This is a genomic window from Chitinophaga qingshengii, from assembly GCF_014529935.1.
Lineage (GTDB): Bacteria > Bacteroidota > Bacteroidia > Chitinophagales > Chitinophagaceae > Chitinophaga > Chitinophaga qingshengii.
Genome location: NZ_JACVFC010000004.1, coordinates 519045 through 576715, shown reverse-complemented (window position 1 = coordinate 576715; position 57671 = coordinate 519045). Strand labels below are relative to the sequence as shown.

Annotated in this window: 48 protein-coding genes and 2 tRNA genes (2 of these 50 cut by a window edge); 28 read left to right on the top strand and 22 right to left on the bottom strand. The window is 48.4% G+C overall.

The features are described from left to right. From ICL07_RS26775 to ICL07_RS26765, 3 genes are all read left to right on the top strand, one after another. Window positions 1-44 carry the final stretch of a sensor histidine kinase gene (locus ICL07_RS26775; protein WP_188091119.1) on the top strand. The gene continues 1054 nt to the left of window position 1, outside the view, so only the last 44 of its 1098 coding nucleotides appear in the window; its start codon lies beyond the left edge, outside the window; its stop codon occupies window positions 42-44. Next, window positions 28-447 (top strand): response regulator, encoded by a 420-nt coding sequence (locus ICL07_RS26770; protein ID WP_188091118.1) that lies wholly within the window; start codon window positions 28-30, stop codon window positions 445-447. The genes ICL07_RS26775 and ICL07_RS26770 overlap by 17 nt, the downstream gene beginning before the upstream one ends. A 63-nt stretch (window positions 448-510) precedes the next feature. Next, a tRNA-Ala gene (locus ICL07_RS26765) sits at window positions 511-583 on the top strand. Between the two features lie 68 nt (window positions 584-651). On the opposite strand, the gene ICL07_RS26760 is transcribed toward ICL07_RS26765, so the two are convergent. The 7 genes from ICL07_RS26760 to ICL07_RS26730 all read right to left on the bottom strand — a co-directional run bounded on the left by ICL07_RS26760 (window position 652) and on the right by ICL07_RS26730 (window position 11221). Further along, the gene (locus ICL07_RS26760; RefSeq protein WP_188091117.1) at window positions 652-2400 is read right to left on the bottom strand and encodes an ATP-binding response regulator; all 1749 of its coding nucleotides are present in this window, start codon (window positions 2398-2400) and stop codon (window positions 652-654) included. A gap of 194 nt (window positions 2401-2594) precedes the next feature. Then, a complete protein-coding gene (locus ICL07_RS26755) occupies window positions 2595-3722 on the bottom strand; it encodes a hypothetical protein (protein ID WP_188091116.1) in 1128 nt (375 codons plus the stop codon). Window positions 3723-3759: 37 nt separating this feature from the next. After that, window positions 3760-5346 carry a sensor histidine kinase gene (locus tag ICL07_RS26750; protein ID WP_188091115.1) on the bottom strand — a complete coding sequence of 529 codons (1587 nt, stop codon included), beginning with the start codon at window positions 5344-5346 and terminating at the stop codon, window positions 3760-3762. Between the two features lie 41 nt (window positions 5347-5387). Beyond that, on the bottom strand, window positions 5388-5975 hold the full coding sequence (locus tag ICL07_RS26745; protein WP_188091114.1) for a chemotaxis protein CheB: 588 nt from the start codon (window positions 5973-5975) through the stop codon (window positions 5388-5390). Window positions 5976-5994: 19 nt separating this feature from the next. Next, window positions 5995-6822, bottom strand: coding sequence for a CheR family methyltransferase (locus ICL07_RS26740; protein WP_343071125.1), 828 nt, complete (start codon window positions 6820-6822; stop codon window positions 5995-5997). 3 nt (window positions 6823-6825) lie between these two features. Beyond that, window positions 6826-7200 carry a response regulator gene (locus ICL07_RS26735; RefSeq protein WP_188091113.1) on the bottom strand — a complete coding sequence of 125 codons (375 nt, stop codon included), beginning with the start codon at window positions 7198-7200 and terminating at the stop codon, window positions 6826-6828. A 1-nt stretch (window position 7201) separates the two neighbouring features. Continuing rightward, entirely contained in the window at window positions 7202-11221 is a 4020-nt protein-coding gene (locus ICL07_RS26730; RefSeq protein ID WP_188091112.1) for a response regulator, read from the bottom strand. Between the two features lie 147 nt (window positions 11222-11368). On the opposite strand from ICL07_RS26730, the gene ICL07_RS26725 reads away from it, so the two are divergent. Further along, window positions 11369-11776 (top strand): response regulator, encoded by a 408-nt coding sequence (locus ICL07_RS26725; protein WP_188091111.1) that lies wholly within the window; start codon window positions 11369-11371, stop codon window positions 11774-11776. Window positions 11777-12043: 267 nt separating this feature from the next. After that, the gene (locus ICL07_RS26720) at window positions 12044-14338 is read left to right on the top strand and encodes a tol-pal system YbgF family protein (protein WP_188091110.1); all 2295 of its coding nucleotides are present in this window, start codon (window positions 12044-12046) and stop codon (window positions 14336-14338) included. 180 nt (window positions 14339-14518) lie between these two features. Here the strand turns inward: ICL07_RS26720 and ICL07_RS26715 are convergent, their stop codons facing one another. Next, on the bottom strand, window positions 14519-15742 hold the full coding sequence (locus tag ICL07_RS26715; RefSeq protein ID WP_188091109.1) for an ROK family protein: 1224 nt from the start codon (window positions 15740-15742) through the stop codon (window positions 14519-14521). A 200-nt stretch (window positions 15743-15942) separates the two neighbouring features. On the opposite strand from ICL07_RS26715, the gene ICL07_RS26710 reads away from it, so the two are divergent. From ICL07_RS26710 to ICL07_RS26665, 10 genes are all read left to right on the top strand, one after another. Continuing rightward, window positions 15943-17817, top strand: coding sequence for an FAD-dependent oxidoreductase (locus ICL07_RS26710; protein WP_188091108.1), 1875 nt, complete (start codon window positions 15943-15945; stop codon window positions 17815-17817). Beyond that, window positions 17814-18746 (top strand): DUF4434 domain-containing protein, encoded by a 933-nt coding sequence (locus tag ICL07_RS26705; RefSeq protein WP_188091107.1) that lies wholly within the window; start codon window positions 17814-17816, stop codon window positions 18744-18746. The genes ICL07_RS26710 and ICL07_RS26705 overlap by 4 nt, the downstream gene beginning before the upstream one ends. 3 nt (window positions 18747-18749) lie before the next feature. Then, complete coding sequence (locus tag ICL07_RS26700; RefSeq protein ID WP_188091106.1) at window positions 18750-19946, top strand: n-acyl-d-glucosamine 2-epimerase; 1197 nt, start codon at window positions 18750-18752, stop codon at window positions 19944-19946. Window positions 19947-19948: 2 nt separating this feature from the next. After that, window positions 19949-21193, top strand: coding sequence for a sugar MFS transporter (locus tag ICL07_RS26695; RefSeq protein WP_188091105.1), 1245 nt, complete (start codon window positions 19949-19951; stop codon window positions 21191-21193). Then, the gene (locus ICL07_RS26690; RefSeq protein WP_188091104.1) at window positions 21190-22086 is read left to right on the top strand and encodes a DUF1501 domain-containing protein; all 897 of its coding nucleotides are present in this window, start codon (window positions 21190-21192) and stop codon (window positions 22084-22086) included. Before ICL07_RS26695 ends, ICL07_RS26690 begins: the two co-directional genes overlap by 4 nt. A 170-nt stretch (window positions 22087-22256) precedes the next feature. Beyond that, window positions 22257-22338: transfer RNA gene (locus ICL07_RS26685), tRNA-Leu, on the top strand. Window positions 22339-22571: 233 nt separating this feature from the next. Next, complete coding sequence (gene tig / locus ICL07_RS26680; protein ID WP_188091103.1) at window positions 22572-23951, top strand: trigger factor; 1380 nt, start codon at window positions 22572-22574, stop codon at window positions 23949-23951. Then, window positions 23941-24645 carry an ATP-dependent Clp endopeptidase proteolytic subunit ClpP gene (clpP, locus tag ICL07_RS26675; RefSeq protein WP_078670190.1) on the top strand — a complete coding sequence of 235 codons (705 nt, stop codon included), beginning with the start codon at window positions 23941-23943 and terminating at the stop codon, window positions 24643-24645. The genes tig and clpP overlap by 11 nt, the downstream gene beginning before the upstream one ends. Window positions 24646-24903: 258 nt before the next feature. Further along, window positions 24904-26145, top strand: coding sequence for an ATP-dependent Clp protease ATP-binding subunit ClpX (gene clpX, locus ICL07_RS26670; RefSeq protein WP_188091102.1), 1242 nt, complete (start codon window positions 24904-24906; stop codon window positions 26143-26145). A gap of 57 nt (window positions 26146-26202) precedes the next feature. Then, entirely contained in the window at window positions 26203-26517 is a 315-nt protein-coding gene (locus ICL07_RS26665) for a YtxH domain-containing protein (protein ID WP_188091101.1), read from the top strand. 228 nt (window positions 26518-26745) lie between these two features. On the opposite strand, the gene ICL07_RS26660 is transcribed toward ICL07_RS26665, so the two are convergent. The 6 genes from ICL07_RS26660 to porX form a co-directional block, all read right to left on the bottom strand. After that, on the bottom strand, window positions 26746-27621 hold the full coding sequence (locus ICL07_RS26660; RefSeq protein ID WP_188091100.1) for a c-type cytochrome: 876 nt from the start codon (window positions 27619-27621) through the stop codon (window positions 26746-26748). A gap of 424 nt (window positions 27622-28045) precedes the next feature. Continuing rightward, window positions 28046-29185, bottom strand: coding sequence for an acyl-CoA dehydrogenase (locus tag ICL07_RS26655; RefSeq protein WP_188091099.1), 1140 nt, complete (start codon window positions 29183-29185; stop codon window positions 28046-28048). 11 nt (window positions 29186-29196) lie between these two features. Further along, window positions 29197-30144, bottom strand: a complete 948-nt coding sequence (locus ICL07_RS26650) for a ComEA family DNA-binding protein (protein WP_188091098.1) — start codon at window positions 30142-30144, stop codon at window positions 29197-29199. A 68-nt stretch (window positions 30145-30212) separates the two neighbouring features. Beyond that, entirely contained in the window at window positions 30213-30974 is a 762-nt protein-coding gene (locus tag ICL07_RS26645; protein ID WP_188091097.1) for an MBL fold metallo-hydrolase, read from the bottom strand. Between the two features lie 8 nt (window positions 30975-30982). Beyond that, window positions 30983-31303 carry a hypothetical protein gene (locus tag ICL07_RS26640; RefSeq protein WP_188091096.1) on the bottom strand — a complete coding sequence of 107 codons (321 nt, stop codon included), beginning with the start codon at window positions 31301-31303 and terminating at the stop codon, window positions 30983-30985. A gap of 21 nt (window positions 31304-31324) precedes the next feature. Further along, window positions 31325-32878: a T9SS response regulator signal transducer PorX gene (gene porX, locus ICL07_RS26635; RefSeq protein ID WP_188091095.1), complete on the bottom strand. Its 1554-nt coding sequence runs from the start codon at window positions 32876-32878 to the stop codon at window positions 31325-31327. Between the two features lie 340 nt (window positions 32879-33218). Here porX and ICL07_RS26630 point away from each other — a divergent pair, with 340 nt between their 5' ends. From ICL07_RS26630 to ICL07_RS26585, 10 genes are all read left to right on the top strand, one after another. Beyond that, window positions 33219-34445 carry an HD domain-containing protein gene (locus ICL07_RS26630; RefSeq protein WP_188091094.1) on the top strand — a complete coding sequence of 409 codons (1227 nt, stop codon included), beginning with the start codon at window positions 33219-33221 and terminating at the stop codon, window positions 34443-34445. Window positions 34446-34532: 87 nt separating this feature from the next. After that, window positions 34533-35582, top strand: coding sequence for a UDP-3-O-(3-hydroxymyristoyl)glucosamine N-acyltransferase (gene lpxD / locus ICL07_RS26625; protein WP_188091093.1), 1050 nt, complete (start codon window positions 34533-34535; stop codon window positions 35580-35582). Between the two features lie 36 nt (window positions 35583-35618). Then, window positions 35619-37037 (top strand): bifunctional UDP-3-O-[3-hydroxymyristoyl] N-acetylglucosamine deacetylase/3-hydroxyacyl-ACP dehydratase, encoded by a 1419-nt coding sequence (locus ICL07_RS26620; RefSeq protein ID WP_246485175.1) that lies wholly within the window; start codon window positions 35619-35621, stop codon window positions 37035-37037. Between the two features lie 4 nt (window positions 37038-37041). Further along, complete coding sequence (gene lpxA, locus ICL07_RS26615) at window positions 37042-37842, top strand: acyl-ACP--UDP-N-acetylglucosamine O-acyltransferase (RefSeq protein ID WP_188091092.1); 801 nt, start codon at window positions 37042-37044, stop codon at window positions 37840-37842. Further along, window positions 37826-38446: an ABC transporter ATP-binding protein gene (locus ICL07_RS26610; protein ID WP_188091091.1), complete on the top strand. Its 621-nt coding sequence runs from the start codon at window positions 37826-37828 to the stop codon at window positions 38444-38446. The genes lpxA and ICL07_RS26610 overlap by 17 nt, the downstream gene beginning before the upstream one ends. Window positions 38447-38502: 56 nt before the next feature. Beyond that, window positions 38503-39810, top strand: a complete 1308-nt coding sequence (locus tag ICL07_RS26605) for an MFS transporter (protein WP_188091090.1) — start codon at window positions 38503-38505, stop codon at window positions 39808-39810. Window positions 39811-39907: 97 nt separating this feature from the next. Further along, the gene (locus ICL07_RS26600; RefSeq protein WP_188091089.1) at window positions 39908-40747 is read left to right on the top strand and encodes an MBL fold metallo-hydrolase; all 840 of its coding nucleotides are present in this window, start codon (window positions 39908-39910) and stop codon (window positions 40745-40747) included. A gap of 56 nt (window positions 40748-40803) precedes the next feature. After that, a complete protein-coding gene (locus ICL07_RS26595; RefSeq protein WP_211092587.1) occupies window positions 40804-41184 on the top strand; it encodes a co-chaperone GroES in 381 nt (126 codons plus the stop codon). A gap of 200 nt (window positions 41185-41384) precedes the next feature. Continuing rightward, complete coding sequence (locus ICL07_RS26590) at window positions 41385-42935, top strand: helicase HerA-like domain-containing protein (RefSeq protein ID WP_188091088.1); 1551 nt, start codon at window positions 41385-41387, stop codon at window positions 42933-42935. A 97-nt stretch (window positions 42936-43032) separates the two neighbouring features. Next, window positions 43033-44079: a Gfo/Idh/MocA family oxidoreductase gene (locus ICL07_RS26585; RefSeq protein ID WP_188091087.1), complete on the top strand. Its 1047-nt coding sequence runs from the start codon at window positions 43033-43035 to the stop codon at window positions 44077-44079. A 124-nt stretch (window positions 44080-44203) separates the two neighbouring features. Here the strand turns inward: ICL07_RS26585 and ICL07_RS26580 are convergent, their stop codons facing one another. Together ICL07_RS26580 and ICL07_RS26575 are read right to left on the bottom strand one after the other, a co-directional pair. After that, complete coding sequence (locus tag ICL07_RS26580) at window positions 44204-46105, bottom strand: RecQ family ATP-dependent DNA helicase (protein WP_188091086.1); 1902 nt, start codon at window positions 46103-46105, stop codon at window positions 44204-44206. 35 nt (window positions 46106-46140) lie between these two features. Then, entirely contained in the window at window positions 46141-48249 is a 2109-nt protein-coding gene (locus ICL07_RS26575) for a heavy metal translocating P-type ATPase (protein ID WP_188091085.1), read from the bottom strand. A 132-nt stretch (window positions 48250-48381) separates the two neighbouring features. Between ICL07_RS26575 and tsaE the strand changes: the two genes are divergently transcribed. Continuing rightward, window positions 48382-48819: a tRNA (adenosine(37)-N6)-threonylcarbamoyltransferase complex ATPase subunit type 1 TsaE gene (gene tsaE, locus ICL07_RS26570; protein ID WP_188091084.1), complete on the top strand. Its 438-nt coding sequence runs from the start codon at window positions 48382-48384 to the stop codon at window positions 48817-48819. A 41-nt stretch (window positions 48820-48860) separates the two neighbouring features. Beyond that, window positions 48861-50078 (top strand): alanine dehydrogenase, encoded by a 1218-nt coding sequence (locus ICL07_RS26565; RefSeq protein ID WP_188091083.1) that lies wholly within the window; start codon window positions 48861-48863, stop codon window positions 50076-50078. 160 nt (window positions 50079-50238) lie between these two features. On the opposite strand, the gene ICL07_RS26560 is transcribed toward ICL07_RS26565, so the two are convergent. The 3 genes from ICL07_RS26560 to ICL07_RS26550 form a co-directional block, all read right to left on the bottom strand. Next, window positions 50239-51033: an undecaprenyl-diphosphate phosphatase gene (locus ICL07_RS26560; protein WP_188091082.1), complete on the bottom strand. Its 795-nt coding sequence runs from the start codon at window positions 51031-51033 to the stop codon at window positions 50239-50241. Window positions 51034-51110: 77 nt separating this feature from the next. Next, complete coding sequence (locus ICL07_RS26555) at window positions 51111-51392, bottom strand: DUF3098 domain-containing protein (protein ID WP_188091081.1); 282 nt, start codon at window positions 51390-51392, stop codon at window positions 51111-51113. A gap of 27 nt (window positions 51393-51419) precedes the next feature. Next, the gene (locus tag ICL07_RS26550) at window positions 51420-52292 is read right to left on the bottom strand and encodes a cell division protein FtsX (RefSeq protein ID WP_188091080.1); all 873 of its coding nucleotides are present in this window, start codon (window positions 52290-52292) and stop codon (window positions 51420-51422) included. 260 nt (window positions 52293-52552) lie between these two features. On the opposite strand from ICL07_RS26550, the gene leuS reads away from it, so the two are divergent. Beyond that, window positions 52553-55318 (top strand): leucine--tRNA ligase, encoded by a 2766-nt coding sequence (gene leuS, locus ICL07_RS26545; protein WP_188091079.1) that lies wholly within the window; start codon window positions 52553-52555, stop codon window positions 55316-55318. A 137-nt stretch (window positions 55319-55455) separates the two neighbouring features. On the opposite strand, the gene ICL07_RS26540 is transcribed toward leuS, so the two are convergent. The 3 genes in view from ICL07_RS26540 to ICL07_RS26530 are tightly spaced (at most 9 nt apart) and all read right to left on the bottom strand, a layout consistent with a single transcriptional unit that may run on beyond the window. Continuing rightward, window positions 55456-55722 carry a hypothetical protein gene (locus tag ICL07_RS26540; protein WP_188091078.1) on the bottom strand — a complete coding sequence of 89 codons (267 nt, stop codon included), beginning with the start codon at window positions 55720-55722 and terminating at the stop codon, window positions 55456-55458. A 9-nt stretch (window positions 55723-55731) separates the two neighbouring features. After that, entirely contained in the window at window positions 55732-57138 is a 1407-nt protein-coding gene (locus tag ICL07_RS26535) for a radical SAM protein (protein WP_188091077.1), read from the bottom strand. Beyond that, on the bottom strand, window positions 57131-57671 hold the 3' portion of the coding sequence (locus ICL07_RS26530; RefSeq protein ID WP_188091076.1) for a prolipoprotein diacylglyceryl transferase family protein. Its footprint extends 242 nt past the window's final position; 541 of the gene's 783 nt are visible here — the last part of the coding sequence; the start codon falls outside the window, past its right edge; it ends in the stop codon at window positions 57131-57133. The genes ICL07_RS26535 and ICL07_RS26530 overlap by 8 nt, the downstream gene beginning before the upstream one ends.

The window sequence follows — 57671 nt, the reverse complement described above, 5'->3', positions numbered from 1 at the left end:
AATTTGAAATTACCATCCCGAACAGAAATGAATTCGATACCTGACCTGCGCGTCATATTGATAGATGACAACGAGATTGATTTATTACTGCATGAGAAGTTGATTACGTTTCAACAGATCAGCAGAACGGTGATTTCATTCGTAAATGCCAACAAAGCACTGGAATTTCTCTCTTCGAATATTGCCCTGCCTAAAATTCCACCTACCATCATCCTGTTGGATATCCAGATGCCCGAAATGGATGGGTTTGAGTTTTTGCAGGCTTTTGATGCCTATCCACAGAAAATCAAGTCGCAGTGCCATATTGTGATGGTATCTTCCTCCCTGGATTACGGCGATATCACCCGTACCAATGCCAATCCGCTGGTGATCAAACTACTCCGCAAACCCTTACTGTTAAAGGAATTAAGGGAGACAGTAGCCGGAATCTTCAAAGATTTTTTATAAAAAGTTGGCGAATTCAGAAAATTATCTATTTTTGCATTCCCGAAAGGGGAAACACAAGCTCATGGGGGATTAGCTCATCTGGTAGAGCGCAAGCATGGCATGTTTGAGGTGAGCGGTTCGAGCCCGCTATCCTCCACCCAAAAAGAAAACCCGCACAATGTGCGGGTTTTCTTTTTTTCGGAAAATAATTTTCGATCCCTTTGATCATACATCAATTACTTGTGGGCAGGTGAGTTCAATCGCATTGAGAAATTCATGCTCTGTAAATGGCTTCAGCAAGACAGTAGCAATATCGAAGTCCTTTACACATGCCATTTCCGCCACCGCCTCATCTCCGGATATCACCACTATAGGGATAGCGCTATCTATAATTCTAATTTCATGGATCATTTCGTCCAGTGATATATCTGACAGGTGTGCATCTAAAAAAACGATGTCAGGCTGTTCACTTTTAATAATTCTCTGTGTTTCAACCACGTCATCCGCCAGCCACAAGGTGAACTCCCGCGTTCTCGCCCAGCTTCTGAAAGGAGCAGTACTCAAAAAATCATCTTCCACCACCAGTACTTTCAGGTCCTGCAGCTTATTTGTTTCAGACAAAACCAACTTTTCAGCGGCATGCTCCATTTTTTCTTCCACTAGCTCTGTTGGGATCTGATACAAAAAAACTGTAGTCCATTTTTTTGTTCCCTCCACTAACAATGTGCCTCTCAGCTGTTTTACAGCTCTAATCACTGTAGGAATACCAAATCCGTTCCCCCCTTTCACCGCCGTCAGATTCTCAGCAAATCCGTTCTCGATCCTCCTACGAACTTCATTGTTTAGCCCTACTCCGTCATTTGCTATCTGTAATGTTAAAACATGTGCGTCAGAAAGGCTCACTTCTACATGAACCTCCTTCCGACAGTACTTCAGACCATTGATTATACTATTAGAAAAAACTTTTGTCAATAGATATCTATTGGCCCTGATCATTTGAAAATCGGAAGGAGCTATCTTGTAAAACAATTTCTTTTTCATCCCTTCAGCAGCCAATAAGTACATTCGAAGAATATCCTCGGCCCAGTCTTTCCAGAAGAATGCTGTAGCATTATTTCCATAAATATCTGTCTTAGAAAGATCTTTACGTAAGATCACATCTACAATGTCACGGATAACATCTCCGCAAACCTTCATGCTGTATATTTCTCCCTTATCCACTGGCACACTGGAAGTAGCTCGTTTACCTATGCGGCTAAACTTTTCAGAAAAGCAAGTTACATTAGACAGGTAATTTCTTATTTCGTGTGCAGCAATCTTCGTATTCTGTACAATTTCAGCTGAGCGCTCTTTCAGGCTCTCGATCTGTTTCGCTTGTTGAACAGATTTTACTTCCGCAGCGGATAGCTCGTCTGTGATCTTCACATAAAAAGAAATCGTATAACCCACCAAAATGAAGACTGCACTTTGTATAACAATACGAGCCATCTCCACACCTTTTCCGGGGAAAGCGAGCACCTTTAAAAAGGGAAAAAGATAATTCATTTTCAATGTCAAAAGCACAAGCACAATTAAGCTTATCATAATAACGCGCTTACTTCTCTTTTGATAAATCAGAAAAGACATCAGAAAAAGATACACTGCGATAAACTCAACCGAGGCCAGTTCTCCCATAATTGCACCGAAATAAAACATACCACCACAATGAATAACCACTATGCAGACGGCCGCTGTAAAGTAATATCCTAATCTGTTTAAAACAGGAACGGATAACATTAGAGTTCCTTCTAATACAGGCGCATACAACATCTGGCTGATACCGGAAACATAATACAGGAATGGAGCTAGCATGAAAGCAAAAATAGCCGGAATAACAGCCATTTGGTTAACAACCAGAATGCTTCTTTTCAGTTTCGCATCCGTAGCTGCGGTTGTACCTATTGCAAAGATCGTGTTAACAATTGCGAGGCCCATGATAAAAGCAATTTAAGAAAATGGTTATTCAGGATTTCCAAACATGTTAGCAGATACCTTACTTACGTAAGAGACCACTGCCAGGGTTTTCATCTTTTAAATTTTTCCGGAAGGAATCCTAAATTAATTCTTTTCGCCCGGTCATGATATAAAGGCTAAAATAAACCCCGGTCACTGACCGGGGTTTTATTCAATTACTTATGTTGTAAATCTGCCCTGATGGCCTTGACCTCCGCCTTCAGTTCCTTATTTTCCTGATCCAGCCGGATCAGGTGCAGTGTTAGTTCTTCTACTTTCCGAAGGAGTTTACTGTTCATTTCTTCCAGGTCTATTCCTTTTTCCTTCACCGTTTCTGCCGAAGGCATGTCCGGCAAATGCTGGTGCTGCGCAATGTATGCAGCCACTTCCTGCAGGGTGGGTAAGTGATAATCTTTGGTGAATACGTAATCCGGCCAGCTTTGATGATTCTTTACAGTGATCCTTTCAGCAATCACGTTGCCTGCTACCGCCAACCGGTATCCTTTGGTATCCTGTACGCCTATACCCACATTACCGCCGTTAGGGTTAAGATAGAGAGTACCGTTTTCGGTGGACTCTGCAAGTGCCTGAATAAACCCGCTATTATCCTGTCCAATGGAAATACCCAGGCCACCTTTAAATTTGGGTGAAAAGCAGGCAATATGATGCCCACCAGTGAAAATATTCTGTTGGCTGGTAGGTACTGTAATAGCGAGACCACCAGTTTTTGCAGTATTGACAATGATGGCATTCTTATCCAATGGGTAAGAAAAAGGATGCAGGTCGGCATCTCCTACAACAACGCCACCCGGTGCGGATACAGGGTCATAATGCTCAAATGGGAGCACTTCTGTTACCTCATATGCCGTTACCAGTTTCAGCGTGGGTCCCTGTACCCAACCCGTGAAAGCAAATTCGCCAAGGGTAGAGCTATTGGTAATGGTTACAGCCAGATACTTTACACCGTTATGCCGTAGTGTTACCAGCGATGCGGGTTCGTTATAACTAACCACACTGCCTCTATCTGAATTATAAGCTGTTGCAGTATTTACTTCCACCGTCCATTTCCGGTTCCAGGCGCCTTCATGTCCACGAATCCCGGTGATTTTCCCCATTACAAAACCACCATGAATGATGGCATTGTCGTAAGAGGGGTGTAGTAATATATAGGCTGGCCCCTGGGCATCTCCTGTATTCCCGGGGATATCAATATTGGTCCAATAAGCCCTGGTGGGAGAAGGTGTCTGAGCATTAACAACGGCCGTAATAGCCGCTAACAGCAGTACGCATAGGAATTTTTTCATGAAGTATAGGTTTAAAACAAGAATAAAAAACGGGCTATCAAATCATATTAGGCATTTTCATTTGTTGCAATGGCAATACAAGAATAAAGGATGTCCCCTCTCCTTCTACGCTGGTAGCGGTAATAGTTCCCTGGTGTTTATCGATCACTTTTTTGGCGATGGCCAGCCCTATACCGGTGCCTTCGTAAAGATCTGCATTGTGCAAACGCTGAAAGATAGTGAATATCTTGGACAGGTACTTTTCATTGAACCCAATCCCATTATCGCGGATGACTATACGACAATAGTCGCCATTTGCCTGCGGCGGACTATCTGCGGTGTTACCCGCCACCATTTCGGCAGTGATGTGGATTTTAGGAGCCTTGTCCCGCTGAGAAAATTTAAGAGCATTGCTGATAATGTTCTGGAACACCTGACGGATTTGCCCCGGAACGGCTTCGATTTGTGGCAATTTCTCCACACACACCACAGCTTTCTTCTCGCTGATGGTCAGTTCCAGGTCGCTCACAATTTCCTGCACTACCACATTCAGATCGGTATTTTCGTATATGCTGGCAGCCGAAAGGCGGGAATAGTTCAATAAGTCGTTAATCAACTTCGCCATTCTTTCTGAAGACCCTACGATTCTTTCCATGTAGGACATGGCATTGGGGTCGGTTTTCAGGAACCGGTCCCGTACAATGGCGCCGAACAACTGTATTTTACGCAGCGGTTCTTTCAGGTCGTGGGATGCCACGGAGGCAAACTGTTGCAGGTCGTGGTTGCTGGCTTCCAGCGATTTGTTAATCTCCACCAGTTCTTCCGTTCGTTCACGGACTTTCTGTTCCAGTATTTCGTTGGCTTGTTTTTGATGGGCGATATCGGTAAAGGTACCGATCCATTTGCTGATACCGGCGCTTTCCCGCACGGGGATAAAACGTAGCAGGTGACAGCGGAAACTGTTGTCTGTTCTGTCTTTCAGGTATACTTCCTTTTCCAGCGGCAACCCAGCCTGAAGGGTATCATCCAGGCATTGACGCAGACTTTTGTCCATCGGTAATGTTTCGGGTAGCTGCTGCAGGCCGTTGGCGTATTTAAACCAGTTGCGGTTGGCGTATTCTATTTGGCCATCCGGAGTAACGGTGAAGGCTATCTGCGGCAGTACTTCCAGCATCGTATGCAGCTCATTCACTTTCTCGCTGAGAGCCGTCTGCGCCAGCTTACGGACTTCCACTTCTTCCTGGAGTGACTGATGCATCTGTTTCAATTCCTGTGACTGCTGATACAAACGGGAGAACGTTTTCACTTTCATCAGCAGCACATCAGGGTCTACCGGCTTGGTGAGATAATCGATACCACCGGAATCGTAGCCTTTTACGATAAAACGTTTCTCTTTGTTGACAGCTGACAGGAAGATGATAGGGATATCTTTTGCCTTGCTGTAGCCTGAAATGGCTTCAGCAACCTCAAACCCGTCCATACTGGGCATTTGCACGTCGAGGATAATGAGGGTGTAACTATGCCGCAGTATTTTTTTCAGCGCCTCCTCACCGGACAATGCCGTATCTACTTCAAACCGGTATAGTTCGAGTGTTCTCCGAATTGATAAAATATTCTCTGGCTTATCATCAACAATCAGAATCATACATGCAATATTACACTGGGATTTTTTTCAATAACCATACCTTAACCGGTTGTCACCCCGGCAAAATCATTTATAAAACGCGCCATGTCGGCCGCGGCCAGCACATGATCTACCGGCACTGCCGCTATCGCGTGCCGGGGCATAAAATCTACCACCGCAGTAAGCGGATCCTGCACCAGGGTTATACCGCCTGCTTCATGTACGTCCGCCAGTCCCTCCACACCGTCATCGTTGGCACCGGAAAGCAGGATAGCCATGGTTTTAGCGCCGAATACGCTGGCCGCGGAAGTAAATGTAACGTCTATACTGGGCCGGCTGAAATTCACTTTTTCGGAATAGTCGAGCGATAGTGTGTGATCTGTCTCTACCAACAAATGATAGTCAGGTGGTGCGAGGTAGATAGTGCCTGGCATCAACGCTTCTTTTTCTTCTGCTTCATGGACCGGCAACGTGGTTTTAATGCCCAGCAGCTCCGCCAATACGGAATCAGCACGGTTTTGCCGGTGTAGCACAATCACCACGGCTGCGTTTAGCCGGGGCGATAAGCCCGGCAATAGTGTCAGGATAGCCTGTAATCCGCCGGCAGAGCCACCTATCAGCACCACCCCCGAAGCGGTAGACATAGACATAAGGGTACAATTTTGTTGATTACAGATGATGTTTTCTCCATATTTTTTCCTTGTTATCCAACTGCCTGAACTGCCCCGACACACTGGTAAAGTTAAGGGATTCCTTACTCCCCAATGCCAGGAAGCCCAATGGTTCCAGGCTATCACAAAACAAGCGCAGCACTTTATCCTGTAATGTTTTATTAAAATAGATCAACACATTCCTGCAAATGATCAGCTGAAATTCATTGAACGAACCATCTGTCACCAGGTTGTGCGGCGAAAAGATAATTTTCTCTCCCAGATCCTGCCTGAATTTGGCGTATTCATAGTTAGCCGTATAGTAGGAAGAGAAATCGTGCAGGCCACCCGCTTCCATATAGTTGCGCGAATACTGCTGCATCTGCGATAACGGGAAAATACCGGTACGTCCCTTCTCGAGCACACTGGTATTGATATCTGTGGCATAAATCACGGACTTATGCAGCAGGTTGGCTTCCTTCAACAGGATGGCAAACGAATACACTTCCTCCCCGGTAGAACAGCCGGCATGCCATATCCTGATCAGCGGATAGGTGGCCAGCAACGGCAATACCTGCCGGCGCAGTGTAAGATAAAACTGCGGATCACGGAACATCTCCGTCACATTGACCGTAATTTCTTCTACAAAACGCAGGGCATAATCTGCATCGGAAATAATACGATAACGGAATTCGGCAAAACTCGGAAAACGGTCCACCTGGAAAAGGTGGTTCACCCGCCTGTTAATAGAGGCATGTGCGTATTCAGTAAAGTCATATCCATATCTTTCCAGCACATCATTGAGTAACATGCTTACCTCCTGCTCACTTATATGGTTCCTGTTCACTGTTTATGAAGATAAATATTGTTGTAGCTGCGACAACAACACATCTACATCAACTGGTTTTGAAATATAGTTGTCGGCGCCGGCTTCTATGCATTTCTCCCGGTCGCCAACCATCGCCTGGGCTGTAACAGCGATAACCGGCAGGTATTGCCGCCCTTCTTTCGCACGCAGCGCAGCGATGGTTTCATAACCATCCATGTCCGGCATCATGATATCCATCAATACCACCGCTACATCTTCTTCCCGCTCCAGCAGCGCCAGCCCTTCCGCCCCGGTAGCGGCGGAAACGCAGGGTATACCCCGGGAACGCAGTACCGCTTTGAGCGCAAAAATATTGCGGGCATCATCATCAATGATCAATACTTTTTTCTGTTCCATATTATTTCATGCCTTTATCGTATAACCATACCCGTAGTAATGAAATCAACTGGTCTACATCCACCGGTTTGGAGATATAATCAGAAGCGCCGGCTTTCAGGCATTTCTCCCGGTCGCCCATCATGGCTTTGGCTGTAACGGCAATCACCGGTAAATTGGCCAGGGAGGGTTGTTTCCGAATAGCCGCAATCGCATCGTAACCGTCCATTTCCGGCATCATCATATCCATCAGCACTATGTCCACCGGATGCTCGCTCAGCTGCTGCAGCGCCTCTTTCCCGTCCACGGCAGAAAGTACTTTCATCTGGTGCATCTCCAGCGCTTTGGTGAGGGAGAAGATATTGCGCACGTCGTCGTCGGCGACGAGAACGGTCTTGTCTTTGAGCACTTCGTTGAGTAAAGGCATTTTACCATTGCCTGTCTGACTGGTCACATTGTTTTCCGATACCAGGTGCAGGAACAACGATACTTCATCGAGCATACGCTGATAGGAATGCGCCGTTTTCACCACGATAGAATCTGCGTATTGCCGTATCCGTTGTTCTTCAGCGCGGGAAAGGCTTTTACCGGTGAATATGATGATAGGCAGATTTTCGAGTCCTTTTATCTCCTTCACCGTTTCCAGTGCTTCATAGGCCTGCTGATCCGGGATACCCATATCCAGTATGACACAATCCACATCTTTCTGTTGCAGCAGCTGTACGCCGTCGCTCACCGTACTGCTGATTTCTGAGCTCACCTGGTAGTTGCCCAGGAAGTAAGCCAGTGCTTTCGCATGTTTGGCGTTTTCTTCCAGTATCAGTACTTTTTTGGCAGAACGTTGCAGCACAAATTCCAGCTTTTCAAAAATCAGCTGCATACTTTCCACGGTGACCGGCTTGCTGACAAAGTCCACCGCACCTTTCATCAGGCTCTCCTTCTTCGCTTCCAGCGAGGATATGATATGCACCGGTATGGGCCGGGTAACCGGATCATTTTTCAGTTCTTCCATTACCTGCCAGCCATCTTTCACAGGTAGCTGGATGTCCAGCAGGATACCCATAGGCCGGTATTTGCGGGCCAGTTCCCCTGCCATGTCGCCCCGGACGGTTACGATGCCTTTATAACCACGCTGACGGGTAAACTCCAGCAGCGCTTTGGCGAAGTAGGTATCGTCTTCCACGATTAATACGATAGGGTCGCCGGGTTGTACCTGGTCGCGGTCATCGGGGATATCAGCCGGAATAAGCGGTGCGAGGTAAGAGATTTCTTTCACCGCCAGACCTTCATCAACAACTGTAGGCTCTTTCACTACTGCCGGTGCTGTAATCGGCGCCGGTGGTCCGGCTTTTCGTACAACCGGCACCGTTACTGCGAATTCGCTGCCGTCTTCTCCGTTACTATCCAGGGAGATATGTCCGCCCAGCAGTTTGGCCAGTTCGCGGCTGATGGAGAGCCCCAGCCCCGTACCGCCATATTTGCGGCGCGTAGAGCCGTCGGCCTGCTGGAATGCTTCAAAGATCACCTGTTGTTTTTCTGCCGGGATACCGATGCCGGTATCTTTCACCGCAAAACGAATGGTGCCTGGTGTTTCGCCTGCTTGTGCAGACAACGTAACGGAACCTTTAGCGGTAAATTTCAGCGCGTTGGACAACAGGTTTTTTAGTATCTGTTCCAGTCTCGCCTGATCTGTTTCTATGGCACCCGGCAAGTTGGGAGCGGTTACCAATTGCAGTGCCAGCCCCTTGTCGCGCGCAATCGGCTCAAACAGCGCCTGCATATTGGAGAAGATATTCCCGATATATACCTGGTTATATTCCAGTTCCATTTTACCGGATTCGATCTTGGACAGGTCCAATATCTCGTCAATCAGCGTCAGCAACCCTTTGCCGGAGGAGTTGATCACCTGGGCATATTCCACCTGGTCACCATTCAGGTTATGATCGTGGTTTTCAGACAACAACCGTGACAGCAGCAGGATAGAATTGAGTGGCGTACGCAGTTCATGCGACATATTGGCCAGGAACTCCGATTTGTATTTGGTGCTGAGCGCCAGTTCTTCCGCTTTTTTATGAATATCCAGGTTACGTTCCACAATGATCTGGTTCTTCTCTTCCAGCAGGCGGCTTCTCTCTTCCAGTTCAGCGTTGGATTGCATCAGCTCTTCCTGTTGTACTTTCAGCTCTTCTTCAGATACCTGTAGCTTTTGCGTTTGTGCTTCCAGTTCAGCGTTGAGACTTTCCAGTTCACTATGTTGTACCTGTAATTCCTCCGATTGGGATTGTGTTTCTTCCAGCAGTTCCTGCAGGCGTATTCTGCTGCGGGTACTTTGTATAGCCACGGCGATACTGTTAGCTGCTTTTTTCAGGTACTGAACAGCGCTGTCACTGAAAGGAAACAGGGAGCCTATTTCCACTACGCCTTCCGCCATACCGGCGTGTATCAATGGTATAATGACTACGTGGCCGGGTTGTGCAGAAGCGGCAGCACCGGCAATATGCAGGAAGTTATCGGGCGCCTCGCGGAGATGTATTAACTCACGTTGCTGCAAAGCCTGTCCTATCAATGTTTTCCCGGAGCTAATGACCGGCGGCGCCGGATATTGTTCTGACAGGGCATGACCGGCGGAGAAGTGCAGGTCGCCGTTCTGGCGGATGTACAGTACTCCCGTTTGGGCGCCGATATACTGTACCAGGTCTGACAGGGCGTCTTTCGTCAGCGAATGCATGTCCCTTTCTGCCAGTAAGGTTTCATTTATTTTATTGAGTCCTGTTTGCACCCATATTTCCGCTTCGTTATTTTTCCGGAAAGTTTTCAGATCCGCTGCCATCTGCACAATGGCGTTGCCCAGCGTATCCTCACTACTGCGGGGTTTTACGTCGATATTAAAATCGCCTCTTCCAATACTGTCAGCCGCCAACGCCAGATCCTGGCCCGACACATCGATCAGTGACAGCGATTTAGCCAGGCTGCCGATGGCATCTTTGGTGCGGATATCCGGCGCTTCACCCAACATCCCTTTGGATATTTTATCAGCCGCCAACCGTAGTATGTTCAGGCTTTCCGTAATAGTTTTGATGGTAAAGGAAACAAAAGCGACAACAGCGACGACAATGAGTACCAGCAAAACGAGGTAACGTGTTTTCAGGTCATTTTCTCTTTGGGAGATAATACGAGCCTCCCTGCTCACCTTATCTATAAGACTGCGCTGTAGCTGTTTCAGCTGATCCACCGCCATGCTGGAATTATCCCACCAGGAGTCGGCATTAAAGAGGGTATCTATTTTGCGGTTTTTGATGGTATTGCCGATGAAGTCATTCGTAATCACAAACTCGTTGCTTTTCTCCGCCTTCAGCAGTGCTTCACCGTTGGCCGGGGACGATTTATCCAGGAATTCGGACCGCAGCGAGGCGTACATATCGTTATTGTTTTCGATGCGGGAAAAATCATCCGGCCAGGCTTCTTTTTTCAGGATAAAATAATAGATATCCATGCGGATAAGTCCCTGGTAGGCAGCCATTTGTGCCAGCAGATATTGGGAATTAAGGTCCTGTTGCAGCGGCTTCAGCACATTGATATCCGGTGTGCTGGCGTGTGCCAGGTTATTGAGCCGGAAAATCAGGTTGGAGTAATAGTCCAGTACCTCACGTTGCGGCATATTTTTGTTATCGATCTCCTTTCTCTTTTTAGACAAGGTATTGAGCAGCGAGTATGTAAAAAAACGGCTGTCAGCCGCCAGTAATCTGGATTTCACAGCATCGATGGCCAGGTCTGTTTTAGCGCGCTGCATCAGGAGATCGTTCATGGAATAGTTACCCAATACGTAATTCACGCTGGAACGGCGTTCCATGTGAATTTCATCGGCCACTTTCATGATGGTAGTCGCTGTATTAACATCCTGTAGCAGGTTTTCGATACTGCGTATATCTTCACTTTGTTTGTTAAAGATCTGTATACCGAGATAAATAAGGCATATCAAGGGAACAATAGCAATCAGGAATAACTTCCTGGGCAGTGGCAGCTGCATAAAAAATTTCTTCATCCGCCTGAGCTCGTTTAGTTTTATCAGGAAAAAAATAGATACCGGGTAAATGGCTTCGCAAACCGTGTACCTAACCACCAATCATTGTAGGATAATGATATGAAAATAACAACAAAATCATAAATTTGTCTTTATTCTAATTCTCATATGGTAAGCTGTAAATATTCCTCTGTACTTTTAATTGATGATGATATAGATGACAGGATGATATTTGGCGATGTGCTGAAAGAATTGGTGCCGGATATTATTTACAACGAAGCTATTAACGGTGAAGACGCCCTTGCGCAACTGGAAAGCGGACTGGTACCTGATCTTATCTTCCTGGACCTCAACATGCCGAGGATAGACGGGAAGCAGTTTCTCGCTGAAATAAGGCAGATAGCACATCTGCGTCATATCCCTGTTATCATCTATACCACTTCTTCCCATGAATCGGATAAAAAAGAAACCCGTGCACTGGGAGCATCCTATTTTATCACCAAACCCAATAGCCTGCATGAACTGAATCAGTTGCTCAAAGGTATCCTGGAGCATACCATTCAATATTCCCTGTAGCTATACTGCATTAAAAAGGCCTTGCAAGGAATTGCATGGCCGTATATGATTATTGTTAAGATATTCGTTGAACGAAGAAAAGGATCATGAAAAGTTTCACCCCAAACATTCATCTATCACGCTTTTCCCGTGCAGACACTGTCATTTTACGGTATCCTTATCAATCCAATAAATATATATAAACGATTTTAATATTCAGAAATTATTTATGAAGCTGGACAACCTGCTTCAATATTAATAAATTGCACGTTCTAATCTAATGGTAATATGAATCTGGAAGAACTGGAAAGGCTATATCAGGAACAGGCATATACGGTTGCGGCGATTGAACTGGAAACATATCTGGAAGAGCATCCCACCGAAGCAGCAGCGTGGTATCTGATGGGTAAGTGCAGACTGGAAATAGCTAAGTCCGAGGAAGAAAGGGACGAAATGGTGACGGCATACGAAACCGCCTATGAGGCGTTCAGCAAAACACTGGAATATGATCCGCTACATATTCAGGCGAGGGTACATCGTGCCTATATGGGCGCCAATGTGCTCACCGATAAGTCAGCGGCCACCCTGGAGGACTGCCAGCTGATCCTCGATCAGGGCGATGAAGAGCTGATGACCAAAGCCCTGTTATACCGGTTCCAGGTATGGGTGCTGCTAAATGAAACAGAAAAAGCGCTCGCAGATATGCATCGTAATCTGGAGATTTACCAGTCACTTTACCATGATGATCTGCCACAGCTCAATGTAGCCAGGTTCCAGTGTTATACGCGCATCGGCGATGTGTATTACCACAACGATAACAAACCTACCGCACTGGACTATTACCGGCAGGCATTCCATTGCACGGTCTACAATAACCGGACACTTTCTACGCTGCATTTCGCCCTTGAAATGGCCGACTACGACTTCGCTGCGGAAATGCTGCATATCGCCAGCACCTCAGGCGAACAGGAAGAAGAAGACATGCTGAAAATCCTGTTGGAGGTGAAAGCCCTGCTGGACCAGGGTGTACGCCATCTGGCACTGGCAAGGGAATTCTGCTGGGGCACTATCGACTACTGGCACCAGTTTTACGGGGAAGATGAAGCAGAAGGTACGCTGGAACAGATTTCCACCGGCAAACGTTTCATTGCTCTGTATCCGGAAGAAAGTTACTTCTATCACTTTACCGGCACCGCCCTCTTTAACATCGGCAGTTTCAGTGAATCGTTGCCGTATTATGAGAAGGCGATGGCTATCCGTCCCTACCCATCTACCATTATCCGCTGGTACTATGCCCATTACAAAACACATGGGCAGTTCCCGGAGAGCTGGCCGAATATCGATTATCCCATTGCGTACGACTGGTACTCCGCAGGTGTGGTATGCAATGAGCTGATGCAGGACGAAGAAGATGCCGAGGTACGAGAATTTATGGGCGGCTTGAAGAAATACCTCTACCAGAAAGCCTATGCCCTGTATTATCCTTACTGGTACGAGAATACCGGCTCCTCCTACGCCGGTCATCCACACCATTTTGCAATGTGCTGCAACAACTACGGTATCACGCTGTTTGAACTGGGCGCTTATGAAGATGCCGTCCTCATTCACAGTGTGGGCTATAACATGTCCCCCTTCTGGGAACAGCTGGAATCCAGGGCAGATGCCTTTCACCAGCTGGGTAAATATGCAGAAGCCGTAGGCGACCGGCAAATGATCCTCAGTACCTTCCTTTCTTCGCTGCCGTTGGTATATTATGTATCCATCCACGAACGTATCATCGAAGATCTCACCGCACTGGAACGCTACGATGAAGCATTGGCACTTTACAATAAGATACTGTCAGAGTACGAGGAATGGATCTCTAACGATATGGAAGAACTGGAAGAAGAAGAACAGGAAATCATCATTTACAATATAGACCGGATCAAAACCGGCCGGGCTTTCATCAAGACCGGCAGCCAGGACGATCTGCACGAAAGAATACAGGCGCTCGAAAAACACCTGGAAGAAAAACCGGACGACAGCGACGCGTACTTCAACCTGATGTACCTGTATTATGACAACGCCCAATACGAACACTGTATCGGTGCTGTCAATAATCGTATATCCATTGGCGGTATTCCAAAACTGCCTTTGGTATCACAGATGAAGATCTACTATTTCAGGGGCAAAGCAGCCCTCAAACTGGGCCGGTACGAAGCCGCCATCCAGGATATGCTGCAAACGCTCGATATTATGTCCCGCGGCGATGAGTCAGATAACTCACCCAATAACCGCTGCGGTGTATATGCCTTCCTCGCAGAAGCGTATCTGGGGCTGCAGGATTATGACAATGCCCTGTCCTATGCCAATCAGTGTGTACAAACTTACAAAGACATGAACTGGAGCTGGGATGCCGAATCATCCGCCTTCTATTACTCCCTGGCACTGGCGCAGGAAGGAAAAGGCGATCTGGCGGCCTGCAAAAAAACCATTGACCGTATTTTGGAGAAGGATCCGGGGTTTCAGCCGGCATTGAATAAAAAGGCGGCGATGAAGAATAGCAGTGGGTTGTTTTCGTTTCTGAGGAAGAAAAAGGATTAATTCACGCAAAGGCGCAAAGCAGCAAAGAGCGCAAAGATGATATAAGTGAATATAAGAAAGCAAAGGAGCGAAGATCAATAGTTGATCTTCGCTCCTTTGCTTTCTTATTAATCTTAACAAAAAACCTTTGCGCTCTTTGCTGCTTTGCGCCTTTGCGTGAACTATGCAAGCTGGCGGGCACTAATTAATCAACACCTTATTCCTCACCAGCAAACAAGCGCCGATAATCCCGGACCGCTCACCCAGACTGGAAATACGCAGCTTGGTATCGTTGTTCACCAGGCTGAGGGAATATTTATTCACCGCGCTTTTAATCGGCAGCCGGATATAATCCTGTGTGGCGGCGAGGCTACCGCCCAGTATCACCAGTTCCGGGTTGAAGATATTAATCAGCAAAGCGATGCCGCGGCCCAGGTTCTCGCCTATTTTAGCAATCAGTTCTATGGCCAGTACGTCGTCGTGATTGGCGGCGTCGATGATATCTTCCAGTTGTATGTTGTCCGGAGCGCCGGGTCTGCGGCTCAACATGGAGGAAGAGCCTTCCCGTAGTTTTTCCTGGAACATACGCGTGAGTGCCCATCCGGAGGCTTCGGTTTCAAGACAACCTTTTTTTCCACAGTGACAGATAATTTCATTGTCAAATAGCGGAATATGCCCTACTTCCCCGCTGTAGCCGGATTTGCCGTAATACAACTGACCGTCGATGAGCACGCCCATACCGATGCCGTAGTCGAGGTTCAGGAAAAGTACGTTGCGTTCCCCATGCACGGCGTCGGAGCAAAATTCGCCGTAGGCCATGGCGCGGGAGTCGTTTTCCAGGAAAACGCGGATGCCTATTTTATTTTCGATGATTTTACTCAACGGTTCTTCATCGAAATAGAAAAAGCTGTAGCTATAGCCGGTGGCGTAGTTGATACGGCCGGAGAGGTTGATGCCAATGCCTAATATTTTTTCCCGGGGTACCGGCAATCCTTTGATGAAGTTGCTGATCAGCGTACAAAGATCCTCCAGGGAGGATTTGTTGTTGTCCAGTTTATAGGGAATATTTTCTTCCGTACAGATCAGGTTTTTCTGCAGATCGGAAAGTCCCAGGTTAAGATGATGCTGCTTTACATCCACCCCGATGAAAAATGCGGAATCCGGCACCAGTCCGTACAGATTGGGTTTGCGGCCACCGGTGGATTCTACTTTCCCATAATCTTTTACCAGTCCGTCCTGTATCAGATCGTTGAGCAGGGTGGTTACTTTCGGTGCGCTGAGGTTTAACTGCTTGCACATGTCGGCGATGGTGGCATTGCCGATATTGGCGAAGTAGGCCAGGGCGGCTTTCTTCAGGTTAATGTTCTTATAGGCTACCCCGGTAACATTTTCATTGTTCAATTCTTCGAAAAAGGTTTTAGCCATATATAGTTGTGCTTTTTACTTGAATGAGGGGCCAAGTTAATAACGTTATTCTTAATAATTATTAAAAGCGGGTTCAATCAAATCTATTATTTACGGAAATCTGTTATATTTCAAAAATTATTTTATTATTTAACAAGAATAAATAAAATTTATTAATTAGTATTAGCAGTTAGTAATTAAATTTTTTATTTTAGTTCTTTATGATTGCTATCAGACGATTTTTTATCAGCCAACTTCTTTGTCTCCTAACCTGGCAACTAAGCGCCCAGTCGCTGCAGACCGACCTGATCATCATCGGCGGCGGCGCCAGCGGCACCACGGCAGGCATACAAGCCGCCCGTATGGGCGCCCGGGTAACCATCCTGGAAGAAACCACCTGGTTAGGCGGCATGCTCACTTCAGCCGGCGTTTCGGCCATCGATGGGAACAACGCACTACCCTCCGGCCTGTGGGGCGAATTCCGGGAACAACTTATCCGGCATTATGGCAGCGCGCAAGCCCTCGCCACCGGCTGGGTCAGCAACACCCTCTTTGAACCGTCTGTGGGCAATAATATCCTGCAACAGCTGGTTAAAAATGAAAAACAGCTGCAGGTGCTGTTTAACACCACCTGGACCGGTATCAAAAAAATCAACGGCCGCTGGCAGGTTACCTTCCTGCGCAACAACCAGCCCGGTTCTATTGAAGCGCCGCTCGTTATCGACGCTACAGAACTGGGCGACGTAATGGCCGCCACTCACACCGGCTACCGCACCGGCATGGACAGCCGCCTGCAAACGGGCGAAGCAGTCGCCCCGCTGAAAGCCAATAACTACATCCAGGTGCTGACCTACGTAGCCACGCTGAAAGATTACGGCACCGGGGCCGACAAAACCATCCCCCGCCCTGCCGGCTACGACCCCACGCCTTTCCGCTGCTGCTGCGCCAACGACGATCCTTACGGCGGTGGTGGTGGAAAAATCAACTGTGACCATATGATGCAATACGGCAAACTGCCCAATCATAAGTACATGATCAACTGGCCCGGTTGCGGTAACGACTACCCGCTCAACGTTATCGAAATGAGCCGCGAAGCCCGCTCACAGGCCCTGCAAAAAGCTAAACTGCATACGCTCCGGTATCTCTATTACCTGCAAACGGAACTGGGCTACAAACACCTCGGCCTCGCCGATGATGAGTACCCCACCGCCGATAAACTGCCCATGATCCCCTACTACCGGGAAGCACGCCGTCTCAAAGGCATTGCCACACTGAGCTTCAACCATGTGGCTAAACCTTTCGACCAGCCGGAAGCCTACTATCGCACGGGTATCGCAGTGGGTGATTATCCTATTGACCATCACCAGGAAAAAGATCCTGCTGTACCGAAAATAGATTTCTCCAAAGCGAAAGTACCATCTTACAATATTCCGCTTGGCTCACTGATACCCGCTACTACAGATGGTTTGATCGTGGCAGAAAAAAGTATCAGCGTTACCAATATCGTCAACGGTGCTACCCGCCTACAGCCGGTGGTATTACAACTGGGACAGGCAGCCGGCGCACTGGCGGCCATCTCCCTGCAACAAAAAATACAACCCCGGCAGGTAGCAGTCCGGCAGGTACAACAAGCCTTGCTGGAAGCCGGCGTATACCTGATGCCCTACATCGATGTGCCCAAAGCGCATCCGCACTTTGCGGCAATTCAACGTATAGGCGCTACCGGTATCCTCCGGGGCGCTGGCGTACCATACACCTGGGCCAATCAAACCTGGTTTTATCCGCAACGGCCCATCAGTGAATATGAATTTACACAAGGACTGCTGAGTTACTACCCTGGGATTGCCAAACTCAATCCCACCGGGCAGGACCTCACACCGGCCTTCCTGGTAAAAGCATTGCAGGCAGCTGGCGCAACGGTCAATAACGAGCAGCTTACCACCGCCTGGAACCAGTTGCAGCTGGGCGCTTCACCGCACGACAACCAACCCCTCAACCGGGAAACGGCCGCTGTACTCACCGATCATTTCCTTCACCCGTTTGATATTCCCGTGTCCTTCACAGGCGCTATTCAACATAAAACCACCACACCATGAAAATAACAGGCACTTTCCTCGATGAAATCAGTCACGATATCCCGCACCAGAACTGGGGCCGGGCAGAATGGGACGCCGATTTCTCCCACATGAAAGCCGTAGGCATAGACACGGTATTCCTTATCCGCAGCGGTTTTCAACGCTGGCTCACCTACCCTTCCAAAGTAGTGATGCAGGAAGAAGGCGGCTACGAACCACCGGTAGACCTGGTAAAGATGTTCCTCGAACTGGCCGATAAACACCATATGAAGTTTTATTTCGGGCTCTATGACTCCGGTAAATACTGGTGGAAAGGGGACTTCCAGAAAGAGGTGGACATCAACCTGAAAGTAATTGATGAAGTGTGGAAAAATTATGGTCATCATAAATCTTTCCAGGGCTGGTACCTGACACAGGAAGTCAGTCGCCGTACCGGAAAAGTGATTGACCTGTACGCCAAACTGGGTAAACATTGCAAAGACATCTCCAACAATCTGCCTACCCTCATCTCTCCCTGGATAGATGGGAAAAAGGCTGTTATGGCCGCTTCCTCCACTATCACGAAGGAAGATGCCGTATCGCTGAAACAACATGAAAGCGAGTGGAGTGAAATCTTCGACGGCATCAAAGGCGTAGTAGATGCAGTAGCCTTCCAGGATGGTCATATCGAATTCCACGAACTGCCCGATTTCTTCGCCGTCAACAAAAGAATGGCCGACCGCTACGGTATCCAATGCTGGACCAATGCCGAATCCTTTGATCGTGACATGCCTATCAAATTCATGCCTATCAAATTTGAGAAACTGCGCATGAAGCTGGAAGCCGCCCGCAAAGCGGGTTACGACAAAGCCATCACTTTTGAATTTTCCCATTTTATGAGTCCCCAGTCAGCCTACCTGCAGGCCGGGCATCTCTATAACCGCTATAAAGAATACCTCAAAACCCTCTGATACATGAACAGAACAATGGAATATGCCGCGTTATACCGCAACAACCTCCTGAATGACGTCATCCCTTTCTGGATGCAGCATTCTCCCGACAAACAATACGGAGGTTATTTCACCTGCCTCAACCGCGATGGCAGCGTTTTCGATACCGACAAGTTCATCTGGCTGCAATGCCGGGAAGTATGGTGTTTCGCCATGCTGTACAACAAAGTGGAGCAAAAACAGGAATGGCTGGACATGGCTATCCAGGGCGCGGAATTTCTCCGCAAACATGGTCGGGATAAAGACGGTAGCTGGTATTTCTCCCTTACCCGTACCGGCGAACCGCTGATCGCTCCCTACAATATTTTCTCCGACTGTTTCGCCGCCATGGCATTCGGGCAGCTATACCAGGCCACCGGCAACGCAGATTACAGTCACATCGCCATCACTACTTTCCATAACATCCTTCGTCGCCAGGATAATCCCAAAGGCCACTATTCCAAGGCCATTGCGGGTACACGGCCTCTGCAGAACTTCGCACTGCCCATGATATTGTGTAACCTGGTGCTGGAAATGGAATCGCTGCTCGACAAAAAACTGGTGGAAGACACCATCCAACACGGCATTCACACGGTGATGGACGTTTTTTATCAGCCGGATACCGGGCTGATTATGGAAAACATTACCCCCGAAGCCATGCTGTCCGATTCTTTTGAGGGCCGCCTGATTAATCCCGGCCACGGCCTGGAAGCGATGTGGTTTGTGATGGACCTGGCTACCCGTAACAACGATCAGGCACTGATTAAAAAAGCAAAAGATACCGCCCTCACCCTGCTGGAATACGGATGGGACAAGGAAAACGGCGGCATCTTTTATTTCCTTGATGTAAAAGGTTATCCGCCACAACAGCTGGAATGGGACCAGAAACTGTGGTGGGTGCATATAGAAACGATTATCAGTCTGCTGAAAGGCTACCTGCATACCGGCGATGAAAAATGCTGGCAATGGTTCGAAAAAGTGCACGACTACACCTGGAAACATTTCCCGGACCCTGAAAATGGTGAATGGTTTGGTTATCTTAACAGGCAGGGACAGCCCCTTTTGCCGCTCAAAGGCGGTAAGTGGAAAGGCTGTTTTCATGTGCCAAGAGGACTATACCAAAGCTGGCAAACGCTGCAGCAGATTGCAGCCAAACAGGCATTATCTACTCAACCCAAATAATTATGGCGGTAATATCCACAACCAACCAGGCCTCCACTACAGTCACCGGTAACCGGCAATCCTATACGCCGGCACTGATTTCGCTGGCTGTGCTTTATTTTATGATGGGTTTCATCACCTGTCTGAATGATACGCTGGTGCCTTTTTTCAAAAAAGGGTTCACCCTTACCTACTCGCAGTCGTCGCTGGTACAGTTTTACTTTTTCCTCACCTACGGCATCATGTCGGTGCCGGCAGGCAGGATTGTAAGCCGTACCGGTTACAAAAAAGGGATGGTACTGGGCTTTGCCATAGCGGCCGTAGGCGGATTGCTGTTCTATCCCGCGTCCGTGTATCATCAGTACGTATTGTTTCTGGCGGCGCTGTTTGTGATCGCTATCGGCATTGTAATGCTACAGGTAGCCGCCAATCCGTATATCACGGCGTTGGGGCCCGCCAATACGGCCTCTGCGCGTTTAACGCTGATACAGGGCGTAGGTTCAGTAGGTACCACGGTGGCGCCCTTGTTTGGTGCGCACTTCATCCTGGCGCGACTGGAGGAATCCAGCGCTTCGAGTGAAGCCGTACGTTATCCCTACCTGGGCATTGCCGCATTGCTGCTGCTGATTGCCTTTGTAGTTTCCCGTTTATCCCTGCCCGTTATCAGTACTACGGGCAATGTGGAAAAAGCAGATCGAAGCGGTAGTGGTGTATTTTCCCATCGTAACCTGCGTTTCGGCATTATCGGCATTTTCGTGTATGTGGGCGCGGAAGTATCCATCGGTACTTTCCTGACCAATTATATCACCGATCTGTTAGGCGTTCCGGAGAATGTGGCCAACAACTACGTCGCCTTTTACTGGGGCGGCATGCTGGTAGGACGATTGCTGGGCGCGGGTTTGCTGCGCATATGGCAGCCCTCCAGGGTACTGGCAGTATGTGCCGTGGCGGCGGTAGCGCTGATATTGATATCTGTGAACAGTTCCGGATTACTGGCCGTGTGGAGCATGATTGCCGTGGGATTGTGTAATGCGATCATGTTTGCCACTATTTTCTCGCTGTCGGTAGCCGGTGTAGGCCGTCATACCACTGCGGCATCGGGGTTATTGTCAACCGCCATCTGTGGCGGCGCAGTGATTTCCTATGCCCAGGGCCTGCTGAAAGATCATGCCACCTGGCAGATCGCTTTCCTGGTACCGGTTATTTGTTATCTGTACATCCTGTTTTATGGCCTCAATGGTTATAAAACATCCAATCAGCGTGTATGAAACGGAGAGATTTTTTAAGGCAATCGGGGCTGGCTTCCGGTATGCTGCTGCTGCCTTCCTTTGTGCAGGCGGCGGTGGCTCCAAAGGCGACGGTTACCGGCCGGCGGGTAGTGTTTATCCGCTTGCAGGGCGGCAATGATGGACTGAACACCATCATTCCGTACGGACAGGCACACTATTACGAACAGCGGCCACAGCTGGCTATTCCGGCGGAGGAAGTGCTGCCCGCGGCTGATGGCTGGGGTTTTCATCCGGCATTGGCCGAGCTGTTGCCCGTGTACCAGCGACAGCAGCTGTTGGTATTACAACAGGTAGGTTATCCGGATACGGACCCGTCCCACTATCATTCCGGCCAGGTATGGCGTACCGGCTGTTGCCAGGGATTGGAGGCCAATCATTGGTTGCCGGCCGGTATACCTGTAACGGACTATGGAGAGCAGGATTTTATTTTTTCGCTGGAGGATGTCGCCCGAAGAATTTTACTGGGAGATGCCTGCCAGGTGTACCATGTGTCGCTCGATGGTTTTGACACGCACCAGTTCCAGCGGGTGCAGCAGGACCCGTTGCTGGGAACTTATGCACGGGGTGTACGGCGGTTGTTGCAGCAGCTGGAGCAAAACGGGCAGCTGGACAATACGTTGGTGGTAACCTGGTCGGAGTTTGGCCGGAGCCTGGCCCAGAATATCCGCCAGGGTACCGATCATGGGGAGGGCAACCAGGTACATATTTTCGGCAGCCGTTTACAGCAATGGGGTATTGAGCCTTGTATCCTTTCCGGAGAAAAGCTGCCCGTACGCACCGATTTCCGGAGCATCTACGCCACCATTGCCAGCCGCTGGCTGGGGGCAGACAGCAGGCTAAGCGGCCGCTTCCCGGTGATGAGCTGGGTTTGACGCCCCGTTCAAAGCGCCTTTCCAGCGGAATCTGTCCACAAATTTTTTTAATTCATAGAAAATAATACCTTTGCAGTCCTTTTTTGAGTAAAAAGGACTGCTCTTTTATTATTTTCGCGCGGCCTTCCGGGGCCGTCAGGGAAAAGCAAAAGTTCTTATTTTTATCAGTTCCGGGTGTGGTGAAATTGGTAGACATGCCAGACTTAGGATCTGGTGCCGCAAGGCATGGGGGTTCGAGTCCCTCCACCCGGACATATACTTAACTTATTAAGTGGCAATGTGTCAATATGGCAACGTGATAATGCTATGCTTTCCTTCACTTACATTGTCACTGCAGTCTTATCTGACGCGCTCTCACCTAATCAATTGTCTTTTATTATTTTTTTATTTCCTGCCATTCCTGCTTGCCGTTTGTGACTTCATGGCAGAAAATCAAACAAGGAATCATTATTGCTTCATAAAGAACATTTTTATACAATTCAATTATGGCAACCGTTACCAGAGAAAACATTGGTTTATTGAACGATAAGATCACTGTGAAAGTGAGCCAGGAAGACTACCTTCCTAATTTTGACAAAGCAGTAAAACAATTCAGCAAAAGTGCCAATATTCCCGGCTTCCGTAAAGGAATGGTACCTGCCGGTATGGTGAAAAAGATGCACGGTCCGGCCATTTTCGGCGACGAAGTGCTGAAAACCGTGGAAAAAGAGTTGATGGGTTTTGTACAGGCAGAAAAACTGGATATCTTCGGTCAGCCGCTGTCTCTGGAAAAAACCGCAAAAAACCTGGACTACGCTCAACCGGAAGAATACACTTTTGAGTTTGAAGTAGGTTTGAAACCAACTTTCGACATTACTCCCCTCGAAAACGACAAAACTACCCTCACCCGTTACAAAGTAACTGTTACAGACGACATGGTAAATGACGAAATTCAGCGTTTACAGCTGAAAGGCGGCAAACCTTCCGAGTCTGAAACCGTTTCTACTGAAGACGACATCATCAACGTTACTTTTGAAGAAGCAGATGCTAAAGGCAACGTGGTAGAAGGTGGTATCACCAAAGAAAACAGCCTGCTGGTAAAATATTTTACAGAAGCTGTACAGGCTGAGCTGAAAGGCAAAAAAATCAATGACAGCATTGTTATTGAACTGGGTAAATCCTTTGATGAGCAACGTTTGGGCTGGATCCTCAAAGATCTGGGCTTTGAAACCGACGACAAAGAAGCCGCTAAGAAGCACTTCAAACTGACCATCACCAAGATCACCCTGATCGAAAAAAGAGAATTGAACGAAGAATTCTTCAAAGAAGTTTATCCTGCTGACAGCATCACCACTGAAGAAGCTTTCCGCGCGAAACTGAAAGAAGAAATCGCGAAATACTGGGATTCAGAAAGCCGCAACCACATGCACAACGACCTGTTTGAAGTGCTGGTACACGAAACGCCGATTGAATTACCAAAGGATTTCCTGAAACGCTGGCTGCAGGTAGGCGGTGAAAAACCAAAAACTGCTGAAGAAGCCGAAAAAGAATTCCCAAGTTTCGACCACCAACTCCGCTGGACACTGATCAGCGATAAACTGGTTCGTGATAATAAACTGGAAGTTTCTTTCGAAGATCTGAGAGAAAATGCCAAACAAAAAGTATTGGGCTACTACGGTGGTGCTGCTGCTGACGGCGCTGAATGGCTCGACAGCTACCTGGACCGCCTGCTGCAGGACGAAAAATTTGTTGACCAGACTTACCGTGAAATGATCACCGCCAAGTTGTTTGACTGGGCTGAGACCAAGGTGAAAGTGAAAGAAGAGGAAATCAAAGCAGAAGAATTTGTTAATTTACCTCATAAACATCACCATCATGAACATTAATAACGACGAATTCAGAAGATATGCCATTAAACACCGTGGAATCAGCAGCCTGGTAGTAGACAGCTATGCAAAAAGCCATTCTATCAACAGCCTGACTCCCTACATCCTGGAAGAACGCCAGATGAATATGACGCAGATGGACGTATTCTCCAGGTTGATGGCTGATCGTATCATTTTCCTCGGCGACCCCGTGAACGACTATGTGGCGAACGTTATCACCGCACAGTTACTGTTCCTGGAGTCTTCCGATCGCAACCGTGATATCCAGATGTACATTAATAGCCCCGGTGGTAGCGTTTACGCTGGCCTGGGTATTTATGATACCATGCAGATCATTTCTCCGGATGTAGCTACTATCTGTACCGGTATGGCCGCCTCTTTCGGCGCTGTACTGCTGGTAGCAGGTACCAAAGGAAAACGGACTGCCCTGAAACACGCCCGCGTAATGATCCACCAGCCTCACGGCGGTGCGGAAGGCCAGACTTCTGATATCGAAATCACTGCCCGTGAGTTCGTTAAACTGAAGAAAGAACTCAACGAAATCATTGCCGGTCACTGCGGTCAACCCGTGAAAAAAGTGGAAAAAGACTCTGACCGTGACTACTGGATGACCGCCGATGAAGCCAAAGAATACGGTATCATCGACGACGTACTGCAGAAAAATCCGAAAAAACAACTGGATACTCCGCAGTAATCCGGGAAACGGGTAACAAAGCAGCACAGATATAGCATAATTATTAATTGTTAAATCCTGTAAACGCTTGATTTACCCCGTAACCATGACAACATCCGGACTGATCAGGAACCTCCTGGACAGTTAAGATAACTTTAACAGTCCCGCCTGAGGCGGGGCTGTTTTATTTTCTGCCCGCCCGGATTTTTAGTGTAAATTTGTAACCCTGTAACGAGATTGCAGGTCATTGAGATTCGTCGAAAAATAATTTATTCTGAAATGAAAGAATCCAAAATTCGTTGTTCTTTCTGCAGCCGCTCCAAAGATGATGTGCAGATACTGATTGCGGGTGCTGAAGGACATATCTGTGAAAACTGTGTGGCCAACGCACAGGAGATTATTGACGCGGAATTATTCACTCCCGGCAAAAAATCTTCCACCCCGGCCGCCAGCGCTATGCCCAAAGTAGCCAAACCCATGGACATGAAGAAGTTCCTGGATGAATACGTGATCGGGCAGGATGACGCTAAAAAAATACTGGCTGTAGCGGTATATAACCACTACAAAAGGCTTAATCAGCAGATAGGAGAAGATGAAGTGGAAATCGAAAAATCCAACATCATCATGGTCGGTGAAACCGGTACCGGTAAAACCCTCCTGGCCAAATCCATCGCCAAACAACTGAACGTACCCTTCACCATCGTAGATGCCACCGTATTCACAGAAGCCGGCTACGTAGGCGAAGACGTGGAAAGTATCCTCAGCCGCCTGCTCCAGGTATGTAACTACGACGTGGAAGCTGCTGAACGTGGTATCGTATACATCGATGAAATCGATAAAATTGCCCGTAAGAACGATAACCCTTCCATCACCCGTGATGTAAGCGGCGAAGGCGTTCAACAAGGCCTCCTCAAACTGCTGGAAGGCGCCGAAGTACTGGTACCTCCACAGGGCGGACGTAAACACCCGGAACAGAAACTGATCAAGCTGAACACCAGCAATATCCTGTTCATCTGCGGTGGCGCATTCGATGGTATCGACCGCATCATCAGCAGAAGAGTGCAAACACACTCCATCGGCTTCACTGTTAACAAAGAGAAAGAAGAAGAAAGCAGAAAACAGATCCTCCGGTATGTAAATTCCCAGGACCTGAAGTCTTTCGGCCTCATTCCCGAACTGCTGGGCCGTCTGCCCGTTGTGACTTATCTCAACTCACTCGACCGCGACACCCTGAAAGCCATCCTGACAGAGCCGAAAAATGCACTGATCAAACAATACAAGAAACTGTTCGCTATCGAAAACATAGACCTCCAGGTAGAAGATGAAGCGATCGAATATATCGTGGACAAAGCCATGGAATACAAACTGGGCGCCCGTGGCCTCCGGTCTATCTGCGAAGTGGTACTGAGCGATGCCATGTATGAACTGCCATCCGCTAACGAATCCACCTTTGCGCTGACTAAAGAGTATGCCCAGAACAAACTGGAACAGTCTACCCTATCGAAGCTCAAAGTAGCGTAATTCATATCGGACTGCGGACTATCACCGCAGTCCGATTCACCTTTAAAACCCACTATTATGCAGGAACTTATTCAGCAATTACAGGCCAAAGCCGGCCTTACTCCTGAACAGGCTGCCCAGTCGATTGAAGTGATCAAAGAATACGTGAAAGGCAAACTTCCTCCCTTTATTGCGGGTACTGTAGATACCTGGTTCGCCAATATGTCTGATAAACCCGGCGAAAAGAAAGAAGGACTCATGGACCAGGCCAGCGATTTCCTCGATAACGTAAAAGACAAAGCAGAAGACTGGAAAGATAAAGCGGAAGATTGGGCCGAAGAAGCCAAAGACAAAATCTCTGACTTCTTCCATAAAGACGAGAAAAAGGCATAATCATGCCACCCAAAAGATATCAGGGCTGACCGATAAGGTCGGCCCTTTTTTATTGCAGGAAAAGCGTTTACGTCTCCGCCACGTGATGAAACCCTAGGCAGAAGTAAATTGTTCCAAAAAAGTGTCTAACTTTTTGGAACAATTTACTTCTGCCTAGGGAACATGCGCCGATCTCCGCTCCCATCTCGGCACAATCAGCGAAATCATAAAAAATCATGACCATCACAGTTACAGGCTTTTCAAATACAGAAACAACGCCTGTAACTCTTCATCGGTGTACTGTGCCGTCATAGACCAGGGCATGTCTTTATTCTTCAGCTGCAAACCCTCTGGCGTTTTACCGGTACGTAACGCGGTAATAAACTCACCGGCTGTCCATTTTCCCAGATTGCCTGCAGCGGTAATGTTTGATACCCTTTTACCGCCGGGAATAGGGCTTTCTCCGCCCGTAAAACGGGGATTGTGGCATCCTGTGCAGGACACTGACAGATACTCGCCATATTCTTTGGTAACGGTAACGGGCATCTTATCGGGTTGCTGATAACCATGGTCGATTTTCTCAGCGGGAAAGAGCGGTACTTTCCCCAGCACCGCCAGTACCTTTCCGACAGGACCGGTTTTCATAGGTGGCAGCGTCCTGTCCACCGCTGGTTGCGCCTTACAGAAGGCTACCAATGCGGCGATATCATGATCGGAAAGTTTCGCGTATTCATAGGAGGGCATGAGCAGCAATGTCTTATTGTCGGTACGAAGGCCATGCCGCATGGCCCGCAGCCAATCGGTATCCGTATACCCGGTAGGGCGGCCTCCCTGACCACCGGTGAGATTGGCGCCCGCAAAAAAACCGACAGCCGGATCATCCAGGAAAACTTTACCGCCCAGGTCGGCTCCATGGCAATCACCACAACCTTTGATCGCATATAAATGTGCGCCGGCCGCTATCGTCGCCGAATCGCCGGGAACGGGGATAGAACGGACTTCCACCGCATATGATTTGTTTACATGCGTGCTGTATACATAATAGAAAACACCAAAGACAATCAACAACAGGGATATCAGGCCCAGTATGGCAATACCGGCCCATTTGAGCATTTTGGGGAACATAATATTTTCTTATGAAGGTTTAAAAATCAGCAACAAAAATAAAGTGGGGAATTGGGCTGGACATCAGTAGTAGTACCGATTTTTAAAAGGAGCTGCTTTTAACGTACGAAAGCATAACGTGAAATTACAGGTTATAATATGTTTGAGGGCTTTCCGGTATAAGAAAGCACCCGTTTTAAAGGGTGCTTTCCTGTGCGTAAAAGTGTTTCAAATCTTTCTTTGATTTTGTGTTAAGGTTGATAAACGGTAAAGAGTGATGAATTAACCCAAATTTAACGTTCCTTTTGCAATATTAAATAACACTAAAGGGGTAATATTTCATTTTATTGTCAAAAAAGATAAGTGGTTTGCAGTTTATCTTTTTTTAAATTAAAAAAAATCGCCTATCTCAATCCTCTTAAAATCAATATAAAGATTCATTTTCTTATCTTAAGGCTTCTCTTGCTATAACGATTTTCTGGATCTCGGAAGTGCCTTCTCCGATGGTGCATAATTTTGCATCACGATAATATTTTTCCACCGGAAAATCTTTCGTATAGCCATAACCGCCAAAAATCTGTACCGCATCATTGGCTACTTTCACCGCTACTTCGGAGGCGTAATACTTCGCCATAGCCGCTTCCTTGGTCATTTTCACGCCACGGTTCTTCATATCGGCAGCCTGCAATGTCAGTAAAGTGGCGGCTTCAATTTCGGTAGCCATATCCGCCAGTTTAAAAGACACGCCCTGGAAATTAGCAATGGGCTGGTCAAACTGGTACCTTTCCTTGGCGTATTTAACAGCAGCATCACGGGCGCCCATTGCAATGCCCAACGACAGTGCCGCAATGGAAATACGGCCCCCGTCCAGCACTTTCATGGACTGTATAAACCCATCTCCTTCTTTTCCCAGCATATTAGCAGCGGGAATGCGGCAGTTATCAAAAATCATTTCAGCAGTTTCGGAAGCCCGCATGCCGAGTTTGTTTTCTTTCTTGCCACCGCTGAACCCTGGTGTGCCTTTCTCTACTACGAAAGCAGTCATACCATGACTGTCCCGTACATCGCCGGTGCGGGCTATGACAACCGCCACATCACAGCTTTTACCGTGTGTGATCCAGCATTTGGTACCGTTGAGTATCCAGTGGTCGCCATCTTTTTTAGCGACGCATTTCATATTCATGGCATCAGAACCGGTATTGGGCTCTGTCAGTCCCCATGCGCCGATCCATTCTGCGGTAGCGAGTTTGGGCAGGTATTTCTTTTTCTGTTCTTCATTGCCAAACTGGAGTATATGGCCGGTGCACAGTGAGTTATGTGCGGCCACACTAAGGCCGATAGCGCCGCAGAAACGGGCGATCTCACTCACCACGGTAACATATTCCAGGTATCCCATGCCGCTGCCACCATATTCTTCCGGTACCAGCACGCCCATTAATCCCAACTCGCCCAGTTGTTTGAACAATGCTACAGGAAACTCCTGGCTCTCGTCCCACTCCAACACGTGCGGTACAATATGTGTTTTTCCGAAATCCCGGATCATTTGCGCGATCTGTTGCTGCATATCCGTAGGCTCAAAATTCATAACGTGCGGGTTTAAAAAGTGATTACAATGTAATGTTCAATTTTACGATAAATAACGTCATCCACCAACGGTAGCTGCCGAAGCTCTTCCACACGCCTGAAACCCGCATGGGCACTGCGATACTGCACGATCAAACGGGCCAGTTTATAACGTATGTATGGGTGTGCTGCCAAAGATTTTTCATCTGTGAGGTTGAGATCTAGTTTTTTTAGAGAACCATTACCGATCTGTAAGAAAGGTTGAATTTTTTTAAAGGTGCTGTCGGGTAACCCATAACATTCACCCACCTGGCTGATATCATAAAACCCTCCCAGCTTCTCCCGGAAAGCCACGATACGCCGGGCAAAACCGGCGCCTATGCCTGGCAATGCCCGCCAGTCGGTCGTATCAGCGGTATTGATATCTATCGCACGGGGCGGTGGTTTACGATGGTAAGCGCTGCTGTCTTTTCTGTAAGTATACGGAGACTCCCTGCGCTCTCTTCGCCAGGCAGTGTCGGGCCGCATTGCTGCGCTGTTACGGGCGATACGCACATACGGCTGCAACCGCCTGCACAGCGCAGGTGAAAGACCATATATATGTTCGAGGTCGACAGCGGTACGGAAACGCCCGCCCTTTTGCCGGTAACGGTCTATAGTAGCGGCGGTACGGGCGCTCACGCCCAGTCGCTGCCAATCAGCCACCGGCAAGGTATTGGGGTCAAAATAAAATAAAACAGGCGGTACAACGGTAGCGGCTACACTATCTGCCACAGGCGGCCGAAATTCCTCACCGGCAGCGGCTTCCAGGGCAAGCATGGCGGCAGCGCATCCGGTGGTATCCGGCGGCGTACTGCGATGAAAATAAAACCAAAGGTCGGGAGCACGGCTGGTCAGGGCGACCAACACCAGTAGCAGCACAATGCCAGCCTGCTCTTTCCGGGAAAACCGGAACAGTTCTTTCAGGGGAGTTTGGGGCATATGGGGTTATCAATCACCCCAAGTTAATGCACCGTTACCAGTAAAATGTTAACCGGAAGTAAATGCGCCTATATTTCAAGGGTAAGCCCATCGTAAGCCAGGGCCATCCCGTCGGGCAGCTCTTTCATCACCTCATCATGAAGGCCCAGCTGGTGACTGATATGCGTGAAGTACACCTGCGGTACATCCAGCTCACGGCCCAGTGCGATAGCTTCTTCCAGGGTAAAGTGGGAGATATGTTTTTCTTTTCTCAGCGCGTTCAGCACCAGTACTTTTGAGCCGCGGATCTTTTCTTTTTCTTCGGGCGCAATGAAATTAGCATCGGTGATATAGGTAAAATCGTGGATACGGAAACCCATCACCGGCATTTTATAGTGCATTACCTGTATAGGCGTAATCGTGAGCCCATTGATCTGGAAAGGCGCGTCATCAATGGTTTTCAGGTTGATCTCCGGAATACCGGGATATTTAAAATCTGCAAAGGCATACGCAAATTCACGCATGATCACGTTCTGCGAGAAATCAGTGGCATAAATATCGATGGCGCCCTGCTGGAAATAATTGAATGCCCGGATATCGTCCATCCCGGCAATATGATCTTTATGGGAATGCGTAATCAGTACGGCCTCCAGGTGTTTTACCTGTGCGCGCAACATCTGGTAGCGGAAATCAGGGGTGGTATCCACCACTATGTTTCCTGCCGGGGAAGAAATAAAAATACTGCTCCGCAGCCGTTTGTCTTTGGGATTGGAAGAAGTGCATACTTCACAACCGCATGCAATAACCGGTACGCCCTGTGAGGTGCCTGTTCCAAGAAATGTAACTTTCATCCGTAGCATTAGTTTTCTGGTGCCTCTTCCCCGATGGCGGATGCATCATCAGCATCCGGTACGGGCTTGCTGTTAAGGATCTGCTTGTAGAGTTTGTGCGACTCTGCTGTGAGCAAATCCTCGTTCAACGGCAACGAGGATAAAATATCCAGCAGCGTGTTGATGCGTCCTTCCAGGTTCAGGAACTTATTGATCACCACAACCTTTTTATCTTCAAGGATACAATAACCGGAAGTAAAAGAACCTTTTTCAAAACGCAACAAATACTTGGCATCTTCAAAAATCTTCTCCAGCTTGGTCAGGTTATTAGGTGTGATCTTAATATTCATACTACAAATGTAACTAAAAGATTACTTGGATACCATTCTCGCCACAGGCACGATCATCTCTTCCAGCGAAATCCCGCCATGCTGGAACGTATTACGGTAGTAGTTAACGAAGTAGTTGTAGTTGTTCGGATAACACAGGTAACCATCTCCACGGGCAAAAATATAGGAAGAGTTCACGTTCGGCTTCGGCAATCCGGCATCTCTCGGGTCACGGAAGGCCAGCACTTCCTTGGCATCGTAGTTCAGGTTACGGCCGTGTTTATAGCGCAGGTTGGTAGTGGTCTGTTTGTCTCCGATCACTTTTACCGGCGTTTTCACCCGCACACTTCCGTGATCGGTTGCAATGATCAGGTTGATTTTTTTATCACTGATCCGTTTGAGCGCCTGGTGCAGCGGACTGTGCTCAAACCAGCTGGCAGTCAGCGAACGGTAGGATGTTTCATCGCTCGCCAGTTCCTTGAGTACTTCCATTTCCGTACGGGCATGACTGAGCATGTCCACAAAGTTGTATACAATGATACTCAGCGGATAGTCCAGCAGATTGTGGATATTACTGAGCATATGCTGCGCGTCGGTATGGTTGGTCACCTTGGTATAGGAAAACCGGGGGTCCATTTTCAGGCGTTGCAGCTGGGCGGCAAAAAACTTTTCTTCATACAGGTTCTTCCCCCCTTCTTCGTCATCATTTTTCCATTCCTGCGGAAATTTATGTTCGATATCTATCGGCAGCAGACCGGCGAAGATGGCATTGCGGCTATATTGCGTGCTGGTAGGCAGAATGCTGTAAAAAGTATCTTCTTCCACCATCCGGAAGGATTCCTGGAAAATGGGCAGGATAGCCTTGAACTGGTCCAGCCGCAGGTTATCTATCAGCAGGAATACGTTAGGCACGTCGGGGTCCAGCGCAGGGACCACCTTTCTGGAGAAGAGGGTATGAGACATGACCGGCGCATCGGTGGCTTTGGGATGCAGCCAGTCAGAATAGTTGCGGCTGATGAATTTGGCGAATTCTGTGTTGGCCTCCGCTTTCTGGGCATTAAATACTTCCAGCATTTCCGGGCTGTTGGCTTTGGTCATTTCCATTTCCCAGTACACCAGTTTTTTATAGATGTCCATCCATTCGTTGTAATCGGGGTTGGAATTGAGAGCCATAAACAGCGAGCGGAACTCCTGTTGGTAAGCGGTAGTGGTTTTTTCGGCCACCAGCCTTTTGTTGTCTATTATTTTTTTGAGAGATAATAATACCTGGTTGGGATTCACCGGTTTAATCAGGTAATCGGTGATCTGTGAGCCGATGGCGTCGTCCATCAGGTTTTCCGCCTCATTTTTAGTGATCATGACCACGGGTATCTGCTGATCTATTTCTTTGATTTTGCCCAGTGTTTCCAGGCCGGTCAGGCCTGGCATGGACTCATCGAGCAGTACCACATCTACCACCTGCTCTTTCAGGAATTCCAGCGCATCGTAGCCATTGGTAAGGGCGGAAACGTTATAACCTTTGTTTTCGAGGAAAATAATCTGTGATTTGAGGGATTCAATCTCATCATCTACCCATAATATGTTGATCTGGCTCATAGTTCGTTTTATGGTTGCGGAAAAAAGAAAATTACCGCTATTTTTTGGCAAAAATCATTCCCCGGGTCATCCATCGCGGTAATTATATGTTAAAAATGGGTCATGCGGGCAAATTCCGGGATGAAAAAGCGGGCCAGTTCTTAAAGTTAATTACCTTCGCACATAACAATTTTCTACCTGTAACCTACCAATTGTTTTTACTGTAAATAGGGGTTTTCCCTGTTGAAAGCGTCATTATAAGTAAAAAAATTACATATAATTAATTCATGGTGTAGTTTTGCACACTGGCACTATGAATTTCAGGTGCGCTGAGGCATTTGAAATTGAATAATCTGATGCAATGACCGAACGCAAGCGAAAAATTGTTAATGATCCGGTGTATGGCTTTATTACCATAGACCACCCGTTGATTTTTAACCTCCTTTCCCACCCTTGTTATCAGCGTTTGCGCCGGATACACCAGATGGCACTGGCTCATTTGGTATACCCCGGGGCCATGCATACCCGTTTTCATCACAGCCTGGGGGCTTATCATTTGATGACCATGGCGCTCCAGGAGCTGAAGAACAAAGGCACCGCTATTACTCCTGAAGAAGAAGTTGCCGCCAAGATGGCCATTTTACTGCATGATATTGGCCATGGGCCTTATTCCCATGCTTTGGAGAATGGTATCATTGAAGGCGTGTCGCACGAAGCCATTTCCCAGTGGCTGATGGAAGACCTGAATCGCCAGATGGATGGCGCACTGTCACTTACCCTCGATATTTTTAACGGCCGTTATCATAAAAAATTCCTGCATCAACTGGTTTCCAGCCAGTTAGACGTTGACCGGATGGATTATCTCAACCGCGACAGCTTTTTTACCGGCGTAGCGGAGGGTACCATCGGGTACGACCGTATTATTAAGATGCTGACAGTACACCAGGGAGAACTGATGGTAGAAGAGAAAGGGATTTATTCTATTGAGAAGTTCATTGTAGCACGCAGACTGATGTACTGGCAGGTGTACCTGCACAAGACGGTGCTGAGTGCGGAGAACATGCTGGTGAAGATACTGCAGCGGGCCAAAGCCCTGGCGCAGGACGGACAACAGCTGTTTTGTTCACCGGCCCTGTCCTATTTCCTGTATAACACGGTCAGCAAGGACAATTTCGAAAGAGAGCCGGATTGTCTGCGGTTATTCTGCATGCTGGATGATTATGATATTATGGGCGCTATAAAAGTCTGGTCTGAGCACCCGGACAAAGTACTGTCACTTTTATGTAAATGGCTTATTAACAGAGAGTTATTCAAGGTTGTATTGACCAACGAAGCGTTTGACCGCAGTGCAGTAGATCTGCTGCGTCAACAGGTGGCACAAAAATGGCAGATCACTGGCGACGATCTTGACTATTTCGTTTTTACGGACGAGGCTACCCTAAGGGCTTACAACGTGAATGATGAAAAGATCAATATCCTGTTTAAAGATGGGACTGTGAAAGACATTTCCTCGATAGACAACGCATTGATTAGTCACACACTGGCTATACCGGTAAAAAAATTCTACATTTGTCATCCAAAAATCTAGGCTAACAACGTTTTACAAGCATTAAAATGTTAAGAAATTATTTCATACATTCCGGAGTAGGCCTGGAAAACATTACAATTATTATTTATGCAGTTTAGCGCATTACAGTTAGCGACCATGTTAGATGGTAAGCTGGAGGGAAATCCGGATGTGAAGGTGAGCAACATCGCCAAAATTGAAGAGGCCGGCGAGGGCATGCTCAGTTTTATTGCCAATCCGAAGTATGAAGAGTTCATATATACAACACAAGCGTCCATTCTGATTGTGAATGAAAGCCTGGTGATAGAACGACCGATTCATTCCACCCTGATCCGGGTGAAGGATGCCTACAGCAGTTTTGCCCTGCTGTTGGAAAAATACCGTTACCTCACCGGCAACAAATCCGGCATTCAACAGCCGTCCCACATTCCCCAGTCGGTTAAGATGGGTGAAAACGTATTTGTGGGCGCGTTTGCCTACCTGGGCGAAAACGTGGTGCTGGGCAACAACGTAAAGATATATCCAGGTGTGTACCTGGGTGAAAATGTGGTAGTGAACAATGATGCGGTACTGTACCCCGGCGTAAAAGTATATGACAATTGTATCGTAGGCAGCCGTGTGATCCTGCATGCCGGCTGTGTAATTGGTGGAGACGGTTTTGGTTTTGCGCCACAGCCCGACGGTTCCTATAAAAAAGTACCCCAGATCGGTAACGTGATCATCCATGATGACGTGGAAATCGGCGCCAATACAACGATTGACCGTGCCACTATGGGTTCTACCATTATCCGTCAGGGTGTAAAACTGGACAACCTGATCCAGGTAGCCCACAACGTGGACATCGGAACGAACACCGTTATCGCTGCACAAACCGGCGTTTCCGGCAGTACTAAAATCGGCCAGAACTGCGTTATCGGCGGCCAGGTAGGTATGGTAGGCCATATCCACATTGCCGACGGTACTAAAATCAACGCCCAGAGTGGTCTTTCCAAATCCATTACTGTTCCAAACAGCTCTCTCACCGGTTCCCCGGCATATGATTATAAAAGTTCGCTGAAAAGTCAGGCAATTTTTAGAAATTTGCCGGACCTTGAAAAACGTGTAAAGGAATTAGAGGAGATGGTAAAACAACTGTTACAGGAAAAAGCAGGGGTTTAATTAATCTGAAGATCAAACAGTTATACATTAGTTAATATGATGGAAAATCAACAGTTGCAGAACCAGCATACCCTGAAAGGCGATATCAGCATTTCGGGTGTAGGTTTGCATACAGGAGCCAGTGTAAACATGACGCTGAAACCGGCATCCCCGGGTTACGGCATCAAATTCCAACGTGTAGACCTGCCTAACCAGCCCGTTGTAAAAGCGGACGTGGACTACGTAGTAGATACCGCCCGCGGCACCACGCTGGAACATAACGGCGCCCGCGTAAGCACGGTAGAGCACCTGCTGGCCGCACTGGTAGGCACCGGTGTGGATAACGTCCTGATTGAGCTGGATGGCCCGGAAATTCCGATTATGGACGGCAGTTCCCTTCCTTTCATCGAAGCCATCGAAAAAACAGGGGTTCAGGACCAGGACGCTAAAAAGATCTATTATACTATAGATACCAATATCAGCTACTACGACGAGCAGAAAAAGGTAGAAATGGTGGCCTTACCGGCACTGGATTACAGTATCACCTGTCTGATCGACTTCAACTCTCCCGTACTGGGCACCCAGCACGCGAAAATGAAAGGCATCGAACATTTCCGGAACGAGATCGCCTCCTCCCGGACATTCTGTTTCCTGCATGAGCTGGAGTACCTGCTGAACAACAACCTGATCAAAGGCGGCGATATCAACAACGCTATCGTAGTGGTGGACCGTGCGGTGAACGAAGACGATATGTCCCGTCTCGCCAAAGCCTTTAACCGCGAAAATATTTCGGTACAGCGTGAAGGCATCCTCAATAACATTGAGCTGCGTTTCCCCAACGAACCGGCACGTCACAAACTGCTGGACGTAGTGGGCGACCTGGCCCTGATCGGTTATCCTATCAAGGCGCATATCATTGCCAATCGTCCGGGTCACGCTTCCAACGTGGAATTTGCCCGTAAGATCAAAGCATATATCAAAAAGAATAAACACAATAAAGACGTTCCGGTATATGATCCTAACCAGCCACCGATCTTCGATACCCCACGTATCGAAAGAACGCTGCCGCACCGTTACCCGATGCTGCTGGTAGACAAAATCATTGAACTGAGCGAAGAAAGAGTAGTGGGTATTAAGAATGTGACCTTCAACGAAAACTTCTTCCAGGGTCACTTCCCCGGTAATCCTGTGATGCCAGGCGTTTTACAGCTCGAAGCACTGGCGCAGGTAGGCGGTATCCTGGCACTGAACCGCGTGCCGGACCCACAAAACTATGACACCTACTTCCTGAAAATCGACAACTGTAAATTCAAACAGAAAGTCTTTCCGGGAGATACCATGATCCTGAAAATGGAGCTGTTAAGTCCTATCAGAAGAGGACTTGTAGAAATGCGGGGAACGGTTTTCATTGGCAATAAAGTTGTTACCGAAGCCGATATGATAGCACAAATTGTAAAAACCAGAGAAGGCAAATAAAACAATGATCCACCCGCTCACATACATACATCCGGACGCCAAAGTGGCGCCTAATGTTAAAATTGATCCGTTCACCGTCATCCACAAAAACGTAGAAATCGGCGACGGCACCTGGATCGGCTCCAATGTAACCATCATGGAAGGAGCCCGTATCGGTAAAAACTGCCGTATTTTCCCAGGCGCTGTTATTTCTGCCATCCCTCAGGATTTAAAATATGCGGGTGAAGAAACCACTGTGGAAATCGGGAACAATACTACTATCCGTGAATTCGTGACCATTAACCGTGGTACGCGCGACAAATGGAAAACCAAGATCGGCGATAACTGCCTGATCATGGCCTATAGCCACATTGCGCACGACTGCGAAGTGGGTAACCACTGCATCTTCTCCAACAACACCACCCTCGCAGGGCATATCACCGTGGGCGACCACGTGGTACTGGCCGGCATGGTGGCTATCCAGCAGTTCTGTAAGGTAGGCGACCACGCCTTCGTTACCGGTGGCTCCCTGGTGCGGAAAGATGTACCACCTTACGTAAAAGCTGCCCGTGAACCGCTTTCCTATGTGGGTATCAACTCAGTAGGCCTGAAAAGAAGAGGTTTCTCCCTGGATAAAATCAATCATATCCTGGATATTTACCGGGTGATTTTTGTAAAGGGCTATAAATTATCCAAGGCTATCGGCATCATTGAAGCTGAATTTCCTGCTACCGATGAAAGAGACGAAATACTGTCCTTTATCCGGGAATCCGGCCGCGGTATTATGAGAGGTTATACTTCCCATTCCAATGACGATATCTCTTGACCAAACCGGTAAACGTTTTAACTACGACTGGATATTTCGTGGTGTAAGCCTTACCTTTCAGGGAGGAGAACGCTACGCGATTCTGGGACCGAACGGTTCAGGAAAATCCACTTTACTACAGGTTATCAGCGGTGCTATTCAACACAACGAAGGCACTGTACAATACAGCACACCGGAAAAACCCATCGCTCCCGATGCGTTTTTCCGGTACTGTGCTATCGCAGCTCCTTACCTGGAGCTCATCGAAGAATTTACCCTCACCGAAATTATCACCTTTCATACCCAGTTCAAATCCCTGCTGCCCGGCATTACCCCGGCCATGGCCATGGAAATGGTAGGACTGGAAAAGGCCGCCCACAAACAACTCCGTAATTTCTCCTCCGGCATGAAACAGCGTATCAAGCTGGCACTGGCCATTCTCAGCGATGTGCCGGTACTGATGCTGGACGAACCCTGCACCAACCTCGACACCGCCGGCGTAGCCCTGTACCAGGGCCTGATCAATCAATATGGCGGGGATCGCCTGATCATCGTGAGTTCCAACGACGAGCAGGAGTATTTTATGTGCAAACATCACATCCGTATTACCGACTATAAACAATAGTGTTGCCGTATCGCGTTTTTGTTATCTTCGTTGCCAACTAACCGTCTTCGCGATATATGATTACTGCCGGCAAAAAAGTACTCAACGGCTGGGCCATGTACGACTGGGCCAACTCCGTGTACAATCTGGTTATCACTACTACCTTCTTCCCGATTTATTTCCTGGCCGTTACCGACGAACAGGTGTCGTTTATGGGAATGCACTTTGTCAACTCTGCGCTGTACAACTACACCATGGCAGCGGCATACCTGCTGGTAGCGATCTCCTCCCCTATCCTGTCTTCCATTGCTGACACCAGGGGCAACAAAAAGAACTTCCTGAAATTTTTCACCATCCTGGGCTCGTTCTCCTGCGCAGCCCTTTTCTTTTTCACCAAAAGTACCCTCTGGCTGGGCGTGCTGGCATTTATGCTGGCTACCATGGGGTATTGCGGCGGACTGGTATTCTACAACTCCTACCTGCCTGAAATAGCCGCGCCGGAAGACCGGGACCGTATCAGCGCCCGGGGTTACAGCCTCGGTTATGTGGGCAGTGTACTACTGCAGCTGATAGGCTTTGCCGTAGTGATGACCCTGCCTTTCGGACTGGACGAAGGGCTGGCCGTACGCGCTACCTTCCTGCTGGTAGGTATCTGGTGGATCGGTTTTGCACAAGTCACCTTTGCCACCCTGCCTGCTACCAAAGCCACTGTAGGCCAACACAAAGCCGGTGCTGTTACCGAAGGCTTTTCGGAACTGCGGAAAGTATATGCCCAGGTGAAAACAATGCCGGTCCTGAAACGTTTTTTACGTGGGTTCTTTTTTTACAGCATGGGCGTACAAACAGTGATGATGGCCGCTACCATCTTCGGCAGCAAAGTATTGCATCTGCCGTCAGACAAGCTGATTGGTACCGTGGTGATTATCCAGGTGGTGGCTATTGCCGGCGCATGGGGCATGGCTCGTCTTTCCGGTAAATTCGGTAATCTTCGTGTATTGATTGGCGTTGTACTGGCGTGGATCGGTATCTGTATAGCAGGTTATAAAATGCAAACAGCGACCGACTTCTATCTGCTGGCAACGGCAGTAGGCCTGGTAATGGGCGGTATACAGTCTCTCAGCCGCTCTACCTACGCGAAACTGATGCCCGAAACCAAAGACACCGCCAGCTTCTTCAGTTATTATGATGTTACCGAAAAGCTGTCCATCGTGATCGGTATGTTCTCCTTTGCCTATATTGACGACTACACCAACAATATGCGTAACTCCGTACTGGCGCTGGTGGTATTCTTTGTGATCGGCCTGGCATGGATTATCTCTGCCTTGCTGAAACAACGGCAGGTAGCGAAAGCGGAACCCGAAAAAGAAAAGCATTTGGTTATTTGATTATTTGGCTATTTAATTATTGAAACAGCTTCTGATAATCAAAGCAGCCAATTAACCAAATAACAACAATAACTAAATAACTAAATAATTAAATATTATGCGGCTGTATACTATCGAAACAGGCTTTTTCAAACTGGATGGCGGCGCCATGTTTGGCGTAGTGCCTAAAACACTGTGGAACAAACTGAACCCGGCAGACGAGAACAACCTGTGTAGCTGGGCCATGCGCTGCCTTCTCATAGAAGACGGTAACCGCCTGATACTGATCGACAACGGCATCGGCGATAAGCAGGACGCCAAATTCTTCAGTCACTATTACCTGCACGGCGATGCTACCCTCGATAAATCCCTTGCTGCGCATGGTTTTCATCGCAACGATATCACCGATGTGTTCCTGACGCACCTGCATTTTGACCATTGCGGCGGCAGCATTGTACGGGAAGGAGACAAACTGGTGCCAGCCTTCAAAAACGCTGCTTTCTGGAGCAATGAAGACCACTGGAAATGGGCTACCGAACCCAATGACCGCGAGAAAGCATCTTTCCTGAAAGACAATATCCTGCCGATTAAAGAAAGCGGCCAGCTGAAATTTGTGGATCACCGGGAAGGCATCCCCTTTACGGAAAACATAAGCATCCGTTTCGCCAACGGCCACACCGATGCCATGATGCTGCCACAGATCCGGTATAAAGACAAAACCATCGTATATATGGCCGATTTGCTGCCATCAGCGGCCCACCTGCCGCTACCGTATGTGATGGCGTATGATATGTTTCCGCTGACCACCCTCACGGAAAAGAAAAGGTTCCTGCAGGAAGCAGTCGACAACCAGTATGTGCTGTTTTTTGAGCACGACCCTGCCATTGAGTGCTGCACCCTGCAAAACACCGAAAAAGGCATCCGTGCGGCGGAAACATTTGCACTCAGCGCGCTATAGCACTGTCAGTATGTCATTGCAATACAGCTCCGCATTATTTTTGATCAGACCAAAGTATGGCTATACATATTACACCGGATAACAAACTGAAAAAACTGATCGTTGTCGGCGACCGGGTGCTGATTAAGCCTACCACGCCGCATGACCGTACCAAAAGTGGATTATACCTGCCCCCCGGTGTGCAGTCAAAAGAAAAGGTACAGAGAGGTTATGTGATCAAAACCGGTCCGGGTTACGCGATTCCTGTTCCCGTAGAGGACGAGGATTCCTGGAAACCGGAAGAAGACAAAGTAAAATATATCCCGTTACAGGCCAAAGAAGGCGACCTCGCTATCTTCCTGCTCAGCGGCTCCACAGAGATCGTATATGAAGATGAAACCTACTTCATCGTACCACAGGGAGCCATCCTGATGCTGGAAAGAGAAGAAGACCTGTAATCATTTAAGGATTTTGGAATACAGATATTTGATTCCCGCCCGCTGGGCGGGATTTTTTATGAAGATGATTCCGCCTTGCAGGCGGAATTTTTTGTTTATATTATCGGGAGATTATATTTCTGCCGGAGCCGGCAAACTGTCATCCGGCAGCAGCGATTGCACCCGGTTTTTGTTATCTTCATAAAAACAATTTTTACACCATGGCCAATAAAGACGCATTTCTGGAATCCATTAAGAATGGCTATACATTTAAAGGCGAGCATTTCAAATTAGGATGTGCTATGCTGGATGGTGAAGTGATCAGCGGAGCAGATGTATTCCTCCCCCTAAAAACCATGACCCGGCATGGTTTGATCGCCGGCGCCACCGGTACCGGTAAAACCAAAACCCTGCAGGTGATCGCCGAAGGCCTCAGCGACGCCAGTGTTCCCGTACTGTTGATGGATATTAAAGGAGACCTGAGCGGTATCGCTGCTGCCGGTACCGACAACCCCAAAATACAGGAACGGTACCAGAAAATTGGCGGCACCTGGTCGCCCGCAGCCTACCCCTCCGAACTGCTGTCTCTCAGCCAGGAACAAGGCGTACGCCTGCGTGCTACCACCAGCGAATTTGGCCCTATCCTGTTATCCAAAATACTGGAACTGAACGACACCCAGGCCGGCCTGGTAGCCATGCTGTTTAAATACTGCGATGACAATAAACTGCCCCTGCTGGACCTGAAAGACTTTAAAAAAGTACTGCAGTTTGCCAGCGATGAAGGCAAAGCAGACCTCGAAAAAGACTACGGTAAAATATCTACCACCTCCACCGGCACTATCCTACGCAAGGTGATAGAACTGGAACAACAAGGCGCCGATCTTTTCTTCGGAGAAAAATCCTTTGAAGTAGACGACCTGATGCGCATCAGCGATGATGGCCGTGGCGTGGTATCTATCCTGCGGGTGGCCGATATACAGGACCGTCCCAAACTCTTCTCTACCTTCATGCTCAGCCTGCTGGCCGAACTGTACGCCACGCTGCCGGAAGAAGGCGATCTCGACAAGCCCAAACTGGTAATGTTTATCGATGAAGCGCACCTCATCTTCAACGAAGCCAGCGATGCGCTCCTGAAACAAATCGATACCATCATCAAACTTATTCGTTCCAAAGGTGTCGGTATTTTCTTCTGTACCCAGAACCCCATGGATGTTCCGGCTTCCGTACTCGGACAGCTGGGCCTGAAAGTACAACACGCCCTGCGAGCGTTTACCGCCAATGACCGCAAAACCATCAAACAAACAGCGGAGAACTACCCCCTGTCTGATTTCTATAAAACCGATGAACTGCTTACGCAGATCGGTATCGGCGAAGCGTTGATCACCTGCCTCAATGAAAAAGGGGTGCCTACGCCGCTCGCCGCCACCATGCTGGTATCGCCGCGCTCCCGGATGGATGTGCTCACCGATGCAGAAGTAAATGCGCTGGTCAGCAGTTCCAAACTGGTAAAAAAATACGCCGAAACCATCGATAACGAAAGCGCCTACGAAATGCTGACCGCCAAGCTCCAGGAAGCCGCCGAGAAGACCGCAGCAGCCAACAGCGCCGGTTCTACCGGCTCCGGCAAGCCCAAAGAAGAAAAGAGCCTGCTGGAGCAGGTGATGGGCAGTTCCGCTATGCGGCAGGCCGGCCGTACAGCCGCCAGCGTTATTACCCGTAGCCTGCTGGGCGCACTCGGACTGGGCGGCAGAAGCAAAAAATCCATTTTTTAAGACGTTTCCACCGGTTAGGATTGGGAATGGAGCGAAAAGTTTTATACTTTAATGCACTGTATCCTAACCGGCCGCACGCCGATATCAAACGATAATTATGAGTAAAGTGATCAAAACGGGCATCTGCTCCTACGGCATGTCCGGACAAGTGTTCCATGCACCTTTTATACAGGTGAATCCGGGATTTGAATTCACCGCCGTGGTAGAACGCAGTAAAGACCTGGCCAGAAAACGGTATCCTAACGTAAAAGTATATACGTCAGTAGAAGATATGCTGGCCGATAAGGAACTGGAACTGATTGTGGTAAATACGCCTAACTACACCCACTTCAACTACGTAAAAGCCGCGCTGGAAGCAGGTAAAAACGTGGTAGTGGAAAAACCTTTCACCGTCACCACCGCAGATGCGCAAACACTCATCGCCCTGGCGAAAGAGAAAGGACTGCTCCTCAGCGTATACCACAACCGCCGCTACGACAGCGACTTCAAAATTGTACGGAAGGTGGTCAACGAAGGCCTGCTGGGCGATGTGCTCGAAGCGGAAATTCACTACGACCGTTTCAAGGAAGAACTGAGTTATAAAAAACATAAGGAAGAAGCCAATCCCGGTACCGGCGCCCTGTATGACCTGGGTTCCCACCTGATAGACCAGGGACTGCAACTGTTCGGCTTCCCGAAAGCAGTATGGGCCGACATCCGCATCATCCGCCGGGAATCCCTGGTAGATGATTATTTTGAGCTGGTACTCTACTACGATAACCTGCGCGTACGCCTGAAATGCAGCTACCTGATCCGCGAAGCACTGCCTTCCTACCAGATACATGGCCGCATCGGTTCCTTCATCAAAACAAAATCCGATATACAGGAAGCCCAGCTGCAAAGAGGTCTCATGCCTGATAGCCCGGACTGGGGCGCAGAAGCGCCGCATGAATGGGGCCTGATTCATACTACCATCGACGGAAAAATGGTAAAACAATATATGCCCAGCACCAACGGTAACTATATGGAGTACTACCAGGGCATCTATGAAGCCATCGCCAATAAAGCACCGAACCCGGTAGATCCGAAAGATGCAGAGAATGTGATCAGAATTATTGAAGCCGCCTTCCAGAGCAGTAAAGAAGGCCGTGTGGTTAATTTGTAGATTTTTTGATTTACGATTTTTTGATTTCGTGAATAAAAAGCGAAGACCAAAGCGATGTAGTTCATCTCTTTGGTCTTCGCTTTTTATCATCCCCGAAATCAAAAAATCGCAAATCAAAAAATCCCTACATGCAGAGTTTTCCTTCCTCATCGCGCCGCAACAGTCCTTCTTCATTCATAAACTGCAATACCGCCATCAGGTCACTTCTGCGGATATCCGGCAGTTGCTGATGCAGGTCGGCAAACAAAAGAGATTTATCTTTAAGTATCTGTGTTACCTTATCGGCTATACGTTTAAACTCAGCAGCATCCGGCGGGGATGATTTTTTCTTCAGACATACATCACAGATACCACAGGGCGTCGCATCTTTTTCTCCAAAATAGGCTACCAGCTGTTGTGTGCGACAGGTATCACTGTTACGGGCAAACGCAAACATAGCCGCGAGACGGTCGGCATATACTTTCTTGCGGACCTCCACCCGGGCCATATTGATACGCAGGTTGGACGCCGATACCCGCTCCTGTAAAAAACAAAGCTGTGGCTCATCACGACGGGCCTGGTAATGAATGATGCCATATTGATGCAGCTGCTGTAAAAGTGCTGCAATATCATCATCCTCCATGTACATGATTCTGCCGATCTGCCTTTCATATATGGGCACGGCATGATCAAAAATACCTTCGTAGGTACGCAATAACACTTTGGTAATTTCTTCCAGGGCAGGATAAGCATTTTCAAAGGCGTACAACGATTCTTTATTGGTCACAAACTCCACCCGCGACGGCAAAAACACGCTTTCACTCAACTGCAGCACTTCTTCCTGCTCCAGCAGTTTCACCGCGCTATACACCATGGTTAAGTTCAACTGGAAAGTGCGGGCAAAATCATTGATATCAAAATCGAAATACACACCTTCCGCACTGCCTACCGGCACCTGCAGATAGTTCACAATACACTGGTATACCTCCCGCACCTGTTCCAGCGTGGGGAACTGCAAGGCGATACGCTCCTGCATTTCAGCCAGTTCTTCTTCATTGTACAGCAATACCGCATAGGCTTTCTGCTCGTCCCTGCCTGCACGCCCGGCTTCCTGGTAATACGCTTCGAGCCCGTCGGGCATGTCGTAGTGCACCACAATGCGTACATCCGGCTTATCGATCCCCATGCCGAAAGCGTTGGTACACACCATCACCCGGCTTTCGTTATTGATCCAGGCTTCCTGACGGGCAGCTCTTTCGGCCTGTGGCAGGCCTGCATGATAATAACTGGCAGGGATACCCTGCAGTTTCAGCAGATCGGCTATTTCCTTGGTACGCTTGCGATTGCGGCAATAAACGATGCCACAGCCGGGCACACGGTCCAGGATATGTTTGACTTTATCAATTTTAGTGGCTTCTTCCAGCACACTGTAAGAGAGATTGGCACGTGCAAAGCTTTTAGTAAACACCTTAGCCTCTCTCATCAGCAGTTTATCGCAGATATCTGTCTGTACTTTGGGGGTAGCGGATGCGGTGAGCGCCAGTACAGGCGTATCCGGGAAGTAACTGCGGATATCAGCAATCTTCAGGTAGGCGGGGCGGAAATCGTAGCCCCACTGCGAAATACAGTGTGCTTCATCTACAGCAATGAGATTTACCGGCAACCCATCACAATACGTCTGGAACAATTTACTTTGCAGGCGCTCGGGAGATACATACAAAAACTTGCAGCCTCCCCGGCGCGCCGCTTCCAGCACACGTTCCACGTCTTTATACAACATCCCGGAATAGATGGAATAGGCGGAGATACCTTTCCTTTTAAGGTTGGCCACCTGATCCTTCATCAGGGCGATCAACGGCGTAACCACCAGGCACAGCCCGGGTTTCATCATAGCCGGCACCTGGAAACAGATGGATTTCCCGCCACCGGTAGGCAGCAGGGCCAGTGTATCCTGGCCTGCCAGGATATTGTTGATAATATCTTCCTGTAATGTGCGGAACTGGTTGTAACCCCAGTACTGCTGCAATATGGATACGGGTGTAATCAAATTGTTTGATGAATAGTGCGCTCGCAATTTACTATTTAGGACGCACTTACCACCCGCTTGTAACGAAGACGTACAGAATTAATAGCCAGAACTACATCGGAAAGGCCCATCACCCCTGCGCCCACAATAGGATTCAGTAATCCCATGGCCGCCACCGGGATAGCTACTACATTGTAGATAAAGGCCCAGAAAAGGTTTTGTTTGATGGTGAGGTAAGTATGTTTTCCCAGTCCCAATGCCAGCGGCAACGAGCCCAGATGGTTATTGAGCAGTACTACATTGGCACTTTGCATCGCTACCTGGGTAGCATCGCTGAGAGAGATACCGATGGTAGCTTTGGACAACGCCGGCGCATCATTGATACCGTCGCCCACCATGGCGGTAGGTGCTTCCTTCACAAAACGATCGATCTGTTCCAGTTTTTGCTGGGGTGATTGTTCTGCATACACTTCTGTAATACCCAGTGCGGCAGCCAGTTCCAGGCATTTGCGCGAGGTATCGCCGCTAAGCAATACCGGCTGAATACCGGATGCTTTCAGCTGTTGAATAACGGTCGGCGCTTCAGGACGAATTTCGTCGGCAAAGTCCAGCCAGCCTACGAGTTCATTGTTGCGGACCAGGTACAGATTATGGCTGTCATCTTCTGTAAGGCCCGTAGCCATTCGGAAAGAGCCCAGCTGCCATTCGTTGCCCTCTTTGTCTTTGGCGCGCATGCCCAGGCCTTTGTGCTCGCGGACCTGCTGTAGTGCCACTTCTCCGGCGGACTTCCATAGGACGGCCACAGAACGGGCTATCGGATGGGAGGAATATTTTTCGAGGCTATAAACGATCTTCCGGAAAACACCATCCTCCAGGGTAGTATGGTAATGACGGAGGGTGAGTTTTCCCGTGGTGAGCGTTCCGGTTTTATCAAACACCACCCGTTTAATGTCTTTAAACAGTTCCAGCGTATGTCCGCCTTTGATGAGGATACCGTTGCGGGCAGCACGGCCCAGTCCCACCATCACGGCGGCAGGTGTAGCGAGGCCCATCGCACAGGGACAGGCAATCACCAGTACGGCGATGCTCCGCATCATGGCGGTGGCCACAGGAGTATGCCCGATAAAGTACCATCCGGCAAAAGTGAGGATAGCGATGCTGAGCACCAGTGGCACAAAAATGGCGCTGATTCTGTCCGCCAGCCGCTGCATAGGCGGCTTATCGCTCTGGGCCTGTTTTACCAGTTCTATGATATAAGACAACACGGTATCCTTACCCGTCGCGGTAATGTATACTTTCATACTGCCTTCTTCCAGAATAGTGCCGCCAATTACTTTGTCTTTTTCTTTTTTGCCCACCGGTTCGCTTTCCCCGGTGATCATGGATTCGTTGATATGCCCGCTACCCCAGTAGATAGTGCCATCCATAGGGATTTTATCGCCGGTATTCACCAGCACACAGTCGCCCGGACGGAGCGTTTGATTATCTACTTCGCTGATATGTTCATGGCCATGGTCAGTGTTAATAAGGCGGGCGGTAGTCACCTGCATGCGGGCCAGCTCCGCAATGGCGGTAGTGGTTTGTTTGACTGATTTTTCTTCCAGCAGGTTACCTAAAAACACCAGGGTGATAATGGCGGCTGTTGTTTCAAAGAACAGGTAATCAGGGTTGCCGTTGATCAACGCCCCAGCTACGCTGTAGAAAAACGCTGCCGAAGCGCCCAGTGTTACCAGCACGTCCATATTGGCCATGCGGTTTATCAGGGAGCGGAGCGCACTTTTACCAAAGTGCCATAGTCCCATCCCGAATACCGGCAGGCTGAGCCAGAACTGTGTCCAGGGGTTATGCAGCCAGTGCCAGTTGATCCACATGTGCAACAGCAGCGGCAGTGTAAATATTAAACAAAAGAAGAATTTGAAGGTAAGGGTTTGGTAAACCGGTACCTTGGTGGCTGCCTGATTGGGCAGTACCACGCGGAAACCGAGGTCGTTGATACCGTTCAGGACTTCCGCCGAGTCGGCGCCGGCGGGAGCGGTAAAACTAACCTCTTCCGTGGCAAAGCTGACATTGACATTTTCCATGCCTTTTTTCTCGAGGTATCTGGACACGCTGAGTGCACAATTGGTACAGTGCATGCCCTCCACCTTACAACTAACTGATGTCATGGTGTTTCCTTTTTTCCGGCCACAAAATTACCCCATGCAGGGCTAATGGTGGTCAAATATTAATGCAACCGCGTGTAGATTTAACATATCCTGCCAACAAAAAAGGAAAGCTATAAATAATTACATTTGCTTATGCAATGGACATTTACGCTGGAGCAGTTACCGGAAATAGCCGGTGCGTTCTGGAATTATTTTGGCGATAAACAGGTATTTACGCTCAACGGTCCTATGGGAGCCGGTAAGACCACGATGATCAAAGCTTTATGTGCGGCCAAAGGGGTAGCCGACGCCACCGCCAGCCCCACTTTTTCCATTATCAATGAATACGGTTACCTGGACCCGCAGGGTAAACCACGCCGTATTTACCACCTGGACCTCTACCGGCTGAAAGATGAAAATGACGCCATCAGTGCCGGTGTAGAAGACACCCTCTACCAGGATGCCATCAGTTTCGTGGAATGGCCGGATGTGATAGCCCCACTCCTGCCCCCGGACACCATTCACCTGCAATTGGAGGTGTTGCCCGACCAAAAAAGGGTGTTACGCGAAATCTCCGCATCTGACAAATAGTGTATCTTTACTAAATACAGAAAAACAATATTGAACCGTTTATGGAGCAAAGGCAAAAACCTGTAGTGAGTGCTGGCTTTACTTATTCACCACTGGAAGAAACGTTGGATATCCCACAAAAAAATTCCCGTTTGTTCATCGGAATACCCAAAGAAAACTCTTTCCAGGAAAACCGTATTGCCCTGACGCCCGACGCCGTAAGCATCCTGGCAGCACACGGACATCATATCGTGGTGGAACACAAAGCTGGCGATGGTTCACATTATTATGACACCGACTATTCAGAGGCCGGTGCTGAAATCGTTTATGATAAAAGAGAAGTCTTCAAAGCTGAAATCATCATAAAATCCGCCCCGCTGAACGATGAGGAAATAGAGCTGTTACATCCGCACCAGATCGTGATATCGCCCATCCACCTGGCAGCGCTGAAAGCGCCGCAGATACAGAAAATGATGGACAGGCGTATCACCCTGCTTTCTTTCGAGAACCTGAAAGATGATGCCGGCACCTATCCTATCGTACGGGCCATGAGTGAGATCGCCGGTGGCGCCGTGATGCTGATTGCCGGTCAGTACCTCAGCAATGGCCACAAAGGCAAAGGTATCCTGCTGGGTGGCATTACCGGTATCCCGCCCACCAAAGTGGTGATCATCGGCGCCGGTATCGTAGGCGAATTTGCTGCCCGTACCGCTATGGCACTGGGGGCTTCCGTTAAAGTATTCGATAACAACATTTATAAGCTGAAAAGGCTGCAAAACAACATCGGGGTACGGGTATTCACCTCCGTGATACAACCCAAAGTGCTGGCCGAACAGTTACGCAATGCCGATGTGGCTGTAGGCGCCCTCTCTTCCCAGAGCGGCCGCACCCCCATTGTGGTCACCGAAGCTATGGTGAGCAATATGAAGGCAGGCTCCGTCATCGTAGACGTGAGCATAGACCGCGGCGGCTGCTTTGAAACCTCGGAAATCACCAGCCACGAAAATCCCGTATTCAAAAAATACGACGTCGTTCACTACTGTGTTCCCAATATACCCTCCGGCTTTGCCCGTACCGCTTCAGAAGCCATCAGTAACGTACTGATGCCCCTGCTCGTGGAAGCTGCCGACGATGGCGGCTTCGAAAACCTGGTATGGATTAAGCGCGGGGTGAGAAACGGTATTTACCTGTATAAGGGCGCCCTCACCAATTATCATCTAAGTGAGAAGTTCAAACTGAAATATACAGACCTGGAATTATTATTAGCCGTCAAAGGGTAACTGTGATGGACATGATTTTTGCTGATTTCGCTGATTAGCCGAGATGAGAGCGAAGATTAAAAAATATTGATGTTATAAAAGCGAAGCGCCGATGATATAGTATCATCGGCGCTTCGCTTTTATCTTTGTTTCGATCTTCGCTAATCAGCAAAAAACATGATCATTTGAGTTTCCCCATCATCAGGGCTATGATCAGAATTCCCCCTACGATAATACGATAGTAACCCCACATCCGGAACCCGTATTTTTTCAGGGCGCCGATGAAGAACTTAATAGCAGCCATCGCTACTACGAAGGCTACGATATTGCCTATCAGCAGTATTTTCAGGTTTTCGGGGTGTGCCATCAGCAGTTCCCTGCCTTTCAGCAGTTTATAACCCGTGGCGGCAGCCATGGTAGGTACGGCCAGGAAAAAGGAGAATTCAGCTGCTTCGCTGCGGGTAAGTTTCTGCTGCATACCACCAATGATAGTGGCAGCGCTGCGGCTCATACCGGGTATCAGGGCCAGGCACTGGAAGAAGCCGATGCGCAGGGCAGTGAACATATTGATTTTTTCATCGGTATCAATAACCGGATTCCTGAACCAATCATCTACAAACAGCAGTACGATGCCACCCAGTAACAAAGTGACCCCTACCGTCATGGGGCTTTCCAGTAATTGATCTATTTTATCGCTGAAGAGGTAACCGGCGATAAGAGCGGGAATCACCGCCACAATCAGTTTAAGGTAGAAACTAACCCTGTTTTTGTCGAAAATCAGGAATTTCCGCCAGTACAGTACTACAACCGCCAGGATGGCCCCAAGCTGTATCACCACTTCAAACAGTTTGGTAAATTCATCGTCACTGATGCCCAGCAGGGAGCTTACAATAATCATATGCCCGGTGGAAGAAATGGGAAGAAACTCCGTCAGCCCTTCTACAATGGCGATAATGATGGCATGGAAAAAGTTCATTTAAATCAAGTATGGTTAAAACGTGATAAAAAAAGCGATGAGGGCATCATCGCTGTAATAATATTCGTTGGCTCAATTTACTCTTTCGTTTTAGGGCGGGCCATGATAGCATATACCTCAATCAGCAGTCCCAATACAATAACGATAGGCGCCAGGGTAATACGGCGGAAGCTATATACTTCTTCCGGCTTGAATGTATTAGGGTCGTTACCATCTCCGCCCATCATGAGGATGAATCCGATGACGATGACCACAATACCAGCCATCATGAATTTGTAGTTTTCTTTAGGAAAGATAGGCCGGCTGTCGGTCACCTGGGTATCTTTTGTCACAGTTGATCTGAGCGTTTCTTTAGCCATAGTGTTTATTGGTTAAGATGATGTTGCTTAATAAAGGTCGTCCAGTTTCAGTCGCAGGTACTTCATTACGGAGCGGTGTGTACTGAACAGGGAGATAGCGATACCTACAACCAGCATGCCGAGGAACAACAGGGCGATCATGACGTTGTCGCGCAGGCCGTTCAGTTCTGGCAGGGCTTTATCGGCAAACGACAGGATGGCCACCAGGCCGGCAATGGCTATCAGCGCGCTGATAGCGCCGTTGGCAATGCTGCGGAGGTCAAACGGTTTGGCAATAAACCAGCGGGTAGCACCCACCATCTGCATGGTTTTTATCAGGAAACGGTTGCTGAACATAGCCAGGCGGATGGTATTATCGATCAGGAAGATCACCACCAGTGCCAGCAGGCAGCTGATGATCAGGATCACCATTCCTATTTTATTGACGTTTTCATTCAGTTTGCTCACCAGAGTACGCTGGTAGGACAACTCCCGCACGATACTCTGCTGGGTGAGGTTATTTTCAATCACCTTCAGGCTGTCGTTGTTCACATAATTGGCGTTAGCCTTAATGTTGATGCTGGCATACAGCGGATTATACTGCAGCAGCTGGATAAAGTCCTCCCCGAAATCTTTCTGGAAACGCTGGGCTGCCATATCCTTTGATACAAATTCGATAGATTTGATATAAGGCTTATGAGCAATGGAGTCCCGCAGCGCCAATGCCTGGTTCTCTTTCACATTATCTCTCAGAATCACCTGTATTTCAATGCTTTCCTTGAAATACTTGCTGAGCTTGCTGGCGTGAATAACCACCAGGCCCAGGGTTCCCAATGAAAACAATACCAGGGCTACCCCAATAATGGAGTAGAGGTACGACGGTTTAGACTTCTTTGCTGATGATTTCCCGGATTGCGCCATTAATCTGCAGTTTATCGGCGAAAATAATAAAAATTAGTAGTTATGTGTTTAATTTTGCCAGTCCAACCTGTCACCGGCGATAATATGTTAAGAAAACGGCAATATATAAAGATGTTGGGGCATGTCATTGCTGTATTAGTATTTTTAACATTATTTTGCCGAAACGGCATCATCCGCTTTTAAAATTATAACTGATAACGCGGTAAAGGCCGGATGTATTGTTTATATCCGACCGGTTACCGTATCATCTACATTGAGATATGGAATACAATTTCAGGGCAATCGAAAAAAAATGGCAACAGCAATGGAAGGAGTCCAACGCTTATAAGGTAAGCAATGACAGCCCCAAGCCCAAATGTTACGTGCTGGACATGTTCCCCTACCCCTCCGGAGCCGGCCTCCATGTGGGCCACCCGCTGGGTTATATCGCAACAGATATCTACGCCCGCTATAAAAGGCTAAAAGGCTTTAACGTATTACACCCCATGGGATACGACGCCTTCGGCCTTCCGGCAGAACAATATGCCCTGGAAACCGGTCAGCACCCTGCTGTCACCACCGCTCAGAATATCAAAGCATTCCGCGAGCAGCTGGATAATATCGGCTTTTGTTACGACTGGGACCGTGAAGTAAATACCAGCGACCCGGCTTATTATAAATGGACCCAATGGATTTTCCTGCAGCTGTTTGAAAGCTGGTACAACCGCATCAGCGGAAAAGCGGAGCCTATCAGCACGCTGACAGCCATCTTTGAGCAGGAAGGCAATATCCATCATGGCTGCCCCGGCGACCGTCAGCTGGCCTTTACCGCCGCCGACTGGAAAAGCTACTCCGAAAAACAACAGCGGGAAGTACTCATGCAATACCGCCTGGCTTTCCTCGACTACGCCGAAGTGAACTGGTGCGCTGCCCTGGGTACCGTACTGGCTAACGACGAGGTAATCAACGGCGTGAGTGAACGCGGCGGTTTCCCCGTTGTGAAAAAGAAAATGCGCCAGTGGTTCCTCCGTATCACCGAATACGCCAACCGCCTGCTCGAAGGCCTCGAAACCGTTCAGTTCAGCGACGCGATGAAAGAAATGCAGCGTAACTGGATCGGTAAAAGCCAGGGCGCGGAAATTAAATTCGCCCTCAAAGGATCCGATCAGTTCCTGGAAGTATATACCACCCGCCCCGATACCATCTTCGGTGTGGATTTTATGGTAATCGCCCCGGAACACGAGCTGGTACAACAGATCACTACCGCAGCACAAAAGGCAGACATTGAAAAATACCTGGAATACGTGCAAAGCCGCTCCGAAAGAGAACGTATGTCCGATGTAAAACAAATCACCGGCTGCTTTACCGGCGCCTATGCCATCAACCCGTTCGATGGCCGCGAAATCCCGGTATGGACAGCGGAATACGTACTGGCAGGCTATGGCACCGGCGCTATTATGGCCGTGCCTTGCGGCGACCAGCGCGACTTTGCCTTTGCCCGTCACTTTAATATCCCCATCACCAATATTATCGGGGAAGCCTTTAACGGTGAAGAAGCCAATCCCACTAAAGACGCTAAACTGCAAAACAGCGGCTTCCTCAACGGCATGGATATGAAAACTGCCATGGACGTGGTAATCAGCAAACTGGAAGAAATGAAGATCGGCAAACGCCAGATCAACTATAAAATGCGTGACGCCGGCTTCAGCCGCCAGCGTTACTGGGGTGAGCCCTTCCCGATCGTCTTCAAAGACGGCGTGGCCTACCCATTGGATGAAAAAGACCTGCCGCTGGAACTGCCCCATGTGGAAAACTATAAACCCGGCGAAGAAGGAGAAGGCCCGCTGGCCAATATCACCGACTGGGTAAATGTAGCCCCCGGCGAAAAACGGGAAACCAACACCATGCCCGGCTATGCCGGCAGCAGCTGGTATTTCCTGCGTTATATGGACCCACACAACAGTACCACCTTCGCCGATCGCAAAGTAACCGACTACTGGAACCAGGTAGACGTATACGTAGGCGGTACCGAACACGCCGTAGGACACCTGCTCTACTCCCGTATGTGGACCAAAGCATTGTACGACCTGGGGCATATCGGGTTCGATGAACCTTTCAAATCCCTGATCAATCAGGGTATGATCGGCGGAAGCTCCAGACTCGTGTACCGTATCCGCGGTACTCAGCAGTTTGTTTCCTACGGTCTTAAAGATCAATACGAAACAGATCCGCTGCACGTAGACGTAAATATCGTAGACGGCCTGGAAATGGACCTGGAAGCCTTTAAAAACTGGAAGTCCGACTACGCGGATGCCACCTTTATCCTGGAAGACGGGAAATATATCTGCGGCGTACAGCTGGAAAAAATGAGTAAACGTTTGTTCAACACCGTGAATCCAAACGATCTGGTGAACAAATTCGGCGCCGATACCTTCCGTATGTACGAAATGTTCCTGGGCCCTGTAGAACAATCTAAACCCTGGGATACCAAAGGCATTGAAGGTGTGCACCGTTTCCTCAAAAAACTGTGGCGTTTGTTTGCCGATGAAAACAAAGGACTCATTGTCACCAATGATGCCGCTACTCCGGAAGAACTGAAAGTGCTGCATAAAACCATCAACAAAATTGATGGCGATACCAGCAGCTTCTCCTATAACACCGCTGTGAGCCAGTTTATGATTTGTGTAAACGAGCTGGCTACCATGAAGTGCCACAAACGCGCTATCCTGGAGCCTTTGCTGATATTGCTCACACCGTATGCGCCGCATTTCGCAGAAGAACTGTGGCACCAGCTGGGCAATAACAGCAGCATCCTGGACGCTGCTTACCCGGTGTATGACGAAAGTTTCACCAAAGAAAGTACTTTCAACTACCCTATCGCGGTAAATGGTAAAACCCGCACTGAAATGGGCTTGCCCCTGGATGCTGACAACAGTACCCTTGAGAAGGAAGTACTGGCCAGCGAAGTAGTTCAGAAATGGCTGGAAGGTAAAGCACCGAAAAAAGTGATCATCGTAAAAGGCAGGATGATTAACGTGGTAATATAGTATTTAGGGATTTTTTGATTTACGATTTTTTGATTTCTAGATTGATAAAAGCGAAGACCAAAGCGAGTTTTATTACCGCTTTGGTCTTCGCTCTTTTATTCGCGAAATCAGGAAATCGTAAATTAAAAAATCGTAAATCAGTTCATGGTGGCTATCATCAGGCCGCAGGTAGACAAGCCCACCAACAGAATGATCCCCGATGCCAGCATCAGCGCCTTGCCCGTTTCAGCTGCAGGGCCGGAGACCAGCAGCAGTATAAGCCCTACCACCAGGTAGGCCGGTACTACGAAACAGAGTAACGACAACGCTATCTCCATACCATCTCTTGCGGTAATCAACGCCAGCAACGCAATCACTATCGGCGTGAATAATACCCACAGCAGCTTTTTGACAAATGGTTTCATATACTGTATTTATATCTGAACATCAGTTCTTTCCGCCTGTAATGTTTTCAGGTATTCTTCTTTATCATCCCGGTAAAACAGGTTCATGGTTTCAAACGGAATAATCCTTCCATCTTTATGAACGATGTGTACACAGGATTTTTTAATAGCCCTTACGTCGAAATCATACGCGTCAATAAATCGCATGATCACGATCCGGAACAGGTTGTTATAATCCAGTCCGGGCGCCTGTATCTGTGGCAGGCAGCATAATAAGGACTGCATATCACAAACAGCAGCATCCGTGGAGATGCCGGTACTGAATATTTTCAGTACGTGCTGGTGCAATTGCTCATCCTGTTCATAAACAATCGTGTTTTTACTGTTGTTCAATAATACCGCCGGATCTACAAAACGGGTCAGCGGGAACACGTTCCCATCTATTTTCAGCGCATAAGCCATTGCCAGTGCATCAGGATTACAAGGCACGGGAATAATATCGTGGGCATTGAATATGGGCGACTGCTCCAATATACGCTGCCGTACTTCCGTTAACGTTATACGGTCGGTAGCCGGGTCAAAATCGTCTGTACGGCCAGCCACCTGTACCGGCTGGAAGGTAACGCCTCTCACGCATTTCTGTTGCAGCGCATAGTCAATGATCTTACCCATCTCGTCTTCATTAACGCCACGTTGTAATGTTACCACCAAAGTGGTACTGAGATTTACTTCGTTGAGATTTTCCAGCGCCTGTTTCCGCGTTTCTGTAAGATCCTTCCCCCGCATACGTTCCAGCGATTCCGGCCGGAAGGAATCAAATTGCAGGTACACCTCAAAATCGGGCATATAGGTAGCCAGGCGGGCGGTAAACTCCTTGTCCTTTGCAATCCGTATCCCATTGGTATTGATCATCAGGTGGCGGATAGGCTTCTTTTTAGCGATATCCAGGATTTCGAAGAACTGGGGATGTATAGTGGGTTCCCCTCCGCTCAGCTGAACTACGTCCGGCTGGCCTTCGTTAGCCACAATGATATCCAGCATCTGCTCTATCTCTTCCAGGGTACGATGCCGGCCGTAATGCGGCGAAGACATCGCATAGCAGGTAGGGCAACTCAGGTTGCAACGGTCCGTTACTTCAATCACCGACAGGCAGGAATGTTGCTCATGGTCCTGGCAAAGACCGCAGTCATATGGACAGCCATAATGTGTATTGGTGTTGGTTTTCAGCGGCGCTTCCGAAGGTTTGTTATAATTACGGGTGTTTTTGTAATAATCGATGTCCGTCGCAATCAGTACTTTTTCCCTTCCGTGGGTGGGGCAGTTTTTCACCATAAACACCTTGTCATCTTCAAAGATAACCTTAGCGTCTACACGCCGCAGACAGCTGCTGCAGATACTTACCGTAAAATCGTAGTAGGTGTAGTTTTTCTCAGGCATATTGTTTCTCAATTAATCGTGATGGGAAAAAGATAACGGGTGCATAATAGATCAGTCCGGCCAGGCAAGCCAGCTGTATGGAGCCAAGACCGAACGCAAAGCGGTACCCCGGCTTGATAAAATCCAGCAGGAAACGGAACAACAGGTATCCGATCATAAACAGCTGAAAACGGGCGCCGCTGACCAGCCGATAGCGGCGGCTCACCATGCGCAGCAGCCGCCATAACAGTAACAGATAAACGATTTCATACAAAGATACCGGGTGGCGTAGCAGGCCATCACCCAGATTCATACCCCAGGGCAAACTGGTAGGTACGCCGTACGTTTCTTCATAAATACCCATACTGAAACAACCAATACGGCCTATCACCATGGCCAGTATCAGCGGATAGGTATACAAATCGCCGGTGGATTGCCGTTCCCCTACTATCTTTTTGATGGATTCCACGCCGATCAGGCCACCCAATAATCCACCCACAATGGTTTTATTCTGGTAGATATATAACAACAGGTTATCGGCATGCAACAGCCCC

What these genes read in the sequence shown, in the direction of transcription:
- ICL07_RS26770 (WP_188091118.1), top strand. Translation starts at nt 28, where the DNA reads ATGAATTCGATACCTGACCTGCGCGTCATATTGATAGATGACAACGAG.
- ICL07_RS26760 (WP_188091117.1), bottom strand. Translation starts at nt 2,400, where the DNA reads ATGGGCCTCGCAATTGTTAACACGATCTTTGCAATAGGTACAACCGCA.
- ICL07_RS26755 (WP_188091116.1), bottom strand. Translation starts at nt 3,722, where the DNA reads ATGAAAAAATTCCTATGCGTACTGCTGTTAGCGGCTATTACGGCCGTT.
- ICL07_RS26750 (WP_188091115.1), bottom strand. Translation starts at nt 5,346, where the DNA reads ATGATTCTGATTGTTGATGATAAGCCAGAGAATATTTTATCAATTCGG.
- ICL07_RS26745 (WP_188091114.1), bottom strand. Translation starts at nt 5,975, where the DNA reads ATGTCTATGTCTACCGCTTCGGGGGTGGTGCTGATAGGTGGCTCTGCC.
- ICL07_RS26735 (WP_188091113.1), bottom strand. Translation starts at nt 7,200, where the DNA reads ATGGAACAGAAAAAAGTATTGATCATTGATGATGATGCCCGCAATATT.
- ICL07_RS26730 (WP_188091112.1), bottom strand. Translation starts at nt 11,221, where the DNA reads ATGAAGAAATTTTTTATGCAGCTGCCACTGCCCAGGAAGTTATTCCTG.
- ICL07_RS26725 (WP_188091111.1), top strand. Translation starts at nt 11,369, where the DNA reads ATGGTAAGCTGTAAATATTCCTCTGTACTTTTAATTGATGATGATATA.
- ICL07_RS26720 (WP_188091110.1), top strand. Translation starts at nt 12,044, where the DNA reads ATGAATCTGGAAGAACTGGAAAGGCTATATCAGGAACAGGCATATACG.
- ICL07_RS26715 (WP_188091109.1), bottom strand. Translation starts at nt 15,742, where the DNA reads ATGGCTAAAACCTTTTTCGAAGAATTGAACAATGAAAATGTTACCGGG.
- ICL07_RS26710 (WP_188091108.1), top strand. Translation starts at nt 15,943, where the DNA reads ATGATTGCTATCAGACGATTTTTTATCAGCCAACTTCTTTGTCTCCTA.
- ICL07_RS26705 (WP_188091107.1), top strand. Translation starts at nt 17,814, where the DNA reads ATGAAAATAACAGGCACTTTCCTCGATGAAATCAGTCACGATATCCCG.
- ICL07_RS26700 (WP_188091106.1), top strand. Translation starts at nt 18,750, where the DNA reads ATGAACAGAACAATGGAATATGCCGCGTTATACCGCAACAACCTCCTG.
- ICL07_RS26695 (WP_188091105.1), top strand. Translation starts at nt 19,949, where the DNA reads ATGGCGGTAATATCCACAACCAACCAGGCCTCCACTACAGTCACCGGT.
- ICL07_RS26690 (WP_188091104.1), top strand. Translation starts at nt 21,190, where the DNA reads ATGAAACGGAGAGATTTTTTAAGGCAATCGGGGCTGGCTTCCGGTATG.
- tig (WP_188091103.1), top strand. Translation starts at nt 22,572, where the DNA reads ATGGCAACCGTTACCAGAGAAAACATTGGTTTATTGAACGATAAGATC.
- clpP (WP_078670190.1), top strand. Translation starts at nt 23,941, where the DNA reads ATGAACATTAATAACGACGAATTCAGAAGATATGCCATTAAACACCGT.
- clpX (WP_188091102.1), top strand. Translation starts at nt 24,904, where the DNA reads ATGAAAGAATCCAAAATTCGTTGTTCTTTCTGCAGCCGCTCCAAAGAT.
- ICL07_RS26665 (WP_188091101.1), top strand. Translation starts at nt 26,203, where the DNA reads ATGCAGGAACTTATTCAGCAATTACAGGCCAAAGCCGGCCTTACTCCT.
- ICL07_RS26660 (WP_188091100.1), bottom strand. Translation starts at nt 27,621, where the DNA reads ATGTTCCCCAAAATGCTCAAATGGGCCGGTATTGCCATACTGGGCCTG.
- ICL07_RS26655 (WP_188091099.1), bottom strand. Translation starts at nt 29,185, where the DNA reads ATGAATTTTGAGCCTACGGATATGCAGCAACAGATCGCGCAAATGATC.
- ICL07_RS26650 (WP_188091098.1), bottom strand. Translation starts at nt 30,144, where the DNA reads ATGCCCCAAACTCCCCTGAAAGAACTGTTCCGGTTTTCCCGGAAAGAG.
- ICL07_RS26645 (WP_188091097.1), bottom strand. Translation starts at nt 30,974, where the DNA reads ATGAAAGTTACATTTCTTGGAACAGGCACCTCACAGGGCGTACCGGTT.
- ICL07_RS26640 (WP_188091096.1), bottom strand. Translation starts at nt 31,303, where the DNA reads ATGAATATTAAGATCACACCTAATAACCTGACCAAGCTGGAGAAGATT.
- porX (WP_188091095.1), bottom strand. Translation starts at nt 32,878, where the DNA reads ATGAGCCAGATCAACATATTATGGGTAGATGATGAGATTGAATCCCTC.
- ICL07_RS26630 (WP_188091094.1), top strand. Translation starts at nt 33,219, where the DNA reads ATGACCGAACGCAAGCGAAAAATTGTTAATGATCCGGTGTATGGCTTT.
- lpxD (WP_188091093.1), top strand. Translation starts at nt 34,533, where the DNA reads ATGCAGTTTAGCGCATTACAGTTAGCGACCATGTTAGATGGTAAGCTG.
- ICL07_RS26620 (WP_246485175.1), top strand. Translation starts at nt 35,619, where the DNA reads ATGATGGAAAATCAACAGTTGCAGAACCAGCATACCCTGAAAGGCGAT.
- lpxA (WP_188091092.1), top strand. Translation starts at nt 37,042, where the DNA reads ATGATCCACCCGCTCACATACATACATCCGGACGCCAAAGTGGCGCCT.
- ICL07_RS26610 (WP_188091091.1), top strand. Translation starts at nt 37,826, where the DNA reads ATGACGATATCTCTTGACCAAACCGGTAAACGTTTTAACTACGACTGG.
- ICL07_RS26605 (WP_188091090.1), top strand. Translation starts at nt 38,503, where the DNA reads ATGATTACTGCCGGCAAAAAAGTACTCAACGGCTGGGCCATGTACGAC.
- ICL07_RS26600 (WP_188091089.1), top strand. Translation starts at nt 39,908, where the DNA reads ATGCGGCTGTATACTATCGAAACAGGCTTTTTCAAACTGGATGGCGGC.
- ICL07_RS26595 (WP_211092587.1), top strand. Translation starts at nt 40,804, where the DNA reads ATGGCTATACATATTACACCGGATAACAAACTGAAAAAACTGATCGTT.
- ICL07_RS26590 (WP_188091088.1), top strand. Translation starts at nt 41,385, where the DNA reads ATGGCCAATAAAGACGCATTTCTGGAATCCATTAAGAATGGCTATACA.
- ICL07_RS26585 (WP_188091087.1), top strand. Translation starts at nt 43,033, where the DNA reads ATGAGTAAAGTGATCAAAACGGGCATCTGCTCCTACGGCATGTCCGGA.
- ICL07_RS26575 (WP_188091085.1), bottom strand. Translation starts at nt 48,249, where the DNA reads ATGACATCAGTTAGTTGTAAGGTGGAGGGCATGCACTGTACCAATTGT.
- tsaE (WP_188091084.1), top strand. Translation starts at nt 48,382, where the DNA reads ATGCAATGGACATTTACGCTGGAGCAGTTACCGGAAATAGCCGGTGCG.
- ICL07_RS26565 (WP_188091083.1), top strand. Translation starts at nt 48,861, where the DNA reads ATGGAGCAAAGGCAAAAACCTGTAGTGAGTGCTGGCTTTACTTATTCA.
- ICL07_RS26560 (WP_188091082.1), bottom strand. Translation starts at nt 51,033, where the DNA reads ATGAACTTTTTCCATGCCATCATTATCGCCATTGTAGAAGGGCTGACG.
- ICL07_RS26555 (WP_188091081.1), bottom strand. Translation starts at nt 51,392, where the DNA reads ATGGCTAAAGAAACGCTCAGATCAACTGTGACAAAAGATACCCAGGTG.
- ICL07_RS26550 (WP_188091080.1), bottom strand. Translation starts at nt 52,292, where the DNA reads ATGGCGCAATCCGGGAAATCATCAGCAAAGAAGTCTAAACCGTCGTAC.
- leuS (WP_188091079.1), top strand. Translation starts at nt 52,553, where the DNA reads ATGGAATACAATTTCAGGGCAATCGAAAAAAAATGGCAACAGCAATGG.
- ICL07_RS26540 (WP_188091078.1), bottom strand. Translation starts at nt 55,722, where the DNA reads ATGAAACCATTTGTCAAAAAGCTGCTGTGGGTATTATTCACGCCGATA.
- ICL07_RS26535 (WP_188091077.1), bottom strand. Translation starts at nt 57,138, where the DNA reads ATGCCTGAGAAAAACTACACCTACTACGATTTTACGGTAAGTATCTGC.